This window comes from Nocardia sp. CA-128927 (assembly GCF_050955855.1).
GTDB lineage: Bacteria > Actinomycetota > Actinomycetes > Mycobacteriales > Mycobacteriaceae > Nocardia.
This window is the reverse complement of record NZ_CP192087.1, coordinates 9308852-9365566: the sequence shown is the minus strand read 5'-3', so window position 1 is coordinate 9365566 and position 56715 is coordinate 9308852. Positions and strand designations below refer to the sequence as shown.

Below are 56715 nucleotides of genomic sequence, written 5' to 3'. Positions count from 1 at the left end.
GAACGCGGGCGAGGTGGGCGGCCAGATCCTCGCGGCCGGTCTGGTGGACGAGGTGGCGATCGATGTGGTGCCGGTGGTGTTCGGTTCGGGCAAACGCTACTTCGGCAGTATCGATGGGCAGCATCTGCTGGACGATCCGCACCTGGTCATCCAGGGGGAGGGGGTGTTGCACCTGAGGTTCAAGGTCCGCCGCTAGGGTCGTCACCGCATACTGCCCGTATGAGAGATCTTGTCATCCGGACGGCGGGCGCCGGAGATCTGTTGGCTGTCTTGGCAATCCACGAACCGCTCGAATCCGACGGAGCGTCGCCGCGCGTCGCGTCCGATCTCCAGCAGCGAACCTGGGCGCACATGATGCAGCGGTCCGATGATCTGACGGTCTATCTCGCCGAGGTCGGCGGCGAGCCGGTGGGGACGGCCACCCAGCTGCTGCTGCCGCACGTGACCTACGACTGTGCGCCGACCGCGTTCATCGAGGCCGTCGTGGTCGACCCCGAACATCGGCGCAAGGGAATCGCCCGCGCGATGATGCGACGTCTGCTCAGTGATGCGCGGGCCGCCGGGTGCAACAAGGTTCAGCTGTTATCCCACAAGCGCCACGCCACCGACGGTGCGCATCGGCTCTACATGTCGTTGGGGTTCGAGCCGGAAGCGGAGGGATTCCGGCTCTACCTTCAGCGAGTCCCAGCGGCTGTACAAGCTGCCAAGGTCGCCGCCGCAGTGAAACCGACACCCGGACTGGGGGATTGACCGCTGTATCGCCCTACCGGCATCCGGCGAGCAGCAGTCGAATGGTGAGGCGTGCGTCGTACCGCGCATCGACCATTTCCGCGCCCGCGCTGATGTCACCGATCGCTCGGAGTAGTTGGTAGGCAGTGAAATCGGCCGTGACCTCGCCCGCTTTCCTTGCAGCGGTGAGGATGTCGTCGAGCACCGGCACCAGGCGATCGATGAACAGTCCGTGCAGCGCGGAGAAGGTGTCGGGGTCGTTCCGTATCGCGGCGGCGAGCCCATGTTTGGTGGTCAGGAAGTCCGCGAAGAGATCCACCCATTGACCCAGCGCGATGAACGGTGACGTCGCCGACGCGAGCAGGGCGGGCCCGGCCTCGGCGCAGGCGTCGACCTGGTGGCGATAGACGGCCACGATGAGGTCCGCGCGGGTAGGGAAGTGCCGATAGATCGTGCCCATGCCGACGCCCGCCGCGGTGGCGATCCGTCGCACGGGTGCATCCACCCCATCGGTGACGAAGACCGACGCCGCGGCATCGAGCAGGGCCTTCTCGTTCCGCCGTGCGTCCGCCCGCTTGACCGGGCTCGCGGCCGTCACCAGCGGCTCGTCGCCTGCACTCACGCGGCCCCTCCTTCCTATTCGTCAGCGACCTCTTGCTGATCGGAGCGCGCTCCACATATTCGGAGCGACGTTCCGATTAAGAGTCTATCCGGTGCTGCATGCGACCGGAACCCGCGCCGACGCATTTCCCCACGGACGCGGCGCTCATTGCAATCGAAGGAAAGGAATTCAGCTGAATCGGATGATCGAGAGTGCTCCGGCGATGATGCAGTAGATCGCGAAGGGGAGGAGGGTGCGGGTTTGGAAGTAGCGCTCGAGGAAGCGTACGGCCAGCCAGGAGGAGAGGCCGGATACTAAGGCACCGAAGAGGATCGGTCCTCGGATTCCGTGGGTTTCCGGGCCTGCCAGCTCTGGTATTTCGAGTAGTCCGGCGCCCAGGATTGCTGGGGTTGCCAGCAGGAAAGCGAATTTGGCGGCGTGTTGGTTTTCGAGACCGCGCCAGAGGCCGCCGACCATGGTCAGGCCTGCTCGGCTGAAACCGGTGATCAGTGCGCCGGTTTGCACGAAGCCGATGCCTATCGCGTCTCGGATGTCGAGGGCTGCCAGTTGGCGGTCGGATTGGCGGCGGGGTGGTGCTTCGATGGTGAGAACTGTTGTGCGGGTTTGTTGTCGGGCGAATCTGCGGCCGTATTCGGCGAGCGTCGGTTCGTTGCGTCGGCGTAGCCCCTCGCCGACGATCAGTACGACACCGTTCAGCGTCAGAAAGATGCTGGCGCAGAGTGGCGCCGCGAACAGTTCGTGCAGTGGGCGTTCCAGTAGGGGCCCGAGAATGCCGACGGGAATGGTGGCTACCACGATCAGTAACGCCATCCGCTGCGCGACGGTGTCGAGGCGTCCTTTCCGCATCATGGTGACGAAACCGGTGACGATGTCGCACCAGGTTCGCCAGTAGTAGCCGATCAGCGCCACCGCCGTCGCCACGTGCAGGGCGACCACGAATGCCAGATACGGTGTGCCCGTGGCCGATTCGCCTGGACTGACCAGTTTCTGCCAGTCACCGCCGACCCATGCCGCGATCAACACCGAATGCCCGAGGCTCGAGATCGGGAACAGTTCGGTGACACCCTGCACCGCACCGATGACAGCCGCTTGCAAGTAGGTGAGCATCGCGACGAGTTTCGCATGTGCCCAACGGCAACTCCGCGGGACCCCGTACGTCGACCGATATGCCCGAATCTACTTTGCCCCAGCGACTTTCGCCCGATTCGGGCCCCGCGCGGGCCGAGTCAGCGGAAGAGCGCCGCGGGGGCCGGAGCGGGACTGGGTCCGCCGCCGCGAAACGTCTCGTTTGTGGCGCACGACAGGGTGGCGGCGGTGCCGGCGGGGCCGACGCCGAGCAGCGCGTCCAGCACGTACCCGTCGGCTGGATATGCCTGAGTTGAGAAGGCCCCGTTGGGGTATGGAGGCTTCCGGTTCGTCTCCCATCCGATGCCTTGCCAGGCGGACTCGGTGTCGGCGACGAGCGCGTACGAAGAGTCACCGAGCAATCGGTAACTGAGCGAGTAGAACTCATCGTGCGGGAACAAGAAGCTGCCGGTCCCGGTCGGCGAGGCGTGGCCGGGCGATACCGGTCTGTCGGGATCCGGTTGCGAATCGAGGTAGGTGCCCTCGGGCATGGCCCGGATGGTTTGCAGGAGGTACTCGATGCAGGTGTCCTGGGCTTGCTGGGCGTTGGCGGGCGGGACGGCTTGCGCCGGGCACGCGAATGCGGCGACCGCGACCAGTGCCCCCAGGCCTGGTAGTGCTCGGATGGCAAGATTCTGCATGCGGCTCACATCCTAAAATCTAGATTACCAAAAGTTAGCTGAGGCTGACTGTAGCAGCTGTCGGTGAGATGTGCCACGGGTCATAATCGGGGCCGAAGCCGCATCGTGGGTCTGTTCGCCCGCTGTCCGGGAGGTCGCTGAATCACCTGCTGTCGGTCGATGTGCCGAACGGCCTCGGCCATCATCCGGGCCTACGCGGCTGCCGATTGAAATAGCTACGGGTCCTTGGTATTCCCGACACGAAAGGTGCGGTGGAGGCTGTAATGCCTCCACCGCACCTTGTCGTATCAGCCGTTCGGCTGAGGATCACTCACCGTCAGTCCACCAACTGTTCGTCCAATCCCCCCAGGGATCACTCGGCCAATCCTCTTCTGTCCAACCGTCATCCGACCATTCGTCGTCTGGCGATTCTTCGCCCGGCCCCTGGCTGTCCGGCTGTTCACCGTTCGGCTCTTCGCCGTCCGTTCCGCGGTGTGGCTTCGGCGTATCGTTCTGCTGGCATGCGGGCGCTACCGGGCCATTGCTCCCGGTGTCGACGAAGCCATCGCTGATCCACTTGCCGTTGTCGAGCTTGTTCCACAGGTCGGTGGCGCCCCACTTGCCGCTGAGCCGCTCACCGCGGGCCGTGCAGGTGATCGTGATGACATCACCGTTACGGACCGCTCCCACAACGGAATTCCGGGTGCCCGGACCGGAACGCAGGTTCACGTTTCGATTGCGGTCGGGAAACGGGCGGACGGTGCCCTTGGCCTTCGTGGCCGGTGGCTTGGGATCCGTCGGCGGCTTGGGGCCCGTGGTCGGGGGCTTGGGGTCCGTCGGGGGTTTCGTCGGCGGCTTCGGGTCCGTCGGCGGTTTAGGGTTCGTGGTCGGCGGTTTGGGGTCCGTCGGTGGCTTCGAATCGTCACCGCCGCCGTAGTTCATCAGCCTGCCGCCGGCGCGCACCTGCTGACCTTCGTGCTCGGCGAATCCGGCGTAGGCCTGCTGGCCCTCCCGGAAAGTCCAGCCGCCGATGGTCACTCCGTTGACGGGCACCGGCTGCGCGCCCTTGAACAGCGACATGTGCACATGCGCGCCACTGGCGAAACCACCGCACGGCAGCTGAGTACCGGTCTTACCCAGGTACGTACCCGCCGTGATCTCGGTGCCGTCGGCGGCGCCGATGACGTCGGTCATGTGGTAGTAGGAGGTGGTGAAACCGTTGTTGTGCACGATCTTCACCTCGGCGCTGCCGTTGCGAACACACGTCTTGTAGACGCGACCCGCCGCGGGGGCCATCACCCGGCCGTCGCCGCCGTTGAAGTCTATCGAGTTGTAGGGCCGGCTTTCGCCGCTGATGCCGTGCGGTCCGCCGCCCATGTACCAGCTCTGGCCCTGCTTCCACGGCAACGACAGCCCGGTGTTGCCCGAACGTGGTTGCGGCGCAGTCAATGCCGCCTTCTCGCCGCCACTGACCACGGATTCCGGCGCGTTGCTGACCATGTGGCCGAACTCGGGGGTGCCTTCCAGCGCGACATCCCACTCGCCCTCGTCGTCGAGTTTGGCGACATATAGCGTGGATTTCGGCGTTTCCTCGCTCTCGCTGTCCTCGGGCACGGTCGCGGCGCCGAAGACCCATTCACCGTCGCTGCGCATGCGGTCGATGACCGGGGCCTTGTCGCTGTTGGCGGTCCGCTCGGCCGGCTGGGTCGCGAGGCTGTCGGTGATCGCGTCGTCGAGGCCGTCAGCGGTCGGTTCGGCGCTGACCGGGCTGACGGTGACCGCCAAGCCGATGAGGGTCGCGAGGACCACCGTGGTTACTGCACTGGGGAATATCCAACGTCCGGTGCGGCGTGGATTGATCGATCTCAAGATGATGCAACTTTCTCCGTCGGTCGTGATAATCGTCGATCGTCGGGCCGAGGCGGCCACAGGGAGGGGGCGCCTGGCATATAACGTCTAGATCTCGCTTGCCTGATCGGATTCCCACTTCCCAGCCGAAAGTGTAGGGTAGGCGATTAGCGATGGACGGGTAAGTTAGCTATTCTATAAATAGAGTTAAGCCGGGGATTCAATAACGATGAATCCCCGGCTTCTATATGCTCTGTGCATCATTCATGAATTGCGCAGTGATGCATGGAACGCATCGGGCCTGCGGGGACTCGTGATCCGGCCCTCCGTCCGGTCTGCCGCCCCGAGGCCTTGTCTGCCTGCCCCCTGTGCTGCGCTGTGGTCCTCGTGTCGTTGCGCTCACCCGATAACGGGTGCCTGCGAATTCGATATCGACGTGGTTTCCTGTGTACTGATTGCTAAAGGACCTGGGAAACTTGGTAAGCGACCCCGCCCTCGATCAGATATCCCGATCCGACGCACACGATATCGTTCAACCATGCGTATTTCTCGGCCCCGGTTTCGAAAAGCGGCGCCGTCCGGAAGTAATAGCGCGAGGGATCGACCTGACGGCTTTTGACGGGATCGACGATATCCTCGCGAAGCTCCGGCGGAACAATCCACCGCCCCCCGTATGACATATGGATCAGCGCGTCGTCGTGCGTGCGCAGCGTGAGCCGTACATCCACCGTCATCGCCCGGTCGGGACGAAACAACGTCCAATCCCCGCCGCCTGGCACCACTTCCCCGTGCAGCCTCGCCCCTTCGAACGTTCCACCCGCGGCGCCGTAAAGGATTCGCCGACCGAATGGGCCGACGCCCATGTCCAGCGGCGGGTTCAAATCGACGACCACATCGAACAGATGCGTCGTCCGCACCTCGCCGACGTCCTGCACTCGCGGGTCGGTTGCGATGTCTCGGCCTCGGCCGGTATCAGTAGTCACAATCTAAACATACGGTCGGACGTATGTTTAGTCAAGAGTGATCCAGCAGCCTCCGGGTGCGGCTACGGCATTGGTCTTTTCATAGGCTCGCGCGATAACTTGATCGGGTGATCAGGAATGCGGTACCCACGACGGCGGGAGCATGGCGGGCGGGTGACGGCGCCGCGGTGTCGTTGCGGGAGGCGACGGTGGCCTGGGCGCTGGCCGCGCACGCGGAACTGTCCGAGATCGCCACCGGGTACGGACATTTCATCACCGTCGCCGAGCTGGCCGAACGGGTACAGGAGGTGTCCGGTGTGCACACCGGCGCTCCGACGCGCACCTGGATGGATGCCATCCTGCGCAAGATCGCGCGACGCTGTCACAAGGCGGGGGAGCCGCCGCTGACCGCACTCTGTGTGCGACAGAACCACACCGTCGGCGACACCTACAAGTACGTGCTGGAGCTGGCCGGCCTGCCGATTCCGGACGACCTCGAGTTGCATGCCGCCTACGCGAGGTGGCAGTGCTATGAGTACTACGGCGCCGCGATGCCCGCCGATATGGCAGTTCCACCGCTCACGCCCAAGGTGGCGGGTCGGCGTTCGCCGAGCACCACCGCACAGGTCGAAACCAAGACGCAGCCGACCCGAGCGACAGTGTGCGCACAGTGCTTCATCCAACTGCCCGCCAATGGCACCTGCGAGTACTGCGTGTAGCTGGCTCGGTGTGAGTCGCATTCCACACGCGAAAGGCCCGTGCTCGCATTGCGCACGGGCCTTTCGTGTCCTTGTTTCTAGCGGGGGTTGGTGACCCATTGTGCTAGGGCACGATCACGAAACCGCGCCGATGAATCCGCCGATGGCGGCACCGATGGCGCAACCGAAGATGGCGCCCACCAAGAAGAACCAGATGCCGATCAGAATGCCCACCAGGCAGCCGACGAACGCACCCGCGAGAATGGCTCCGCCACCGCCGACGGTGTGCACGAACGGCAGGTCCTGCGAACTGGTCGCGGCGACCGTCGGACCACCCACCGGGGTGAGGGTCAATGCGGTGTCACTGGCCAATGCCGGTGTGACAGCCATGGTTTGGCCAGCCTCGGCCCGCAGTGTGGTGGGGATCGCGCCGATGATCGCACCGTCGTCCGCGACCACCTGAACCGCGTCCGGCGTGAGTACGAACCTTCCCGAGGCCAAGGTGACCAGAGCCTGCGAATGATCCGCCGCCAATGTGGTTGTGAAGGCGACCGGGCCGTCCATTGCGCTGACCGAGATGTCAGCCAATTCCGCTTCGCCGTGTGCTGTCGCCATCGTGATTCCGGTGGCCGCTATGGCGAATATCGCTGTCGCCACCAACTTCTTGATAAACATGGTCTTTCCAATCCGTGCTGGTTTCCTTTGTCGTTCCCCGACAAACGGCACCGGACGTAAGATCATGATGCGCTGGTGGGTGATAGCTGTCTATTAGGCGTTTCCCCTGCTCAAAGCATATTTTCGGTTTGGTTTCGACCCCGTGCGTTGGGGGTTGGCGCATCGGCCGCCCACAACGCGGAACGCTGGTTCACCGCGTTCGAGCCCCTCGCGGCGAGGGGGCTAATTCAGCTGTTCGGCGCTGGGCGCGGGGCATGGATCACCGGTGAAAGGCAGGCCGAGCGCCCGGTGCACCAGAAATCCGACGGCGGGGGAATCGGGGAGAATGCCGTGGTGGAAAGTGTCGGTCGGGCATAGGTCCTGCACCCATAGATTCTCGACGGTGGCGTCCAGGCCCGCGCGCAGGAAGGTCGCCTCGGGCGGGGTGACGACGTGATCGACGCGGGTCGCGATCGCCGTGTAATGCACGCCGGGTTCGGTATCGCCGCCGGCGTTGAGGGTGCGGATGAATTCGCTGCCCGTCAGCTGTTGCGCCGCCGAAGTGCCGAGCACCCTGGCGATCACGCCGTCCGAAATACCGGACGCGCTCCCCGAAGGTAGGAGAAAGCCGAGCCCATCGGCGGTGGTGCCATGGTTGGTCGCGGCGATGCTGACGAGGTGATCGACCTTGTTGCGGCTCGGATCGCCGCGATTCGCGCCGCCCTCGAACCGCAGATACTGGCGCGTCAGCGGACCGCCTTGGGAATGCGCGACGATATCGACCTTCGCCGCCCCGGTCATGCCGCGCACCCGGTCGACGAACAACGCGAGCTCCTTGGCGGACGCGCGAATATCGGCGGTGCCGAAGACCCCGGGATTCGCACCACGGATACTGAACGGCGCATGCCCGTAATTGAGCGAAAATACGCACACCCCAAGGGCTTTCAGCTGTGGGGCCAGCGTATCCCAGGAGTTCTGATTGCCCCAGGTGCCATGCACGAACACCACCGGTTCCGGTCGTTTCGCATTCGGGACGCAAGTCCAATCGTTCGCCCCCGCGGGCGCGACGCTGCCGTCCTCGACGACATCGGCGTGCGCGGGAACGGTCGCGACCATTCCCGTAACCGCGAGCGCCACAGTAAGACTGATTCCCCAGCGGTACCAACGTGAATCACTCGCACGCATCGAGACACGGCTCCTTTCGCCAGCAAAACAGATCTGCTCGGCAAATCGGAGACCAATCCCTTCACCAGGTGTCGCGGGCTCATGGAACCATTGAGGCGAATGAGTGGCAAACACGCTGTCGGAGTGGCGTGGAAACGTTTCGTGTACGACCGAGCGGATTTCGGTGCACGCGTCGCAACGGCTGCATAGGCTCACGGAGTTTGCTGCCCGACCGCCTGGAGTTCTGCGATGACGATGCCCCCGCCCTCCGCACACGGCCGGGTTGTGCCCGATTCGCCGATCGATACCGATGGCCCGCGGGTGTCGCTGTATTCACCGGAATTCGCGGCGGATCCGCACGGCGCCTATCGGGCGATGCGCGAGCAGTACGGTTCGCTGGTGCCGGTGGAATTGGCCGCGGGTGTGCCCGCGACGTTGGTGATCGGATATCGCACAGCGGTACGGATCTTCAATGATCCCGACCATTTCCCGGCCGATCCGCGAACCTGGCAGCAGGGCGTCGCGACGGACTGCCCGGTGCTGCCGATGATGCAGTGGCGCCCGAACGCGTTGCGCAACGCGGGCGCCGAACATGCCCGCTATCGGCAGACCAATACCGCGGGCCTCGACAAGGTCGATCAGTACCGCCTGCACGACACCGTGGCGGAGGTCGCGATACCGCTGATCAATGCGTTCTGCGCGGACGGGTCGGCGGATCTGGTTCGCCAGTACGCGTTTCCGCTCGCCTTTGCCGTGCTCAACGCCATGCTCGGTTGCCCGGCCGAGATCGCACAGCAGGCCGCGACCGGTTTCGCGGCGATCTTCGAGGGCGTCGACGCCGACAAAGGAAACAAGATGCTCATCGGCGCGCTGCTGGAATTGACCCAGCTCAAGCGCGCCCAGCCCGGCGACGACGTCACCACGCGCATGCTGCAACACCCGGCCGAACTGAGCGACACCGAAATGGTGCACCAGTTGGCCACGTTGTACGGCGCGGGCATCGAGCCGCAGCAGAATCTGATCGTCAACACCCTGTTGCTGATCCTCACCGACGAGCGCTTCGGCGGCAGTGTGCTCGGCGGTAGCCTCTCGACCGCGACGCACTCGACGAGGTGCTGTTCAACGACCCGCCGATGGCCAACTTCTGCATCAGCTTCCCGCGGCAGCCGATCCTGATCGACGACGTCTGGTTACCCGCGCACCAGCCGGTCGTCATCAGCATGGCCGCCTGCAACACCGACCCGGAGATCAGCGCGAACCAGTACGCGGGCAACCGCTCTCACCTGGCCTGGGGTGCCGGACCGCACGTCTGCCCCGCCAATTCACTGGCCTACCTGATCGCCCAGGACGCCATCGACCAACTCCTCGACGCGCTACCCGAGATCCACTTGGCGGTGCCGCCTGCCGACCTGACCTGGCGCCCCGGCCCCTTCCATCGCGCACTGACCACCCTCCCGATCACCTTCCCGGCATCCCCGCCGCTACCGCTGCCGTAGCTTGGCGTGCTTGGGTTTCTCAGGCCCGAACCAGGGTTTTCCCGAGGCTCGGCGCCTCCCGTCCTGCAAAGCTGGGAACCGTGAAATCCCCTGGAGTGCTGCTTTTCTCCGCGCGGTTGTTCTTCTCCGGATACGGCGTGATCCGGCTGTTCGGTCTGGCGGACGGCCGATACGGGCCGGGTATTGATTGGCAGGCGGCGCATATCGTCGGTCTGATCGGCATGGTGCTGTTCGTGCCCGCGGTGTTCGGCATGGAACGCCTGCTCCCGCAGGGTAATTGGCGGACCGGCACGGTGATCGTCACGCTGGCCGGGTTGGCCGCGTCGATCGTTCAGTTCAGCGCGGATATCGTGTTCGCCGCCCTGGCTGCGGACAAGGCTGACATGTCCAGGCTGAGCCATGAGTTCTCGGCCGTTCCCGGTGTCCGCCTGGCGTTCTACACGGTCGGGCCGCCACTGTTCTTCCTCGGCCTGATCGTGCTGACCGTCCTGCTGGCCAGGGCCGGGCGACTCCCGTGGTGGAGCCCGGTGGTGATGGCGGTCAGCGCCATGTTGCCACTGCTCACGCTCGACCTGATGCCCCTCGCCGGTGTCGGCATTCTCGCGTCGGTTCTCCCGCTCAGGAATACCACCGGCGAATTCGAGATCACCTCTCCGGTGCTCCGCGCCTCGGCATAAATGCCTGTCGCACTGATGGTTCCCCCTGGTAGGAATGCATTCATGTCGACTGAACCCAGCCTGTTCGCGGGAACGGACCTTGCGGCCCGCATCGAGCGTGCCGAACGGTCGCTGATCGAAGAGGGCGCCCGCGCCGCCGCGCAACGGGAGCCGCGGATGTTCCTGCTCCCGGTCGGCAGCGGCTCGGCCGTGTGGGCGGGCCCGAACTCGCCCCTCGACAAGGTGGTCGGCGTCGGTATGGGCGACGACTTCGACGACAGCGTGTTGGACGCGGTGGAGCAGACTTTCGCGGAGCGCGACGCCTCGATCCAGTTCGAGGTCGCCACCCTCGCCGATCCCGCCGTGGTCGAACGCCTGACCCGCCGCGGCTAAGTACTGTCCGGCTTCGAGAACGTGCTCGGCTTGCGCCTCGATCAGGGCAGGCAGGCGAATCTGGCTGAAGAAGTGGAGATCTCGACGGTCGGCCCCGACGAGTTCGACACCTGGCTGAACGTCGTCGTCGACGGCTTCGCTACGCCCGACACCCAGGGCATCGCATCCAACGAGGAGTTCCCACGCGAGGCCGTCGACAGTGCCACGCGCGATATCGCCGCGGCACGCGGCTTCACCGCGTCGCTCGCTCATATCGATGGCGTCCCCGCCGGTGGTGGCAGCCTGCGCCTCGCCGATGGCATCGCCCAACTCTGCGGAGCGGAAACCCATCCCGCGTTCCGTCGGCGGGGCGTCCAGGCATCCCTGCTCTCCACCCGGCTGGCCGCCGCCGCATCAGCGGGCTGTGACCTTGCCGTGGTCACCACCCTCCCCGGCTCGAAGTCGCAGCAGAACGTCCAACGGATCGGCTTCCAAATCCTCTACACCCGAGCGCTTCTCGTCCACACCCCCTAGCGCTCGACGGCTGTCACCGGGATTCAGCCGACCAGCACCGTGTGTATTCGATTCTGTGGGTCCACCTTTCGGCGGATGGCGGCGAGCCGCGGATAGTTGTGCGCGTAGTAGCGCTCCACCGGATCGCCGGATTCGAGGTAGTTCACGTAGGCGCCCGCCGAGTACGGAGCGATGAGGCCGTGCGCCTCGGCGATCCAGGCTGCGGCTTGCTCGTGCGGGATCTGTTGGTAGTTGCCCCATTCCACGAGCGCGGCATGCTCGCGCCAGGGGAAGGCGGTGTCGTCGAGGAGGGTGTCGCGAACGGCGCCGTCGAGCGTGTTGATCTGCACCCACCCGGTGCCGCCCGCGCGGGAGTGCGCGGTGATCGCTTCGATGATCGCGGCGATGGCGTCCGCGGAGAGTTCGGTGACGACGTCGGAGCCGCAGGTGAAGTTGGCGCGCGGCTGGGTGGCATTGCCGCCCGCGAGGTACATGACTGTGTCCATGTGGTTCAGACTCCGGTACTCGACGTTGAGCGGTTTCGCGGTGGCCGCCATCAACTCGACCGCGGCCCGTACACCCTCCTTGGCCGGGCTGACCAGCTGCATCCAGCATTTCAGGCCGCCTTTACCGTCGGCGTCCACGCTGACGCAGGCCCACTCGCCGGGGTCCGCGGTGCTCAGCCAGGTCGACCACCCGGCGATCACCTGAGCCGCCAGCTCGCCGGGGAAGGCCAGCTGCACAACATCTTTCGGTGTCGCGGGGCAGGTTCGATAGGTGAGCGAGGTGACCACGCCGAGCTGCGCACCGCCACCGCGGATGGCCCAGAACAGGTCCGGCCGCGAGGTCGCCGAAACCTCGGTCACGGTGCCGTCGGGCAGCACCATGGTCGCCGCGGCCAGCCGGTCGCAGGTCAGCCCGTAGCGGCGGGATTCGAAGCCGAGACCGCCGCCGAGGGTGAGCCCGGCGATGCCGACCATCGGGCACATTCCGGTGGGAATCGTCTGCCCGAACCGGTCGAGCTCGCGGTACACCGCGTTCAGCGTCATGCCGGGCGCGACGACGGCTTCGCCGTCGCGGTAGGTCACCCCGGACAGCTTGCGCAGGTCGATGATCATCGCGCCGGTCGCCGACGAGGCGCCCACGTACGAATGGCCACCGGCGCGGGTGGCCAGCACCAGTTCGTTCTCGGCGGCGAAGGCGATCGCGGCCGCGACATCGTCGACCGTGTCGATCTGCACGACAGCGGTCGGCTTCTCGTCGTCGAACCGGGTGTTGAAGATCTGCTTCGCCGTCGCGTACTCCGTGTCGTTCGCCAGGAAGACCCGACCTCGCACGCGCTTGTCGAGCTTGCTCCAATCCACCCCCGCCACCGTGCGGCTGGAAGTTAGCGGCATCGGCTCGGCGCGTGCGACACGAGCGCCGGACGGCCCGGGCAGACCGGACAGTGCCCAGCCGGTCAGGCCGATTCCGAGGGCGCTCCGCAAGAAGGTGCTGCGCGAGAAGTTGGCGTCGATCCCCCTAGCCTAGGGGTGTGACCACGTAAAACGGCGGTGCGACACCTGCTTACGACGCCCAGGAACGCCTTTCGCCGTGATCTTGGGTCGACGCCAGGAATCGCCCATCCTTGACGGCCGCAGCTCCGAATACGTCAAGATAGCCACGTGCCCGTAGCCGACGGAATCGAGAGACTCCCGACTACCCGGTGTCCTACTCCCGGAGGAGTGCCGGAGCCGGAGGTAGTTCCTTAGGGGGATGCCGATGGGGGTCCGCGGAGCGATGTGCGAAGCCACTGCTCGGCACGAGAATCCTCGGTAGTCGCTTGCCATTGAGCCGGGAGATTTTCGTGATGACGGATGTGGTCCGGAGTGCAAGCTACATCGCCGCCACCGTGGATGAACTGCGTCAACATACCGCCGCGGACAAGGCGGCCTGCATGGTCAGCCAACGTGCGCTGTTCCCGCGACGCGGTCGCATCGAACTCGGCGAGCAGGGTCTGGTGCTGTCCGACTGGAGCGACACCGGCGATCTGACCCTGTCGCGCGAGGCAATCGTCTCGCTGCGCCGCGAATTCACCTCGCTCTACGGCAGATTCATGGGTGGCCTGCTCAATGCGGGAAAGCCGCTGATCCTGCAGACGACCACCGAGGGGGAGATCTACATCCTGATCAATCGCCGCGAGATCTCGGAGTTCACCAACAATCGTCGATGGGAAGCCGCGATCGCCGCGTGGCAGGAGGCTTGATCGGTGCCCTAGCTGTGCGGCGGCTCGGTGGTGGTGGTGAATCGGTGTTGATAGGTGCTCGGCGCGATGCCGAGGTGGTGTTGGAACGCACGGCGGAGGGTGTCGTCGCTGCCGAAGCCGCTGCGGGCGGCGGTCGTCGTGACGGAATGTCCCTGATCCAGCAGCATTTGCGCTTGTTCGAGGCGGACCTGCTCGAGGTAGCGGGCCGGGGTGGTACCCAGCTCTCGACGGAACAGCCGGGTGAGTTGGCGCGGGCTGGTGTTGGCGAGCGCGGCGAGGACGGGGACGGTGTAGTCCCGGGTGGGGTCGGTGTGGATGGTGTCGAGCAGCGTTCGCAGGGTGTTGTCCTGCGGTGCCGATGTGCGGATCGGGACGGAGAACTGCGATTGGCCGCCCGGGCGCTGAAGGAAGACGACCAGTGCGCGGGCCACGTCGCGGGCCAGGGCCGGGCCGTGGTCCTGTTCGACCAGGTGCAGGGTGAGATCGATGCCCGCGGTGATCCCGGCCGAGGTCATGATCGGCCCGTCGGTGACGAAGATGGCGTCGGGATCGACCTCGACGCCGGGGTTGCGCCGTTGCAGTGCCGCGGCGTGCCGCCAATGCGTGGTCGCCCGGCGGCCGTCGAGCAGACCGGCCGCGGCGAGCAGGAAAGCGCCCGTGCAGACCGAGGCGATCCGCGGCGCGCGCTCAGCCAATCGCGTTACGGCGGAAATCAGTTCGGGCGGCAATGCCGCGGAGACCAGCTCCTCTGAGCCGGGCACCACCAGGGTGTCCAGCTTGCGGATGTCGTCCGCGGCGCGGTCCACATCGAAACGCAAGCCGGTGGAGGAGCGCACCGGCGCGCCGTCGGGGGAGATCAGCGTGATCCGGTAGTCGGCGCCGCACCGATTGGCCTCGGTGCACACCTCGCTCGGCCCGGCCACGTCGAGCAGCGTGACGCCGGGAAAGACGAGCACGCCGACTACGTGGGGACGTCCGCTCATTCGGGCCACGGGTTGGCTTGGATGACCTCGACGAAATCGGTCCGGACGAAGCCGGGCAGGAAGTGCGCGAGGACGTCGGCATTGACGGTCCCGAAGGTGCTGTCCGGGCGATCGGCGAACCCGTTCGTGAACGCCGCGAGGATCTGTCGTTTGAAGTCGGGGCGCGGATGCGCGGCGGTGACCGCGTCGATATCGGTGCGGTCCAGCTCGCGGTAACCGATACCGAGGACGTCGGTTTCGACACCGGCCGTCACCAGCGCGATCTCGGGCGCCATGTGCTCGGGAATGCCCGGTGTGGTGTGCAACGCGATGGCCGTCCACACCCGCTGCGCCGCCTCGTCATCGATGCCGTGCGCGATGAGGAATCGGCGGGCCTCGTCGGCGCCGTCGACCTCGAATCGTTGGTTCGCGGTGCGGTAGGTGTCGGTCAGTCCGAGGTCGTGGAACATCGCGCCGACGTACAGCAGCTCGGGATCGGGCTTCAACCCGCGCAACTGTCCCTGCAACATGCCGAACAGATAGACACGCCGGGAGTGATGGAACAGCAGCGGCGGCGCGCTGGCGCGCACCAGCTCGGTGGCCTCGGCGACCAGGCGGCTGTCCGGAATGGTGATGCCTGCGATGTGCTCTGTCATGGGAACGCTCCTGTAAACGAAGGTGCTGACCTGTCCCAGAATGCGTGCTGCGCTAGCCGTCCGCCGTGTCCGTTCGGACCGATATACCGCAGATTGGGACATCCTCCGCCTTCTGGCCGCACGTATCAAGTGCGCCTCGGTGACCAGGTGTGGTCGGCGTGCCAACGGGACTGGTTCGGGCGGTCGTGGGTTAATGAGCGAATGGTCATTCGCTGGCTGGTTGCGGCATCGGCGGCCGGGGTTGCCGCGCTGATGGTGCTGTTCATTTACGTGATCATCGCGGTGCGGATCCCCGCGCCCTTCGTGGTGCTGACGCATGTGGTGAGTGACTATGGGCTGTACCTGATCCCGCTCGGGCTGGCGGGATTCGTGTTGTCGCTGATCGCCTTTGGGAAGAAGGGCCGGGTCGGCGTGCGCCGGGTGGCGGCGGTGACCGGGCTGGTGTGCCTGCTCGGCGTGGTCGCCGCGGGCTTCCCGTTGGCCGCATCGTGGGGGACGGCTTTGCGGCAGGACGCGACGCTGTCGTTCGACGACTATCTGTCCGGCGGTACGAACACCGGCGCGCCGGTCGAATCGTTGAGCACCGTGTACAACACCGTCGACGGTCAGGACCTGAAGCTGGATGTGAAGCTGCCCGAGGGCGATTCGGCCCGACCGCGACCCGCGGTGGTGTGGGTGCACGGCGGTGGCTGGCGCAACGGCGATCGCGGGGAGGCGCCGATGTGGCATAAGTGGTTGAACGACAAGGGATATGCGGTGTTCGCGATCGAATACCGGCTGACGCCGCCCGCGCGCTGGAATCAAGCACCCGCGGACGTGAAGTGTGCCGTCGGCTGGGTCAAGCAGCAGGCGGCGAAGTACGGGATCGATCCCGAGCGAGTGATGCTCGCGGGCGGTTCGGCGGGCGGCAATCTCGCGCTGATGGGTGCGTACGCCGACGACCGGGTGGCGCCGAGCTGCGCGGTCACCGACACGGCGGTCAAGGCGGTCGCGGCGTTCTACCCGGTGCCCGATCTGGTCGAGGCGTGGCGCGACACCGGCCTGCCGGGACGGATGCACACGTTCCTCGAGGACTACACCGGCGGCACTCCGGACCAGGTGCCCGATCGCTACAAGGCGGCCTCGCCGGTCACCTACGTCCGCCCGAATGTGCCGCCGACGCTGCTCATGCACGGCAACCGGGATCACGTCGCGCCGTACCGCGGCTCGGCCGAACTGGCCGAACGGCTGCGCCGGGTCGGCGTCGAAAACCAGGTGCTCGCAGTGCCTTACGGCGAACACATCTACGACTTCACCTGGGAAGGCTGGGGCACCCAGCTATCCCGGCACGTCTTCGGCAGGTTTCTCGCCGACCACTTCCCGATCCCGTGACCGGGCGTCGTGCGCGTTCCCGGTCGTCCGGCCGCCGGGATGCCGGCTGCGCCAGATCCAGAACACCGCGCACGCGACGAGCGCCCAGCCTGCGAGCACCAGGAACGGCAGAAGATGTTGGTGCGTACCGAAATACACCGCGGTGTGCTGCGCGTTGACCGACGCACCCGGTGGCAGCCAGCGGCCGATATGGCCGAGCAGGGACGGCAGCAGCGGCCAGGACACCGCGCCGCCGGAGGACGGGTTGCCGAGCAGCACCATCAGACCCCAGGTCGGCAGGATCGCCCACCGGCCGAACAGGGTGTTGAACATGGTGAACACCATTCCGGAGGTGAACATCGTCAACGACAGGATCCCCCACGACTCCAGATACGGTAGCCGGACCGCGCCCAGCACCCAATCCGCCACTGCCGCAATGACAAAGCCGCCGCACACCGCGTACAGCGCCGTGAACCCAATTCGCTCAACAGGATTCAGCGCTGACGCGTGCACACTGAATTGGGTGGCACCCACGAACCCGATGATCACGGCGGCCAACGAGATATAGAAGATCGCGAGCCCGCGCGGATCGCCGCGCTGCAACGGCACGACATCGGTGATCTCCACCGGACCGCCCACCGCCGGACCGGCCGCCGTGGCGACCTGGGTGAGCAGTTGCGCGACCGACTGACCGGACGCGCTCGCGATATCGAGCCGCACACCGGGCTGATGCGCCGTGACGATGGCGAAGACCTGCTGATCCTCGATGGCCGACCGCGCCGCCACAGCAGTGTCATAGTGGCGAACAGTCAGCGAATCGTCCAGCGAGCGCTGCATGTCCGCGATGAACCGCTGCACCGACGAATCCTGCTCCGACCCGATCACCGCGATCGGGATCTGCCGCGGCGTCGGATTCGCCAACGCGTACGTATACGACCCGGCGAACAACCCCGCCGCAGCAGTCACCAGCAGCACCAGCACCGTCGCGGGCAGGTACGGCGAAGCCCGCACCATCGCCCACCACTCGGCTCGCGTCCGCCGCCGCTCATGCTGACCATGCAGGTTAGCCATCCCCGCACACTAGGTCCCACCAGCGAAGATCCCCACTACCCACGCGGCCTGTCGCCCGCGGACCGCCGTCGCCGAACATCAGGCCATCCGAAACTACATAAGCAACTTAACTAAACGGTGATACATTGCGACTGTGGCAGCGCAGCGACGTGACCTCGAGGCCGACGACCTCGCGCGGGTGATGGGTGCGTTCACGCGGGGGTCCATTCGGTTGCCGAGCGCCGAGAAGCACACCTTCACCACGCTTTCGGTGCTGCACACGTTGGCCGACAGGGGCCCGTTGCGGATGACCGCGCTGAAGGTGACCGAGCAGATCACGCAGCCCGCTATTACTCAGCTGGTCAGTCGGCTCGAACGGGATGGGCTGGTCGAACGTCGCCCCGATCCCGTGGACGGCCGGGCGGTGCTGGTCGAGATCACCGCGGCGGGTGCGCGGATCGTGCAGACCCGGCATCGCGAGCGGGTTCGTCGATTCACCGAGTTGGTCGAGGAGTTGACGCCCGCGGAACGGCGGGCGATCAGTGCGGCGCTGCCCGCGCTCGCGCGAATGGCCGCGCTGATGGATACCGAGCGCTGGTCCATGGCTGCCAATTCGCCTATATCGGAAGGATATTCATGACATCGGGGTTTCCGCTGGAGGCATCGCCCATCCACGTCGCCGACGACGTACTGGACGATCTCGCGACGCGGCTTCGGCTGACCAGGTGGCCCGATGATGTGGCCAACGACGACTGGTCCTACGGCGTCGGCCGCCGCTACCTCCAGGAGCTGGTCGACTACTGGATTAACGAATACGACTGGCGCAAAGCCGAATCCGCGATCAATGCCTACGAGCACTACCGCGTGACAATCGACGGCGTACCGATCCACTTCATGCGTAAGCCGGGCGTCGGCCCAGACCCGACCCCGTTGATCCTCACCCACGGCTGGCCGTGGACCTTCTGGCACTGGTCCAAGGTGATCGACCCGCTCGCCGACCCCGCGGCCTTCGGCGGCGACCCGTTCGACGCGTTCGACGTCATCGTCCCCTCGCTGCCGGGTTTCGGTTTCTCCACGCCGCTGCCGAACAACCCCGACATGAACTTCTGGAAGGTCGCCGACCTCTGGCACACCCTGATGACCGACACCCTCGGCCATCCGAAGTACGCGGCGGCGGGCTGCGATGTCGGCGCCCTCGTCACCGGCCAACTCGGCCACAAGTACGCCGACGAACTGCACGGCATCCACATCGGTTCCGGCCTGAAGCTCACCCTCTTCAGCGGCGACCGCGCCTGGGATCTCAGTGGCGGACAACCGATCCCGCCGGGCCTACCGGAGCCCGCCTATCGGCAACTGCTCTCCCTGGAGCACCGCTTCGCCGTCCATCTCGCCGCTCACGTACTCGAACCGAGCACCCTCGCCTACGGCCTCACCGACTCACCCGTCGGCCTGCTCGCGTGGATTCTGCAGCGCTGGACCACCTGGAGCGACAGCCGTGGCAACGTAGAAACCGTCTTCGCCAAGGACGACCTGCTCACCCACGCCATGATCTTCTGGGTCAACAACGCCATCGGCACCTCGATCCGCTACTACGCCAACGCGAATCGCTACCCCTGGACCCCGGCACACGACCGCATCCCAGTTGTCGAGGCGCCTACCGGCATAACCTTCGTCGGCCACGAAAACCCGCCCGGCGTAACCACTCCCGAGCAGCGAGTTCAGAGCTGGCTCGCCAGCGACCGCGCCGACTGGTACAACCACGTCAACCTCACCGCCCACGAAGCGGGCGGTCACTTCATCCCCTGGGAAGTTCCCGACGCCTGGATCGACGACCTACGCCGCACCTTCCGGCGTTGAGCGGGTAACCATCTGGGTCTCCGCCGTTGCCGGGATCGGCAGCCGCCCGAGTTCGGGCGTCACCTTGAGTAGCCGCAGCAGCGGCGACGTCATGGCGGTGGTCACCAAGGCCATCACCACCAGAATCGAATACAGCTGCACCCCAATGAGTCCCGTGGTCAGACCGATGTTGAGGATGATGAGTTCGGTGAGGCCGCGGGTGTTCATCAGGCTCGCCAGCGCACCCGCCTCGCGCGGTTCGATGCGGTTGGCGCGCGCGGCGAGGTAGGTGCCGCCGAGCTTGCCGACCAGCGCGGTCAACAGGATGGCCAGCATCTCCACGACGCCCGCGCGGTCGAGTGAGGTGAGATCCACCTGGAGTCCCGCGATTACGAAGAAGGCGGGCAGGAAGACCGAACTCAGCAGTTGCGCACCGGTTTCCACCACCGGCCGGTGGGTGCGGGGGAAGATGACGCCGAATAGGAAGGCGCCGAAGATCAGGTGCAGGCCGATCCATTCGGTGGCCGCACCGCAGATCAGCGCACCGCAGACGGCCAGGAAGATCATCGTATTGTTGCTGGTCACCGCGGTGGAGCGAGAAGCTCGGGTGAGTAGCGGGCGCACGAGCCACCACATCGCCATCACCAACGGCACGAAGAGCAGCAGTTTCCACTGATTGCTCGCACCCGGGCGGGCGAGGCCGATGACGAAGGCGAGCACGGTCCACGCCAGGATGTCGTCGATGGCCGCGCTGGCCATGCTGAGCTGCCCGATCCTGGTGCCCATCAGGTCGCGCTCGATCAGGATGCGGGCCAGCACCGGGAACGCGGTGACGGCGAGCGCGCAGCCGATGAACAGCGCGAAGACCAGCCGGTTTCCGTGGTGATACCGCGAAAGCACGGCAAGGGCGACAACGCAGCCGAGCGCGAACGGTACGAAGTAGGCGGACAGCGAAACACTGGCCACGGCACGGCGATTGCCGTTGAACGAGCTGCGATCGATCTCCAGTCCGGCGAGGAACATGAAGATCATCACACCGACATTGGCGAACGCGCTCAGATAGGAACGGACGTCCTGCGGGAAGACCATGCCGGAGAGATGTGCCCCCAGAATCGTGGGCCCCACGATGATGCCCGCCGCGATCTCACCGATCACCGGAGGCTGGCCCAGCCGCTCGGCAAGCCTGCCGAGTAACCGCGCCGCCACCGCGATGAGCACGAGATCCACTAGTAGGAACACCATTTGGTTACTAGGCAACGTTCGCTCCGTTCGACATAAGCGCGCCCGTGGCTCGCCCAGCTCCTCCGTCCGAGCCGCGCCGCGATGTCTCCCGGCCTGGCTCCCGACGCCCCGGAGATAACGATATCGTGCGCCGATGACCCCGGCGAGTCCCTCGAACTAGTAGCTCGTCGGCCTCTTGACCTCGAGCCCCGCCGCCTGTATTGCCGTGCTCAGCACCGCCTCGACCATCGCGGGCGTGAGTCGGCCGGTGAAGGTGTTCTGCTGGCTCACGTGATAGCAGCCGAACAGATGCAGCGGTGCGCGGTCGGCATCGGCGGGGGAGAGTTGCACGTGCGCACCGTGGCCGAACTTCGGTCGCGGGCGCGGAATGATCCAGCCCGCGTCCGCGAGCACGGGCAGCAGTGCCTGCCAGCCGAACCCGCCGAGCACCACGACGGCGCGGACAGTCGGTGCGAGCAAAGCGAATTCGGTGGCCAGCCAGTGCCTGCAGCGGTCGCGCTCGTCGGGTGTCGGCTTGTTGTCCGGCGGCGCGCAGTGCACCGGCGAGGTGACGCGGACGCCGTTGAGGCGCAGGCCGTCGTCGCGATGCGTCGCCGTCGGCTGGTTGGCCAGCCCGACCGCGTGCATGGCCGCGTAGAGCACGTCGCCGCTGCGGTCACCGGTGAACATGCGGCCGGTTCTGTTGCCGCCGTGTGCCGCCGGCGCCAGCCCGACGACCAGCAATCGCGCGTCGTCCGGTCCGTACCCGGGAACCGGGCGACCCCAATAGGTTTCGTCCCGGAACGCCGCGCGCTTCTCCCGCGCCACCTGCTCACGCCAAGCGACGAGTCGTGGGCAGGCGAAGCAGTCCGCGACCGCGTCGTCCAGCTCGGCGATGGTGTGGCACACGGGAGTCACCCTAGGTGCGGCATCGGGGTGCCTCGGCCCGATTCGTCATGGATGGGGTTGTCGTTCATCAGGACTCCGTTCGGGTCGCCGGTGCGGGGCAAGTGATCGTTTGTCCAGTTCGGAGCCGTCATGAGGATGGGTAACAAGGAGGACATGTGATCGTGACCACCCGGTCTGTGTTGATAGCATGGCCTTTCTGACCGACCGGATGCGGGCGACGCCCCCGGATTCATCTCGAAAGAGTCTTTCCATGCAGTTTGAAATCGTCGAGCGGGACGAGACGTGGGTTGCCGGGTTGCCGGTGCGCAGCCCTAAACGTGCGCTCGGAGAGCTGCGTGATCACGACCTGGAGGCAGCCTGGGCGACCGTGCTGCACCAGGAGCTCGGTGGCCCGCTGGCCAGTGCCTACACCGACTACACCGGTGAGCTCGGCACCTACAACACGCAGATCGTCGGCTACGAGTGCGCGTCCTTCGGCGACGTCACCCGCGGCCATCTGGTGGCCCGGCTGCCGCGCGGCACCTATGCGCGCTTCTCTTCGGTCGGTAACTTCCCGCAGGTGATGACCGACCTCTGGACCCAGATCGCGTACGCCGAGGAACACAACCAGATCAAGCGGACCTACACCGGTGACTTCGAGTGCTACCCGCACGCCTACAAGATCGAGCTCTACCTGGCGGTAGACGCGCGATGAGCGAGCGTAGCGAGCGAATCATGTGCCAGCGTGCCATGCACATGACGGAGCCGAGCGCCAGCGAGGCGCAGTCATGAGTTATGCGATCGCAGTGCGTGGCGAGGCGATTTACGGCGGCCTGGTGGTGCCACGGGTGCGCCCGAGTTTCAAGGTCAGCAACAGCGACCTGATCGAGTTCCTCAAGGACCGGCTGCGCGACCGCAAGGGCGCCGACCGGCCGATGTTCACGGTGTACGTGCCGGACCCGGCGGGCAACTACAACGCCGTGGTCTGCTTCGAGTACCGCGAGCCGGAGTCGGTGCCGATCGGTGATGTCCTGGTGCGCGTGCCGAAGGGCGTCTATGCCCGCTTCGCGCCGAACGGGGACTATCACGATCCGGTGGAGGACGTGTGGGCCCAGGTCGATGACGCGACGGCCTCGGCCGAGATCACCCGCGCCTACCGGGAAGAGATCGAGATCTGGCAAGGGCCGGATTCGGTGGAGCTGTTCATCTCTATCCTGGTCTAGCTTGCTGCTGGTTAGCTGCGCTAGAACCGACCGGTCTCTCTGGTATTTTGCTCATCCGCAAGACGGGTTCTGACCAGGGGGAATTTGCGAGGCTGCATCCAGTTTTCGGAAGATTAACCAGACGTCTGGTCAATTCTTGCTGGATGACGGATACTGCCCTAGTCAAACTCGTCCGGAAAGCAGGATTCGGGTGGAGATTGTCGGCCCCGGTTCGACGACCGCGTAAGGATGCGGAGCAACGGAGTAGGAACAGTATGGCTGTCGAGGCGAGCACCGCCGCCGCGCCGATCCGGGTTGCTGGCGGCTTCGGTGGGACGGTAGCAGGTCATTTCCCGCCGGGCCCCGATTCGGAAGATCACAACCGGGCCGATCCGATCTGGTGGGATAATCGGTCTCGTCGGGCAATTGCCGATGAATTGCAAGGCTCGACGATTCGAGTCGAACGGCATAGGCGCCGTGCGTCGGACACCGACCCCGGAATGGTGGGGTGACGGATGGGTGATGACAGCAGCCGAAAATCGCGACGCCCCAGCGCACCGGCCACGATTTTCCCGGATCGCGTGGATAGACTGGCCTCGCTTCGTTTCTCGGACCTGCTCTCAACACCTGAGCATGAGACCATGGCGTTGGTGCTATGCCTGAGCGATTCGGCCGCTGCCCGGGGTCGTAGCCGGCGGCTCCGGAGCGGTAAGCGGCCGATGCCTGGCGTGGACACCCGTGAATAGCGTGATCGGAGACAAGGTGCCTCGGCGGACGCTCGACTCATTGGTGACCCAGGTCGCCTCCGAGCTGATGGGTGTCGACGCCACGACCATGGCCGAGGCGACCGAGCGGGTGCTGGCTCAGCTGGTCGAGTACTTCGATGTCGACTTCAGTTACGTGCGCCACACCGACCGCGAGCGCCGGGCCTCGGTGCTGATCGCGGAGTGGCCGCACCGCCCGCAGGTGCCCGATCCGGATCCGCTGGAGATCGTCTACTTCGAGGGCGCCGATCCGGTGTTCCGTGCGTTCGAGCACGCGACCGAGCCGATGATCGCCCGCCCGACGCCGGAGTTCGCCGACTATCAGGAGACGATGCGCCGGGCCTCCGGCATCCCCGTCGTCACCACCGCCGCCGTGCCGCTGCTCTCGCGCGGCGAGTCGACCGGCGTGCTCGGCTTCATCAAGACCGGCGACCGGGAGTGGAGCACCCGCGAGCTCAACGTGCTCAAGGCGATCGCCGCGCTGTTCGCCCAGCTGCAGGCGCGGGTCGTCGCCGAGGAGCGGCTGCGCTACATCGCGCTGCACGACGACCTCACCGGGCTGGCCAACCGCCGCGCGCTGCTCGAGCACATGGAGGAGCGGCTGAAGCCGGGCAGTCCCGGTCCGGTGGCGGCGTTCTTCCTGGACCTGGATCGGCTCAAGGCGCTCAACGACTTCCTCGGGCACACCGCGGGCGACAACTTCATCCGCACGCTGTCCTCGCGGTTGCGCGAGCACCTCGATCCGGACGACATGATCGCGCGCCTCGGCGGCGACGAGTTCGTCATCGTGCCCGCCAAGCCGATGGACGCGGTCGCGGCGGAGGAAGAGGGCACCCGGATCCAGCAGCTCATCGGACGACGGGTCACCGTCGGCGGTGAATCGGTGAGCCGCGCGGCCAGCATCGGCGTCGCCGTCGGCATCCCCGGCGAGACCACCGTCGCCGACGTGCTGCGCCGGGCCGACCACGCGCTGCTCTCCGCCAAATCGGGCGGCGGCAATGGTGTCGCGGTGTTCACCGACGCCATGCGGGCCCAGTTCGAACTGCAAGACGATGTCGAGCTCAACCTGCGCGGTGCGGTGTCCGATGGCTCGCTGCTGCTGCACTATCAGCCCGAGGTCGACCTGCGGACCGGCCGGATCGTCGCACTGGAGGCGCTGGTCCGCTGGCTGCATCCGACCAGGGGGCTGCTGCCGCCCGCGGCGTTCGTCACCGTGGCCGAAGCGACCAACCTGGCCGGCGAGCTCGGACGCTGGGTGATTCGCTCGGCCTGCGCGCAGTTCGCCGAGTGGCGCAGGCGCGGGCTTGCCTCGAATGTGGTGATGCGGATCAATGTTTCGCCGGTGCAGCTGGTCAGCCTGGACTTCGTGGAGCGGATCGAGGACATCCTGCGGCTGTTCGGCATCGACGGCAGCTCGATCTGCCTGGAGATCACCGAGCATGTCGTCGTGCAGGATCTGGCGCGCACCCAGGTCACGCTGCGCGGGCTCAAACGGATGGGCGTGCAGATCGCGATCGACGACTTCGGCACCGGCTACAGCTCGCTGTCGCATCTGAAGGCGCTTCCGGTCGACGCGGTGAAGATCGACCGCGGCTTCGTGCAGCGCCTCGGCGCCAGCACGGACGATCTCGCGATCGTGAAATCCATTATCGGACTTGCCGGTTCGTTCGGTCTCGGGGTGGTCGGCGAGGGCGTCGAGACCGCGGTGGCCGCGCGCACCCTGGTCGGGCTCGGTTGCTATCGGGCACAAGGCTTCTTGATCGCCCGGCCGATGCCCGCCGACGAAGTGGAAGCGCATCTGGCGGTGGGCCGCATCCCACTCGATCTCGATCTGCCTCGGGCGAGTCGAGGTACCGCGGGGATATGACCGGCGGCCGCGTGTCCGAACACAAGCTGTCCGAACATGATTGGTTGCTGATCGAGACCCTGGGCCGCATGCCGACGGGTCAGTATGAGGTACCGACACTGGTGGCCGACGGGGCCAAAGTGAAGGACTGGGTAAGTCTGCTGCGGGTCCGTCGGGAACTGCATGCCGCTGCGTCGCAACGGATCGTCGAAGTGGTGCAGCGCTGCCTCGAGACTGCTGAGACCGTAACCCATTGTGAGACAAGGCTCGTCGTGGTCGGCGTGCCCATCCGGTGCGCGTTCGACGAGGTGCACGGCGTGCAGGTGTGGGCGGGGCGCGACGATGTGCAACGGCCGGAGCGCCCTCGGGTCGCCGCGTGGGATTGGCAGGCCGACACCGAATTGGCGCATCACGGACCGGGTTTGGAGGAATTGGTCTTCGCGCGAGCGCCCGAGGACGTTCGGGTGATCCGGACACCGCCGGAGACCTTCGGGCGGATGGCGCGGTTCGAGAGCCGGATCGACTACTTCGAGATGGTCGGCGCGCTCTACGGCAGGCATCAGAGCGAGGTCGACATGGTCGGCGACGACGGTGTCGTGCGCAGCTTCCAGATGGTGACCAGAGCCGATCCGGTCGCCCGCCGGGTCAGGGCGGTGATGCACGAATTCACCGATGCGGCGGCGGCCCAACCCGATGTCGACATGACCATGCTGCGCGCGGTGTCGCGGCGGACGGACGATGGCGTCGGCTTCGTCGGACTGAGCTCCTGCCTCATCTACGAGTGGACCCGCGCCCCGGGCCCGCCGCTGGACCGCTGGGCCGTCGAACGCCCGAAGGTGCATCCCGACGACCTCGTCGGTTTCCGCACTGCCTGTGCCGATCTGGCCGACAAAGACGCGGATGCCAAGCAGCTGCGACTGCGCGTGCGCTTCGCCGATACCGACTGGATTCCGGTGCGGGCCGAGCTGTCGCCGGTGCCCGCCGAACGCGGGCACGGACTGATCCGGGTGTGGCCGGAACAGGGCTGACAAGCCGGTTCGCCGGGTCTTTCACGGCTGTTCACGCCGCGTTGGGCGCTTCGGTCCCGAAGATAACCCCACTAGCTGCACCATCGGCGATGTGCGCATAGTTCAGCTTGCGAACTTCTACGGCCCGCGTTCGGGTGGGTTGCGCACTGCCCTGCATCACCTCGGCGAGGGATACGCCTCCGCCGGACACGAAGTGGTGCTCATTGTGCCAGGCGCGCGCCGATCCGAAGAGATACTGCCGACCGGTGTGGTGCGAATAACCTTGCCTGCCTTGGCTATTCCATGGACCGGTGGCTACCGTGCGGCCGACCCGCGACAGGTTGCCGACGTGCTCAACGGTTTGCGCCCCGACGTGCTCGAGGTCTCCGACCGGCTCACCCTGCGCGGCTTCGGCCGCTGGGCCAGGCGGCGCGACGTGGCGGGCGTGATGATCTCGCACGAACGACTGGACCGGCTGCTCGGTCAGTTCATGCCCCGCCAGGCCGCCCGGCGTTGCGCCGATGTGGCCAACGGCCGCACCGCCGCCGACTACGACATCGTGGTCTGCACCACCGAATTCGCGCGGGAGGAGTTCCTGCGGATCGGTGCGCCGAATGTCGAGCTGGTGCCGCTCGGGGTGGATCTGGAGCTGTTCAGCCCCCGTAGACAGGATGACCGACTGCGCGCCGATCTCGGTGCGCCCGGACATCCGCTGCTCGTGCACTGCGGCAGGTTGTCCGTGGAGAAGCGGGTGGAGCGCAGCATCGAGGCGGTCGCGGCACTGCGCAAAGCGGGCACCGAGGTCCGGCTGGTCGTCGCCGGTGACGGGCCGCGGCGCGAGGCGCTGGAACGCCGGGCGCGTGGATTACCCGCCCTGGCAAACGGACTGGCCGCCGTGCACTTCACCGGCTTCATCTCCGAACGCGCGATGGTGGCGAAACTCCTTGCCACCGCGGATGTTTCGCTGGCACCGGGCCCGCACGAGACCTTCGGTCTGGCCGCGCTGGAGGCGCTCGCGGCAGGCACCCCGGTGGTGGCGAGCCGGTCCTCCGCGCTGAAGGACATCGTGACCGCCGAGTGCGGCGCGGTCGCCGACGATCGCGGCTCCGCGTTCGCGCAGGCGGTCACCGACGTGCTCGCGCTGCCGACGGTCGGCCGCAGGCAAGCGGCCCGCAGCCGCGCCGAGCAATACACCTGGCCCCGGGCAGTGGCCGGAATGCTCGCCGTACTGGGCCGCTGAGCTTCACCCCAAGTACCCTGCGGTGAGCCGATTCGAGCAATTCGAGATGGGGATGCGCAGTGCGAGGTAATGGGCGACCGGGCCGCAGGACATTGCGGGACGCGAAAGTGCTGATCACGGGCGCGGCGAGTGGCATAGGCCGGGCCACCGCGCTGGCCGCCGCCGAGGCGGGCGCCGAGCTGGTACTCACCGATATCAACGCAACCGGGCTGGACGTGACGGTGGCCGATATCCGCGGCGCGGGCGGCGTCGTGCTGGTCGCGCAGGCGTTCGACATCACCGACTACGAGGCCGTCACCGCCTTCGCCGAGAAGGTGCACGCCGAGCACGGCAGCCTCGACGTCGTGATGAACGTCGCGGGCACCTCGGCCTGGGGCACCGTGGAGAACCTGGAGCACAAGCACTGGCGGCGGATGGTCGACGTCAACCTGATGGGCCCGATCCACGTGATCGAGAACTTCGTGCCGCCCATGGTGCGCGCGGGCAAGGGCGGCTCGCTGGTCAACGTCTCCTCGGCGGCCGGGCTGCTCGCACTGCCCTGGCACGCGGCCTACAGCGCCAGCAAGTACGGCATCCGCGGCGTCTCCGAGGTGCTGCGGTTCGACCTGGACCAGCACGACATCACGGTGCACCTGGTGGTGCCGGGCGCGGTGGACACCCCGCTGGTGCACAGCGTCGAGCTGGTCGGCGTCGATCGGGAGTCGCCGAAGATCCAACGGCTCACCCAGTCGTTCACCAAGCATGCCGTGTCGCCGGAACACGTGGCCACATCGATTTTGCGCGGCGTCACCCGCAACCGGTTCCTGATCTACACGTCCTTCGACATCCGGTTCGGTTACTGGTGGGCGCGAAAGTTCGCGCTGCCCTACGAGATAGTGATGCGGCGGGCCAGCGCCCGCTTCAGCCGGTTGCTGGCCGCGCAGCGCAGTTGAGCTGCACGTCGAGCACGCGCGCGCCGGGTCCCTCGGTGCCGAGCCGGTCGTGCTCGTTGACGAGCTTGCAGCTGCCGAGCGACAGGCAGCCGCAGCCGATGCAGCCGGTGAGGTTGTCGCGCAACCGAATCAGTTGAGTAATGCGATCGTCCAGGTCCGCGCGCCAGGTGGTGGACAGCGACTCCCAGTCGCGGCGCGTGGGATTGCGACCCTCCGGAAGTTGATCGAGGGCTTCGCGAATTTCACTGAGCGGGATGCCGACCCGCTGCGAGATACGAATGAAGGCGACCCGCCGTAATGTCTCTCGCGCATATCTGCGTTGATTCCCGCTGGTCCGGCGGCTGCTGATGAGTCCCTCGCGTTCGTAGAAGTGCAACGCGGAAACTGCTACTCCGCTACGCTCGGAAAGCTGCCCGGGGGTCAGCTCCTTTGCTCGCCAATCGGCTGTCGACATGCACGCTCCTCCATTCCCCTAAACAATACTTGAGGTTAGGGTGAGCTCGGGGAGGAATCGCACCGCAACGGTCAACTCGGCCCGATAATCCGATAGCGAGCGACTTCACACACGGCAAGACGGCAACGAAGGCCCGAATTACGTGCTCTTGTGGCCGCGGCGAACTACGGTCTGAGCATGGGAGCAGACGCTGTGCCCGCGCGGCACGGAGAGGACTCGGACGCGGACGGGCTGGACCCCGACAGTCCGGGCACGCGGTTGACGGTGACCTCCGAGGTCGGCACGCTGCGTACGGTGCTGCTGCATCGGCCGGGCGACGAACTGCGCAGGCTCACGCCGCGCAACAACGACCAGCTGCTCTTCGACGGCATTCCGTGGGTGGAGCGGGCGCAACAGGAGCACGACGCGTTCACCGGCGTGCTGCGCGACCGCGGCGTCGAGGTGCTGCTGCTGGCCGACCTGCTCGCCGAGACCCTCGCGGTCAGCGGCGCCGCCCGCATCCAGGGCATTTCCGCCGCGGTGGACGCGCGCAGGCTCGGGCACGGGCTGGCCGACCAGCTGGCCGCCTTCCTGCGCGGCGTGCGGGCCAGGGAACTGGCCAACATCCTGATGGCCGGGATGACCTTCGACGAACTGCCGTTCGGGCCCGACGCCACCTCGCTGGTGCGGCGGATGCACCACGGCGCCGACTTCGTCATCGATCCGCTGCCCAATCTGCTGTTCACCAGGGACTCGTCGTTCTGGATCGGGCCGCGGGTCGCGATCACCTCGCTGGCGCTGCCCGCGCGGATCAGGGAGACCTCGCTCACCGATCTGATCTACGCCTTCCATCCCCGTTTCCTCGGGGTGCGCCGCGCCTACGAATCGCACACCGCGCCCATCGAGGGCGGCGACGTGCTGCTGCTCGCGCCGGGCGTCGTCGCGGTGGGCGTCGGCGAACGCACCTCACCGGCCGGCGCGGAAGCGTTGGCGCGCAGCCTGTTCGACGACGACCTGGCGCACACCGTGCTGGTCGTGCCGATCGCGCAGAACCGGGCGACCATGCACCTGGACACCGTCTGCACGATGGTCGACAGCGATGCGCTGGTGATGTATCCGGCGGTGCGTGACTCGTTGTGCGCGTTCACCATTCAACGCGAAGACGGCTACAGCGGGCGCAACGGTGACGGCAAGGTGGCGATGAGCGGACCCGACCCGTTCCTGGTCGCCGCGGCCAAGGCCATGGGCATCGACAAGCTCCGGGTGATCGACACCGGGCTGGACGGCGTCACCGCCGAACGCGAACAGTGGGACGACGGCAACAACACGCTCGCGCTGGCGCCGGGCGTGGTCGCCGCTTACGAACGCAATGAGATGACGAACGCGCGCTTGGAAGACGCGGGTATCGAGGTGCTGCGCATTCCTGGCTCCGAATTGGGTTCCGGTAGAGGCGGACCCCGCTGTCTGTCCTGTCCGATCTCCCGGGATGAGTTGTGATCAAATCATGTTCAACATCACCGTGTCGCATGAGTCGACCGTCCCGCCCTATGAGCAGTTACGCATGGGCATCATCGCCAAGGTGCGTTCCGGCGAGCTGACCGCGGGCACGAAGATCCCCACCGTGCGGGCGCTGGCCGCGCAACTGGGCCTCGCCCCCAACACGGTGGCCCGCGCGTACCGCGAGCTGGAAGCCGACGGCGTGGTCGAAACCCGGGGCAGGCAGGGCTCTTTCATCGCCTCCTCCGGCGACCCGACCCGCGACGTCGCGGGCCGCGCCGCCACCGCCTACGTCGCAACTGTCCGGCGACTCGGTCTCGACGACGCTGCCGCGTTGCGTTATGTCAAAGCGGCGCTGGAGGGTTAGCGCCAGCTCGGCAGCCAGAGGTGGTCGTGCCAGTTGCCGGGGGTGATCGGTAGCGCGGTGAGGATCGGCCACAGCCAGATGAAGTTGGCGATCACCAGGCCGAGGTAGAGGCATACCGCGAGCAGTCCGAGCGCGTGTCGTTCGTCGGGTGAGACCGGTAGGTAGGTGCCGACGGGACTGCGTGGCACCGGTATTCGCCGCGAGGGGCCGAGGATGTCGCCGAGTACCAGGGCCATGCCCATCACCAGGAACGGGGCGAGGGCGACCGCGTAGAAGTAGTACATCTGCCGGTCGAGGGTCAGGAACCAGGGCAGCAGTGCCGCGCCGTAGCCGACGAGCACCGTGGCGTAGCGCCAGTCGCGGCGAACCACGGTGCGCCACAACATCCAGGCGATCACCGGGAAGGCGAGCCACCAGATCGCGGGGGTGCCGATCAGCATGACGGCCTTGACGCACTGGGTCTGTCCGCAGCCGCTGACGCCGTTGTCGGCGTAGTAGTAGAGCATCGGCCGCAGGCCCATCGGCCAGGTCCACGGCTTGGATTCCCACGGGTGGTGATTGCCCGCCGAATTGGTCAGGCCTTCATGGAATTTGAGCGCCTCACCGCTGTAGAACCACAGGGAGCGCAGGGCGTCGGGAATCCAGCTGAAGGGTCCGCCGGTACCGACCTGATTGCCGACAGCCCACCGATCGATCCCGGTTTCGCTGGTGAACCAGGCCCAGTAGGTGCCGAGGTACACCCCGAGCGGTATCAGCACCAGCGCGTAGAGCGCGGGTCCGATATCGCGGATCGCGGTGCCGAGCCACGGACTGCGCACCCCGTACGCCCGTCGCGCCGCCAGGTCGAAGCAGACGCTGAGCAGGCCGAAGGCGATGATGAAGTAGACGCCGGACCATTTTGTCCCGCAGGCCAATCCGAGCAGTACCCCGGCGCCGAAGCGCCACCAGCGCACCCCCAGGCGCGGACCCCACGGTGTCTCGTCGATCCGTCCTTCGGCGTCGGCCTTGGCCAGCCGGGACCGCACCTCGTCGCGGTCGACGATCAGACAGCCGAAGGCCGCGGTGGCGAAGAACGCCAGGAAGATGTCGAGCATGCCGATGCGCGAGGAGACGAAGGTGGTGCCGTCGGCGATCAGCAGGATGCCCGCGATCGCGCCGATCAGGGTGGACCGGGCCAGCCGCCGCACGATGCGGATCACCAGCAGGATCAGCACCGTCCCGGCCATCGCGGAGGCGAAGCGCCAGCCCCAGCCGTTGTAGCCGAACATCGCCTCGCCGATCGCGATGAGCTGCTTGCCCACCGGCGGATGCACCACCAGCCCGTAACCGGGATTGTCTTCTACCCAGCCGCCGTTGAGCATCTGCCAGCCCTGCGGCGCGTAGTGCTTCTCGTCGAAGACCGGGGTGCCCGCGTCGGTCGGATAGTTGAGCATGGTGAACCGCGTCACCGCGGCGATCGCCGTGAGGAACGCGGTGACCAGCCAGCCCCGCAAGGTGTCGGTCGGCCCGAAATCGGGCGCGGGCCGCCGCGGCGCGGGGCTCGACCAGGAGGGCACGGCCCCGAACGGAGCGGTCGCGCGCTGGTCGGTCACCTGTGTCACGCACCGATCGTATGCTGTGCGCGCCCATAGGTCCCGCAGCGGTGAGCCCGACACTGGGTGAATTCCTTAGCACGCGCCCGCCTGTGCCGTGGTCACGATCACATACCGAGTGCGGGCCCGGGCCGCACTCGTGGGGGCGGTCGGGGCGAGTCGATAGGCTGCGAAGGTTCGGTAGGTGCCGGGCGTGGTCGAGACGGGAGTGCGGTGGCGGACGAGGCGACAGGGCCGGGCAGGCTGGTGCTTGCGGCGACGCCGATGGGCGACATCGGGGACGCGTCGCAGCGGCTGCGGGACGCGCTCGGGTCGGCCGACATCGTCGCGGCGGAGGACACGCGGCGCACCAAGTCGCTCGCCAAGTCGCTGGGGGTGGAGATCACCGGACGGGTGGTCAGCTTCTACGACCACGTGGAGATCGCGAAGATCCCGGCGTTGCTCGGCGATATCGCGGACGGCCGCACCGTGCTGCTGGTGACCGACGCGGGCATGCCGTCGGTCAGCGACCCCGGCTACCGGCTGGTCGCGGCCTGCGTGGAGCGGCAGCTTCCGGTGACCTGCCTGCCGGGGCCGTCGGCGGTCACCACGGCGCTCGCGCTGTCCGGTCTGCCGGTGGAGCGGTTCTGTTTCGACGGCTTCGCGCCGCGCAAGGGCGGTCAGCGTCGAGAGTGGTTCCGCGCCTTGGTCGCTGAGCCGCGCGCGTGCGTGTTCTTCGAGGCGCCGCATCGTCTCGCCGACTGTCTGGCCGACGCGGTCACGGTGCTCGGTCCCGACCGTCGTGCCGCCGTCTGCCGCGAGCTGACCAAGACGTACGAGGAGGTCATCCGGGGCACGCTCGCCGAGGTCGCCGCCTGGGCCGTCGATGGTGCCCGTGGTGAGATCACCGTCGTTCTCGAAGGGGCGCAACCGAAATCCGCCGATCCGGTCGACCTGGTCGACGAGGTCGAGGCGCTGACGGCCGACGGCATCCGGCTCAAGGACGCCTGCGCGCAAATCGCCAGTGCGAACAACGTCTCCCGCAACGAGCTGTATGACGCGGTGCTGGTCGCCCGCCGCGACGGCGAGGACTGACCGAACCGCCACGGCGGGTTGGTACTTCGCCGGGTCGGTCGACGGGTTGTGCGGCTGGACAGGGCGTCGGGCGAGAACTTGGCAGGTTCACAGAGGCGTGGGGATTCCGCGGATTTCGAGCTGAGCGGTCGGTACGTTGATCGGAAGTGCCGGTGCGAGGGGAGAACCATGGCGATTCACCATGTCGTAGTCAAAGGTGTACTGGCAGTTAGTGTTGCGCTCGCGCTGGTCTCGGGCGCCGGGGTGGTCAGCGCCGAGGAGACAGCCGGTGCGCAGTGCGGTCGATGGGCCGCGTCGCCGGTGGCCTCCGGTTACGGCATTCTGGAGAATCTGGCGTTCGACGGACGCGGCGGCATCCTGCTGTCCGAGGTGCCCGCCTCCGGTAGCGGGGGAGCGGTGCTGCGCCTCGGCGCGGACGGATCGCGAGAAGTGCTGGCGCAGGCCAGTTCTCCGGGCGGCATCGTGGTGGCGGGCGACACGGCGTACTTCAACACCGGGGGTTCACTGAGCAGCGGATTCGGCGGCCGCGCCGACGGCACGATCGAAGCGCTGGATCTGACTCGGCGCACCGTCTCGACCGTGGTGACCGGCTTGACCGCGCCGAACGGCCTGGCGAAGCTGCCCGACGGCGGTTTCGTGGTCAGCCGGGATCTCGGCTCGCCGTCAACCCTCACCCGGATCACCGGGGACGGCTCTACCCCCATCGCGACCGAGTTGACCTCTACCAACGGCATCATGTACGACTCGAATCGTCGAAAGCTGTTCGTTTCCAACACCTTTGATCCGACTACCACGCTGGCCGCGATCGACATCGACCGAATGGACGCCGCACCCACCCGCATCACCATCCCCGGCTTCGGCCCGCTCAACTCGGCCGACGATCTCACCGTCGGCCCCGACGGCGGCGTCTACCTCGCCCTGAACGCCGCGGGCCGCGTGGTCCGCGTCGACCCCGACACCGGCTCGTCCTGCGTCATCGCCGACGGCATTCCCTTCGCCACCTCCGCCCGATTCGGCGCGGGCCCCGGCTGGGATCCGCGCTCGGTCTACGTCACCAGCTTCACCGGCACGATCACCCGCCTGACGCCGCAGGCTTGACCGATGCGCGCGCCTCGCGGACCGGGCATGATCGTCCTATGACCTCTCTGGAAAGCAAGGCCAAGGCATTCCTCGCACTGCACCGCCCGGGCGATCCCGCCGTACTGCCCACCGTGTGGGACGCGTGGTCGGCGAAGGTCGCGGTGGACGCCGGGTTTGCGGCGCTCACCGTGGGCAGTCATCCGGTCGCCGACTCGATCGGGCGCGCCGACGGCGAGGGCATGACGTTCGCCGAGTCGCTCACCCGGGTCCGGCAGATCACCGAGACCGTCGAGGTGCCGGTCTCGGTCGATATCGAGTCGGGCTACGGCCTCGAACCGGCCCAGCTGATCGAGGGCCTGCTCGAGGCGGGCGCCGTCGGCCTGAACATCGAGGACACCGTGCACAGCGAGGGCAAGCGCCTGCGCGCACCGCAGGAGCACGCAGACCTGGTGCACGGCCTGCGCCAGTTCGCCGATGCGGCCGGCGTGCACGTGGTGGTCAACGCCAGGACCGACCTGTTCATCCGCCAGGACGGCGATGAGGCCGATCGGGTCGACCGCGCCATCGAGCGCCTCGGGCTCGCCGCCGCGGCGGGCGCCGACGTGCTCTTCCCGGCGGGCGCGCAGGGCGATGCCGCCGTGCGTCGGCTGACCAGCGAACTGTCCCTGCCCATCAGCATGGTCGGGGTCCCGGACAAGTCCGACAAGGCGGTGCTCGCGGATCAGGGCGTTGCCCGGATCAGCTTCGGCCCCCTCCTGCAGCGCGCCCTCACCGCGGAGATCGAACGTCTCCTCGCTCGCTGGAAGTAACTCGACACCGACGAGTGGCACACCATCGAGAGTCCTTCTCGGCGAACGTCGCAGCTATGTGCCACTCGTCGTCGGTGCCCTGAGATGTTCGAGGCCCGCCGAGGTATGGCGGCGCGCCGGTTGCTATGTGGCTGTCGTGGAGGGTGATTCGCGGGGTAGATCATCGGCCGCTGAATGCCTAAGTGGGGGAAACGGTTTCAGGTGGGCAGGCCGAGTGTTGTGTTGACGAAGTGAACGAACAGCGGAATCAGGTCGGGGACGCGAGCGGGGCCGTCGGACACGATGACTCGGCGGGTGCGTTCGCCGATCGCGTCCGGGATCAGGGCGATCAGCTCATCGGAAACCTCGGGTAAGGCCGGATCCGCCTGGCGCGCTTGGTTGTAGAAGAGGCGGTACAGCTCGGCGAACCGGTCGACGGCCAGGTCGCGGTAGTCGACTGCGGCCTGGTTCACCTTGAACGATTCGACGAGCACCAATCGGGCGAAATCCGGTTCGGTGGCGACGGTTTCGCAGAAGGTGCCGACAATCGACTCGATCCTGGCGTACACGTCGGCTGTCGGCGCGAGCTGCGCCAGCTCCTCGGCGATCCGGGTGGCCACGATATCCACCCCGGTGTGCACCGCCTCCACGAAGCACTCTTCCTTGTTCGCGAAGTGTTCATAGAAGGTGCTGCGCGAGACTCGCGCTCGGGCAACGATATCGGTGAGCGTCGTGCCGGAATAGCCCTTGCTGTCGACGCATTGGACCATCGCCTCGATGAGTCGACCGCGTTGCGAGACCAGCACGGCATCGCGCGCCGCCCGATGCCGGTCGGCGAAGCTGTTCTGCGGCATGGGTGTCGAGTCGGTCGCCTGTTGTCTTCGCATGGGTGCCCTCCCTGATCGGCGAACATGAACATTCGTAACCCAGCATTATGCGTCTGTGCGCCAGGGGATTACGCGCCGGTACGCAACGATGGCCGTTTCGGTCCGGGATCAGGGTGCGCGGGTTGGCTTCTGGAGAGCCGCGCAATGCCGTCAACGCGGCGCGGCCGCAGTCTGATTCGACTGCGGCCGCGCCCGTTTACTTCCTGCAGCGATCCTCGCGGATCAGTCCTTCGGCTCGATGTACTTGGGGTACACCGGTTCCGGTGCGGGCAGCACCACACCCGGCACGATCGGCGTCGCGAGATCGGCGAAGGTGCGTTCCTGCTGGCCGAGCTGATCGAGGATCTTGCTCGCCGAGGCGGGCATCACCGGCTGCACCAGGATCGCGACGATCCGCAGCACCTCGAGCGTCACGTACAGCACCGTCGCCTCGCGGGCCAGATCCTCCGGGGTACCGGACTTGGCCAGCGCCCACGGCGCCTGCGCGGAGAAGTACTTGTTCGTCTCGCCGAGGGTCAGCCAGATCGCTTCCAGCGCGAGATGCATTTGCTGCGCGTCGTATTCGGCGCGGCAGCGGTCCAGCAGCCCGTTCGTCAGATCCAGCAGCTTCCGGTCGGCGTCGGTGAACTCACCCGGCGTCGGCACCACGCCACCGCAGTCGCGCGCGACCAGCTTGGTGCTGCGCTGTACCAGGTTGCCGAACTCGTTGGCCAGGTCGGAGTTGATCCGGCCGACGATCGCGTCGTGGCTGTAGCTGCCGTCCTGCCCGTAGGAGATCTCGCGCAGCAGGAAGAAGCGCACCGCGTCCACGCCGTAGGCCTCGACCAGCTCCAGCGGGTCGACCACATTGCCGACCGACTTGGACATCTTCTCGCCCTTGTTGTACAGGAACCCGTGCACGAAAACGCGTTTCGGCAACTCGACGCCCGCCGACAGCAGGAACGCGGGCCAGTACACGGTGTGGAACTTGGTGATGTCCTTGCCGATGATGTGCACGTCGGCGGGCCAGAACTGCTGGAACGCAGCGGATTCGGTGTCCGGGAAGCCGACGCCGGTGATGTAGTTGGTGAGCGCGTCAACCCACACGTACATCACGTGATCGGGATGGCCGGGCACCGGCACACCCCAGTCGAACGTGGTGCGCGAGATGGACAGATCCTTCAGTCCCGCCTTGACGTAGCTGACGATCTCGTTGCGACGCGTTGCGGGCGCGATGAATTCGGGATGCTCCTCGTAGAGCGCGAGCAGCTTGTCCTGGTAGGCGGAGAGCCGGAAGAAGAAGTTCGACTCCTCGGTCCAGGTGACCGGCGTCTTCGACTCGGTGGAGATCCGGGTGCCGTCGTCGAGCAGCGTGGTCTCTTCCTCGGTGTAGAAGGCCTCGTCGCGCACCGAGTACCAGCCCGAGTAGTTGCCGAGGTAGATATCGCCGTTGGCGAGCATCCGCTCCCAGATCGCGGCGCTGGCCACCTGGTGGTCCTCGTCGGTGGTGCGGATGAACCGGTCGAAGGAGACGTCGAGGGTCTTGTCCAGCGCCTCGAACACGTCGGAGTTGCGCGCCGCGAGCTCCTGCACCGGGACGCCCTCGGCGACGGCCGTCTGCTGCATCTTCTGACCGTGCTCGTCGGTGCCCGTCATGAAGAAGACGTCGTACCCGTCGAGCCGCTTGAACCGGGCGATGGCGTCGGCCGAGATGTACTCGTACGCATGCCCGATGTGCGGCGCACCGTTCGGGTAGGCGATGGCCGTGGTGATATAGAAGGCGGGGCGGTCAGCTTCGCTCATGGTGTGTCTACTGTAATGGCCGTGGTTTCCTACCTTCACGCGAATATCCGCTGCGCCGTTTCCCCGGTTGCCGCGGCCGAGCCGACCGGTGCCGATTCCACGGTGAGCGGCGGTTTTCGATGAGTAGCAAGCGCCCCGCACCGGATCTGCCGGAGCCGCTCGCCCCGATCATCGACGCGCACACCCACCTCGATGCCTGCGGTGCCACCGATGCGGCCTCCACCGCAGTGATCGTGGACCGCGCCGCCTCGGTCGGTGTCGGCCAGGTGGTCACCGTCGCCGACGACCTCGCCGCCGCGCAGTGGGCAGTGCAGGCCGCGAACTGGGACCCGCGCGTCTACGCCGCGGTCGCGCTGCACCCGACCCGCGCCAACGCGCTCGACGATGCCGCGAAGGTCGAACTCGAACGTCTCGCCGCGGACCCGCGTGTGGTGGCGATCGGCGAGACCGGTCTCGACTACTACTGGCCGGGCAAGCTCGAGGGGTGCGCCGACATCGAGACCCAGGTCGAGGGCTTCCGCTGGCACATCGACCTGGCGAAGCGGCTGCGTAAACCGCTGATGATCCACAACCGCGAGGCCGACCACGATTTGCTGACGGTGCTGCTGGACGAGGGCGCGCCGTCGACCGTGATCTTCCATTGCTTCTCTTCGGATACCAACATGGCGCTGGCCTGCGTGGCAGAGGGTTATGTGCTCAGTTTCTCCGGCACGGTGAGTTTCAAGAATGCGCATGAGCTGCGCGAGGCCGCCAAAGTTGTGCCGGACGAGCTGATTCTGGTCGAAACGGACGCACCGTATTTAACGCCGCATCCATTCCGTGGTGCTCCCAACGAACCGTATTGCCTGCCGTACACCGTGCGCGCATTAGCGGAACTACGCGAACAGGACGCCGCCGAATTGGCGAAGATCACCACGGCGAACGCGCGCCGCGTCTACGGAATCTGACCAAACCGCTATTTTCCGGCTATTCGAGTACCCGCAAGGGGGCTGGATATGCCCTGTGTGTCTTAGGTCACATCGATAGGCATATATCGTGATCAACCTGCGGCAGCGATATCTGTTCGTGATATTGAAAGACCCAGCTGAAGCAAGTGAAGGTTGTCTACCCCCAACCCCCTCGTTATCGTACTGTGACCATGTCCCCATTCACGCGAATCAACCAGTCCCGCTCGCCGCTGCTGTACGCGGCGGTCGGTGCGCTGTTGATGACACTGATCGTCGGCGCCGGCCTGGCGATCGTGAACCGCAAGACGGTGACGGTCGTCGTCGACGGTGAGAAGCGCGTCGAGACGACGATGTCCCTCAACGTCCGCGGCGTGCTGCGGGCCGCCGGGTTCGCCGTGACCGAGCGCGACCGGGTGGCCCCCGCCCTGGCCGCGAAGATCGGCGACGGCGCCACCATCACGCTCAACCGGGCGCGTGAGGTCAAGCTCATGGTCGACGGCCAGGCGCGCAGTGTGTGGACCACCGGCCTGACCGCCGGTGAGGCGCTCGAGCAGCTGAGCCTGCCCAAAGAGGTCTACGTATCGCCGGCGCGAGGCGAGAAGCTTCCGCTGGAAGGCGCCGCGCTGAACGTCGCGACGCCGCGTTCGGTCTCGCTGCTCGACGGCATCGGCGCCCCCGTCGACGTCCGGCTCGCCGCGCCGACGGTCGGTGAATTCCTCAAGGCGGCAGGCATTCCGCTGATCGAGCAGGACACCGTGGAGCCCGCCGCGACCACCCCGCTCACCGAAGGCGCGCGAATCACGGTGACCCGCAAGCGGATCGAGAACCGGACCGAGACGCTGCCGCTCGACCCGCCGGAGAACGTGATCGAAGACCCGACCATGAACATGAGCCGCTCGATAGTGGAGACCCAGGGCGCGCCCGGCGTCCAGGACGTCACCTTCGCGGTCACCATGGTCAACGGCACCGAGGTGGACCGTAAGCCGATCGGCTCGAACGTGACCGTTACCGCGCAGCCGAAGACCGTGCGCAAGGGCGCCAAGCCGGGCACCGAGGTGCCGCCGGTGCGCGACGGCGCGACCTGGGATGCGCTGGCCCGCTGCGAATCCACCGGCAACTGGGCTATCAACAACGGCAACGGTTACTACGGCGGCATCCAATTCGACCAGGGCACCTGGGAACGCCAGGGCGGCAACAAGTACGCACCGCGCGCCGACCTCGCGACCCGCGAAGAGCAGATCGCCATCGCCGAGATCACCCGCGCCCGTCAGGGTTGGGGCGCCTGGCCCGCCTGCACCAGCCGCCTCGGCATCAGCTGACCACTGCCGCACACCTTCTGATTTTCAGCATACGAAACCGCATGCGATTCCTTATGCGGGGAATCAGGACCTGTGCGGCTGCGGGCGTGAGCCCCGTTACTGCCTGGGATTCCTTGGTGTTTCTTCCGATTCGCTAGGCGGTCACGCTGACCTGGCAGTATCTCGTCGATCTGTACACTCGTCCGGGTTTGTGACGGTGTGGGTCGGGTCAGTGAGGTGTGGTTTATGCGGGTTGTTCAGGTGTGCAGGCGTGCGGTGGCAGTGGCCACGTTGTCGGCCAGTGCCGCGTTGTTCGTGAATGTCGCTCCGGCGCAGGCGGAAACTGCGGGGACGCTGATCTCGGTGGAAGCGCAGCCGGACGGCTGGCACGGGGTCTCCGGCGGCTCGGTGCTCGAGTACTGGATGCGTGGCTCGGACGGAACTCCCCGGCAGGCCAGCGGCGCGCTGTTCGTCCCGCAGGGCACGCCGCCCGCGGCCGGCTGGCCGGTCATCGCCTACGACCACGGCACCAGCGGTCTCGGAGCGGGCTGCGGTGGGCAGGCCGATCCGGCAGGTCATCCGTATCAACAGATCCGGTCCAAAGAGGATCAGCTGATTCAAGGTCTGCTCGCGCAGGGCTTCGCTGTCGTCGCGCCCGACTACCTCGGACTCGGCCGCTTCGACACCGGTCCGCACCCGTACCTGGAGATCGCCACCGAGGCGACGGCCACGATCGACCTGCTGCGCGCCGCCCGCACCACCCACCCCGAACTGTCGCGCACCTGGGCCGTGCTCGGGGTATCGCAGGGCGGCCAAGCCGCGCTCGGCACCGGCCACCTGCAGGCCACCTACGCACCCGACCTCGACTTCCGCGGCACCATCGCGATCGACCCCGAATCCGATGTGGAGAAACTGCTGCCGCTGGCCGGGCCGGTCATCCCCACCATCCCCGGCAACGACGGCGCGATGAGCTTCTTCGTCAGCATCCTGGCCGGGCTGCGCGCCGCCCGCCCCGACGTGCACGTCGACGACTACCTCACCCCGCAGGGCCGCGCGGTCCTCGACAGCGTCGGCACCCGCTGCCTGGACGGCATCACCGATCGCGTGCACGGCCTCGGCGTCGGCGACCTGCTCGCCCGGCCGCTCGCCGAGGAGCCCATCCGCTCCGCCCTCGACACCTACCTCACCGTGCCGACCTCCGGCTACGACGCCCCGATCCTGTTGCTGCTCAACATCACCGACACCACCGTGCCGTCCCCGCTACACGCCGCCCTAGCCGCCCAGCTCGCCGCCAACGGCGTCGACTTCCAGACCGTCACCGGTACCGGCCGCCACACCCAGCTCAACCCCGCCATGCAAGCGGCCATCGATACGTTCCTGAACCGCATCAAAGCGACACCTGCCCAGTCGTAAGCGCGTCCCGCGCACAACATCGCCCGCCGCGCACGCAATTGCCAGCTGTTTCGTGCGCAGCCGGAGGACACGTGCGCGGCGAACAACGCCTCGACCCGGACGGCAGCCACTTGTTGCCGCGCATGGCTTCGCCTGCCGCGCCTCGATTGGGGTGCCGCGCACGCAATTGCTGTCTGTTTTGTGCGCGGCCGGCGAACTTGTGCGCGGCGAGGCAAGGGGTGTGCGGCGTCAGCCGCCATCGGGAGACGTTGCGTGGGGACAGGCTGGCGGGTTGATAGGTTCTTCAGGTGTCCGAACCTGAAGTTGCTGCTCGTGGGAGTGCCGCGTTGCTGGGGCCCGCCGAAGTGCGGGTGCTGGCCGAGCGACTCGGCGTGCGACCGACCAAGCAGCTCGGGCAGAACTTCGTGCACGACGGGAACACGGTGCGGCGGATCGTCGCGGCGGCCGGGGTCGGGCGCGACGATGTGGTGCTCGAGGTCGGTCCGGGTTTGGGTTCGCTGACGTTGGCGTTGCTCGACGTGGTCGATTCGGTGGTCGCCGTCGAGATTGATCCGGTGCTCGCCCGGCACCTTCCGGTGACCGTCGCGGACCGGGCACCGGAACTGGCCGACCGACTGACGGTGGTCGAGGCGGACGCACTGCGGATCTCCGCCGCGGACCTCCCGGTGGCACCGACCGCGCTGGTCGCCAACCTCCCATACAACGTGGCCGTACCGGTCCTGCTCCACCTGCTGGCCGAATTGCCAAGCATCGCAGTCTCTTTGGTGATGGTGCAGGCAGAGGTGGCCGACCGCCTGGCCGCCGCTCCCGGCAGCCGCATCTACGGCGTACCCAGCGTGAAGGCGGGCTTCTTCGGCACCGTCCGCCGCGCGGGCGCCGTCGGCACCCAGGTCTTCTGGCCCGTCCCCCGCGTCGACTCCGGCCTGGTCCGCGTCGACCGCTACACCGAACCCCCCTGGCCGATCGACGACGACCACCGCCGCCGAGTCTGGGAGGTAGTCGACGCCGCCTTCGCCCAACGCCGCAAAACCCTCCGCGCCGCCCTCGCAGGCTGGGCAGGTTCCCCCGCCGAAGCCGAACGCCGCCTCCTCGCCGCCGACATAGCCCCCACCGCCCGCGGCGAAACCCTCGACACCGCAGCCTTCGTCCGCCTCGCCGCCCAGGGCTGACTACCGCGCCTGCTGCTGGGCACGCGAATCGCACAACCAATCCGTCGGACGACCTGATTAGGCTGGCGCGGTGCTCGAGATCGTTGCGAAGGAAGTGCAAGTTCGGCAACTCGGCGTCGGAGATCTGGCAGCCTGTCTGGATCTCGCGGCGGACCGTGCGTGGCCGCGGGAGGAAGCCAAGTGGCGGCTCTTGCTGGAACTCGGCGGTGGCTATGGGATCGACGATCCACACGGAGGTTTGGCGGGAACGGTCTTCCTGACCGAAGTAGCGCCGAGCATCGGCGCGGTAGGCATGCTGCTGGTCGCCGGCCGGTACGGCGGTCGTGGCCTGGGCTACCGCTTGATGAACGAGGCGTTGGCCGCTGCGGATTGCGCCACCGTGTTCCTGTACGCGACCGAGGCGGGTCGGCCGCTTTATACAAAGCTGGGTTTCCGGGTCGTGGATGAGGTGGTCAAGCACACCGGAGTCGGCACGCGGTCAACAGCTTCCATAGCGGCACCAGATGTCCGGAAGGGTGGAATCGGGGACCTGCCGGCGCTGGTCAGGCTGGACCAGCAAGCTTTCGGCGCCGACCGGAGCATGCTGCTGCGGCGCGTGCTCCCGATCGCCGACCGGGTAGTGATCGCGGACGGGGGTTACGTGGTTGCCTGGCGCAACCTCGGCACTGTGCATGCGGGGCCTTTGGTCGCGGACTCGGTGCGTACTGCGAAGGCATTGCTCGATGCCGCACTCCCGGAGGGGAGTTCGACGCGCGTCGACCTGTGTTCCGGTGGGGTGGCCGAGCTCAGCGGCTGGTTGATCGAGCGCGGGCTGACGGCTCATCCGCCGTCTCCGCTCATGGTGCTCGGCGAGGATCTGCCCGGAAATCGGGCGATGCTGCTGGCACCTTTCACCCAGGCACTTGGCTGAGCGCTAAATACTGATTGCGGCACAAAGGCTTTCGCTGAACATTGACGCTCAGACAGAACCTTTGCGCTCAACGGAACGTCCGCAGGCGCAGGCTGTTGGTGACAACGAAGATGCTGGAAAGGGCCATGGCGGCGCCTGCGAGCATGGGGTTGAGGAGGCCTGCTGCGGCCAGGGGGATGGCGGCGATGTTGTAGCCGAAGGCCCAGAACAGGTTTCCCTTGATGGTGTGCAGGGTGGCGCGGGAGAGGCGGATAGCGGCGCCGACGGTGCGTAGATCGCCGCGGACCAGGGTGATGTCGCTTGCTTCGATGGCGACGTCGGCGCCGGTGCCCATGGCCAGGCCGAGATCGGCTCGAGCCAGGGCGGCGGCATCGTTGACGCCGTCGCCGACCATCGCGACTACTTTGCCGTCGCGCTGCAGGTTTCGTACCGCGTCGAGTTTGCCGCTGGGCAAGACCTCCGCGATCACCTCATCGATGCCGACCTGCTCGGCGACCGTGCGTGCGGTGGCGGCGTTGTCGCCGGTGAGCAGGATGGGGGTCAGTCCGAGGGCGCGGAGTTCGGTAACCGCCTGGACGCTGGACGGTTTGATGGCGTCCGCGACGACGAGGATGCCGCGGGCGACACCGTCCCAGGCGATCGCGACGACGGTGCCGCCCGCGTGTTCGGCGGCCGATTGTGCGGCGGCGAGCGGGTCGGGCAGTGGAATGGACCCGAGCAGTTCGGCGCGGCCGATGACGACATCGCGTTCGTCGACGAACCCCGCCACGCCCGTGCCGCTGTGACTGACGAACTGCCGCACCGGTTTCAGCGCGAGCCCGCGTTCGGCGGCATGCGCGACGATCGCCCGCGCGATGGGATGCTCGGACCCGTGCTCCACCGATGCGGCGAACACCAGCACTTCGTCGGCGTCGATGCCGTCGGCGGTGACGATGTCGGACAGCGTCATTCGCCCCGTGGTCACCGTGCCGGTCTTGTCCAGCAATACGGTGTCGATGCGCCGGGTGGATTCCAGCACCTGCGGGCCCTTGATGAGAATGCCGAGCTGCGCACCGCGTCCGGTACCGACGAGCAGGGCGGTCGGCGTCGCGAGCCCCAGCGCGCACGGGCAGGCGATGATGAGCACGGCGACGGCAGTGCCGATAGCGACCGCAGCGGAAGCGCCGGTGCCCAACCAGAATCCGAGCGTCATGGTGGCGATGGCGAACACGATCGGCACGAAGACACCGGCGGCCCGGTCGGCGAGCCGCTGCACCGGCGCCTTACCGTTCTGCGCGTCCTCGACCAGCGCCGCCATCTGCGCCAACTGGGTATCCGCGCCGATCCGGGTGGCGCGCACGGTCAGCAGACCACCCGCGTTCACGGTGGCACCGACCACGGCATCGCCTGGGCCGACTTCGGCAGGCAGTGACTCGCCGGTCAGCAGGCTCTGGTCGAGCGCCGAATTCCCTTCGACCACAACGCCATCTGTGGCGACCTTCGCGCCGGGCCGGACCAGGAACAGCTCACCGACCCGCAAGTCCGTTACGGAAACCAGCATCTCGGTGCCGTCGCGCAGCACCGACACGTCCTTGGCGCCGAGCTCGAACAATGCCCGCAGCGCCGAACCCGCCCGCTCCTTGGCCCGCGTCTCGAAGTACCGACCGGCGAGAATGAAGACGATCAGACCGGCTGCCACCTCGAAATACACGGCCGACGAGGCGTCCGAGCGTTGGATCGCGAGACTGAACGAGTGCTTCATCCCGGGCATCCCGGCCTGCCCGAACACCAGCGCGTACAGCGACCACCCGAAGGCGGCCAGCGTGCCGACCGACACGAGCGTGTCCATGGTCGAGGTGGCGTGCCGGGCATTCGTCCACGCCGCGTGATGGAATCCGGCCCCACCCCAGAGCACCACCGGCGCGGTGAGGGCGAGCGAAACCCATTGCCAGTTCTCGAATTGCAGCGCCGGAATCATCGCCAACACGATCACCGGCAGCGCGAGCACGATGCTGATCAGTAGCTTGCGTCGAAGCGCGCCGAGACTGGCATACTGGTCGGTTTGTGTTGCGGCCGAACTGAATACGTGCGCCGCGTACCCCGCATCGACAACGTGTTCTACCAGTGAATCCGGTGAAACGGATTGTGGATAACTTACTTTTGCCTTTTCCGTGGCGAAGTTCACGGTCGCCGTGACGCCGTCGATTCGGTTGAGCCGCTTCTCGATCCGCGCGGCACAGGAAGCGCAGGTCATCCCGCCGATCTCCAGCTCGATCGAGCGCAGGTCGGCGGGTGCGGACATCAGTGCCCGCCACCCTGATGCGGTGTGCCGCCGGATGTGGATGGGCCTGTGGATGATTCGACCATAGAAGCTTCCATGGTGAACTCGGCGGTATGTACCGCGCCGCCGTGCGAGAAGTCTAGATACAGCCGATATGCGCCCGCACTCGGGGCCTGTGCATGGAACGCGACCTCGGGTCCGGCCGGCGTGCGGCCGACCTCGCCTTCCGGATGTACGTGCAGGTAGGCGAGGTCATTCGCACGCAACGCGACGAGATGTGCGTAGGCGCCGAGATACGGTTCCAGATCGGTAACCGGCGAGCCGCCGCGGGTGATCGTGAATCGCGGCTCGCTACCGGCTGTGCCGAGATCGCCGGTCGCGGCGACCTGGTAACCGTCCACCGTCGCGGTCCGCGCGGGCGGCGGAAGCGGTTGCGGCTCAACTGTTCCCGTCGCGTTGATGGTCCGACTGAGCACCAGCCCGCCGGGCTCGTTGCCCGCGGTCTCCGGCATGAAGTCGGTGAACACCCGATAGGTGCCCGGCTGCGCCCAGGTCCAGTCGATCGACCAGGTGCCCGCCGCGTCCATGGTCGGATGCACGTGCCGATACTGCGTGGTGTCGGATCGGACGACGATAAGGTGCAGCTTCTTGTTGTGCTGGGTACGGAACCCGACGACCGGCGCGCCGTCCGGCCCGGTGATCCGAAAGCGCAGGGTACCGGCCTGATTCGGCGCCGTCGGCGCGCTGAGGTCGGCGAGGGTGTAACCGGATCGACTCGCCGCGAGCCCCGTGTCCGCCCCGGCCGAGTGCGTCATGCCGTCCGGCGCGGGCTCGGCCGGATCGCCCACCAGGGCGCCGATGCCGAGCGCGACACCGAACAACACGACGAGCGCACCGCCGAAGGCGGCGAACTTCAGCCGGTCTTGCATCAGACCGCGACCTCGTAGCCTGCCTCGTCCACGGCGGCGACGATGTCGGCATCGGCGATCGGTGCGGCGCTGTCGACCGTGACCGCGCCGCTGGCGAGATCCACGTCGACACCGGTGACACCGTCGATCTTGCCGATCTCCGTCTTGACGGAGCTCACGCAGTGCCCGCAGGTCATCCCCGTGACGGTGTAGGTGGAACTGGGCATCTCCGACTCCTTCGCTCATTCTCCATCATACGGGCCGGGGGTACCCCGACTCGACCGAACATACCCCCAGCGGGTATTGGGCGCAAGTGGCAAGGTGGTCGCTCACCGCGTGCGCCACGACCGTACTGCGAGCGTCGCCGCGGCGACGAAAACCGCTCCGACTGCTGCGATCACGATGTGCGGCCGGCCGAGCGTCTCGTTTCCCACCGTCAGGTAGATCCCGACATTGATCAACCAGTGCCCGACCGCCGCGACCAGCACCCGCTGCCAGAGACCGCCGGTGCCGAGCGCGCCGAGCAGCGCCGCGAACGCCATTGTCGACACGAAGAACGACACCGCGACCACCGGGCCCGCACCGAACGCCTGCACATGCCACAGCGCCCACATCGCACCGGTCACCGCGATCGCTACGACCCGGCGCATCCGTGATTCCAGCAGTGGTTGCAGGAAGCCGCGCCACCCGATCTCCTCGCCGGTCGCGCCGACGAGCTGGATAACGACGAACACCACGAAGGGCGCGCCGCCGACCGCCACGGGTCCGACCAGGTCGCGCCCGGCCAGTGCCGTTGCCCCGGCGATCAATAGCGAGAGCAGCACGCACGCCGCCACGATGTAGCCGAGATTCTCGCGAACCTGTCGAGCGGATACCGGCGCGGGAAGCAATGGACCGAGCACCTTGCGGCCGATGAGCCAGGTGACCAGCGCGCCGAGCGCGGGAGCGAACTGGACCAGCGACAACGCCGCCGGATCGATGCCCGAAACCGGTTGCAGCGCAAGCATCGCCGCCGAGCCGAGCAGCGTGGCCAGGACATAGATCCCGATGAATGTCCAGAACGTTCGGGCAGGTGGCGGCACGGTCCGCACTACGCCGAGGGGTGGATCGGTGGGAATTGCAGGCTGAGTTATCACGGAAAAAGCGTCACATCGCGCTTGCACTGTGCGGTTCCCTCTTCAGGGCCATTTCTCGCGCGGCGCTGTCATCCTTCCGGAGGGCGGCGGCTACCTCGCTCGGCCCCAGCCGTACATGGCCAACTCGGCGACCTTCTCCAGTTCCGCTCGGCTCGCGCCATCCCTGGCCGCCTGCGACATCCCCTGCATCACCGTGCCGACATAGCGAGCCAAGGTGGACGCGTCGTCCTCGGTAACCAAGACGCCCGAGTCCATATCGGCCTGGATCCGTTCCATGAACAACCCGAGATTCCGACTGCGCAACTCCCGCAGCATGTCGGCGACCTCGCCGCTGTTCGTGTTGATGCCCGCGCTGATCACCAAGCAGCCGCGCGGACAGTCGGGCCGGGTGTACTCCACCGCCGCCTCGCGCAGGGTGCGTCGCATGGCCGCCTCGGCGGTCGGCTCCTCGGCGAGCGCACGCGCCATGAAGTCGCCGTACTTCGCACCGAAACTCTGGACTGCTTCCTTGAACAACGTCGTCTTGTCGCCGAATGCCGCGTAGAGGCTCGGCGCGCCGATACCCATCGCTGCGGTCAGGTCGCCGATCGAGGTGGCCTCGTAACCACGTGCCCAGAACAGCCGCAGCGCCTGCTCCAGCGCGGCGTCCCGGTCGAACGAACGCGGCCTGCCTCGGGTCGTGGTGCTCATGAAATCCATTCTATAGCGATCGCTATAGAATGTGTTAGTGTCCTGTTCTGTAGTGATCGCTAGAGAAAGGAGCCCATGATGGGCGCACTGACAGGCAAGACCGCACTGGTGACCGGCGGCAGCCGTGGCATCGGCCGGGGCATTGCCGAACGGCTCGGCCGGGACGGGGCGCGGGTGGCGGTGCACTACAACGGGAACGCGCAGGCGGCCAAGGAGGTCGTCGCCGCGATCGAGGCGGAGGGCGGCTCGGCCTTCGCGATCCGCGCCGAACTCGGCGTACCCGACGACGCCGCGGCACTGTGGTCCGCCTTCGACGCACACGCGGACGGGGTCGACATCCTGGTCAACAACGCGGGCATCGACGGCAGCCGCGAACCGATCGAAGCCACCGACGAGGCGGCCTACGACCGGGTCTTCGCGGTCAACGCCAAGGCGCCGTTCTTCGTCACCAAGCTCGGCCTGGACCGGATGCGCGACGGCGGCCGCATCATCAATCTCTCGACCGGTCTCACCAATGGCGCGCGCATGCCGCAGTTGCTCGCGTACACGATGACCAAGGGTGCGATCGACGCCTTCACCAGCGTGCTGGCCAAGCAGGTCGGTGCGTGCGGCATCACGGTGAACGCGGTGGCACCCGGCATCATCGACACCGATATGAACGCCAGTTTCTTGAACAATGCCGAGACCGTGGCGGCGGTGGCGGCCATGTCTCCGCTGAAGCGGCTCGGCCAACCCGCCGACGTGGCCGATGTCGTCGGATTCCTCGCCTCCGCCGACGCCCGCTGGGTTACCGGACAGTGGATCGATGCCACCGGCGGGGGGCTGCTGTAACCGAATGATTCACAGACGGTGAAAGGCCGATATCGAGCCGCGCGACGGCCAGGACCACCCATTAGGCTAGGGCACCGTGCTGTCAGTTGTGCCGAGCCCCATCACCGTGCGGGCGCCGTCGAAGGTGAACCTCCACCTCGGAGTCGGTGACCTGCGCGCCGATGGGTTCCACGACCTGACAACGGTGTTCCAGGCGCTGTCGCTCAGCGACGATGTGGAGATCGCCCCGGCGGCCTCGCTGGCCGTGCGGGTGTCCGGCGAGGGCGCCGCCGACGTGCCGACCGATCGAACCAACCTGGTGTGGAAGGCGGCCGTCCGGCTCGCGCATCTGGCCGGCCGGGCGCCACTGGTGGAATTCGCTATCGCCAAGGGCATTCCGGTGGCGGGCGGGATGGCCGGCGGCAGCGCGGACGGCGCGGCGGCGCTGGTCGGCCTCAATGAACTGTGGGATCTCGGGCTCACCCGCGAGGAACTCACCGCGGTGGCGGCCGAACTTGGTAGCGACGTCCCGTTCGCGCTGCACGGCGGCACCGCGCTCGGCACCGGACGCGGCGAGCGGCTGCTTCCGGTGTTGTCCCGCAACAGCTTTCACTGGGTGCTCGCGCTGGCCAAGGGCGGGCTGTCCACCCCGGCGGTGTTCGCGGAACTCGACCGGCTGCGCGAGCACGGCAGCCCGCCGCGGCTCGGCGAACCGCAACAGCTGATGCAGGCCTTGGCCTTCGGTGATCCGAAACAGCTTGCGCCGCTGTTGGGTAACGACCTGCAGGCGGCCGCGTTATCGCTGAAACCGGAGCTGCGCCGGACGCTGCGCGCCGGTGTCAACGCGGGCGCGCTCGCGGGCTTGGTCTCCGGGTCCGGTCCCACGTGCGCATTCCTTTGTGAGAGTGAGGAATCCGCGGTATCGGTGGCGGCGGAGCTGGCGGGCGCGGGGGTCTGCCGCAGCATTCGGACCGCGAGCGGCCCGGTCCCCGGCGCCCGCGTCCTCAACAGCGATACTCCCGGCAAGCGGTAATCGCGCCTGAAGCGCCCTTCAGCTGAATCGTGAAGGGCGCCTCAGTCGGTCGTAGTTCAGGCGATGACGTCGGCGAGACGGTCGACCTGGTCGGCGTCGCCGCCGTAGCAGTAGAGCATGACCTCGTCGGCGCCGAGATCATCGAATTGCTTGATGGCGGAACGGATCGCGTCGGGGGTGGTGAGCATCCCCTCCAGCATGTAATCGGCGCGGCCGCTGAATTCGTAGTAGCCACCCATCGAGGCGCGGGCCTCGTCGATCAGGTCCTGGTCGCCGAGGACGACGTTGACCTGGGCGACGATGCGCGGCGCGCCGGAACGGCCGTTGTCGGTCCAGGATTTGCGCACGGTGTCGAACAACCGGCCGGCCCAGGCGGCCGGGGCAGCGGCGAGAAAGCCACCGCCCCAACGGCCTACGCGTTCGAGCGCGGCGGGCTGGAAGCCGCCGAACAGGATCTCGGGGCCTTCGGGAAGCAGCGGCGCGGGACCGATCGGACCGCAGTCGGGGCCGTATGGCGCGCCGGACCAGACGCGACGCATGATCTCCATCTGCTCGTCCAGGCGGCGGCCGCGGGTTTTCAGGTCGGTGCCGGAGGCGATGTGGTCGTCCTCGCGACCGCCGACACCGAGACCGAGCACGAAGCGTCCGCCGGACATCCGGTCCAGCGTCGCGACCTGCTTGGCGAGCAGCGTCGGCTCGCGCAGCGGTGCGAGCAGCACCTCGGTTTGGAGCTTGATGCGGGTGGTGGCACCCGCGGCGATGGCCAGCGCGACGAGCGGTTCGGGATTGTCGTAGACGAGCCGGTCGAGCAGGCCGAGGGTGGAGAACGGGCCCGCATCGGCGCGGCGGGCCCAGTCGAGCAGAACGGTGGGATCGGAGATGGGCAGACCGAGACCGACGTGCATGGGAGAACCTCCATGAGAGAAGCGAACTGGATGTTGCCGCCCTCGCACCTAGTCACCCGAGGTGGGGCTCCCATTCTGCGGCTATGTTTCTGGAGAGCACCTGTTTTACTAACTTCGTTCGTAACGAACGTTGTTCGTTGACATCAATCTAGACGAACATCGTTCGTTCCGCAAGAGGGGTTTGCCGCGGGGAGCGGAACGGCCGGGTTAGGGAGCTCAGTACGCTGGCCCAGGGCAAGCAACTCGCCCGCCGCTGCAAGAACCGGAAGGATTCATGTCCAACCTGATCAACCTCGAGCAGGTCTCCAAGAGCTTTGGGATCACGCCACTCCTAAACAACGTGTCGATGGGCGTCCACGCGGGCGAGCGCATCGGCGTTGTCGGTCTCAACGGTGGCGGCAAGACCACACTGCTCGAGGTGCTCACCGGACTCGAGCCGCCGGACAGCGGACGGGTCAGCCGCGTCGGCGGGCTGCGGATCGCGACGGTGACGCAGCGCGGGGTACTGCCCCCGGGGTCGACCGTCGGCGATGTGGTGCTGGCCGGTCTGGCCGACGACGCGATGACGGATGATGTCGCCGAACACGAATGGGCCGCGAACCCGCGCATCCGTTCGGTGATGGAGGGCATCGGCATCGCCGGGCTCGGCCTGGAAACTCTGATCGACAACCTGTCCGGTGGCGAGCGCCGCCGCGTCGCGCTGGCCGCCGCGCTGGTCCGCGATCTCGATCTGCTCGTGCTCGACGAGCCGACCAACCACCTCGACGTCGAGGGCGTGCAGTGGCTGGCCCAGCACCTGCTCAACCGCCGCAGCTCGCTCGTCGTCGTGACCCACGATCGCTGGTTCCTCGACACCGTCGCCACCAACACCTGGGAGGTCGTCGGCGGCAAGGTCGAAACCTACGAGGGCGGCTACGGCGACTGGATCTTCGCCCGCGCCGAACGCGCCAGGCAGGCCGACGCCTCCGAGGCCCGCCGCGCCAACCTGGCTCGCAAGGAACTGGCCTGGCTGCGCCGCGGCGCGAAGGCCCGCACCTCCAAGCCGCGCTATCGGGTGGAGGCCGCCGAGGCGCTCATCGCCGATGTGCCCGCGCCACGCGACAGCGTCTCGCTGGCCGCGTTCGCGCGAAAGCGCCTGGGGCGGGTCGTCATCGAGCTCGAGGACACCACCCTCACCACCCCGGACGGCCGGGAGTTGGTGCGCGACTTGACCTGGCGGCTCGCGCCGGGGGAGCGGGTCGGCCTGGTCGGCGTGAACGGCTCCGGCAAGACGACCTTGCTGCGCACGCTGGCAGGCGAAACGGAACCGGCGGTCGGCAAGCGTATTCAGGGCCAGACGGTGCAGATCGGTTGGCTGCGGCAGGAACTCGACGACTTGCCCACCAATATGCGCGTGCTGGAAGCGGTACAGCAGGTCGCGCAGCGAATCATGCTCGGCGACAAGGAGATCTCGGCGGGTCAGCTCGCCGAACGGCTCGGCTTCACCCCGGCCCGCCAGCGCACCCCGGTCGGCGACCTGTCCGGCGGCGAGCGGCGCAGGCTGCAGCTGACCCGCATCCTGATGGCCGAGCCGAACGTGCTGCTGCTCGACGAGCCGACCAACGACCTGGACATCGACACCCTGCAACAGCTGGAGGACCTGCTCGACAACTGGGCGGGCACCCTCGTCGTGATCAGCCACGACCGGTACCTGATCGAGCGCATCTGCGACTCCACCTGGGCGCTGTTCGGCGACGGCAAGCTCACCAACCTGCCCGGCGGCATCGACGAGTACCTGAAGAAGCGTGCCGCACAGGGTGATACCGCGATCCGCTCGGGCGACGCGAAGGCCGCACCGGTGACCGACGCCGCGACCCAGCGCGCCGCCCGCAAGGAACTGTCCAAGCTGGAACGGTCCATCGAGAAGTTCGACGAGCGCGAGCGCAAGCTGCACGCCGCGCTGGCCGAGGCCGCGACCGACCCGGACAAGCTGGTCAAGCTCAACGCCGAGCTCAAGCAGGTGGTCGCGGAAAAGGAAGCCGCCGAGGAACGTTGGATGGAGCTGGCGGACGGGTAACCGTTCCGTCAGTGCCCGGCGGCGCGGTCGTCCTGGATCGCGACCGGCAGGCAGGTGCGCACGAAGTCGCCACCGAACCCGGTGAGCGCCACGCTGCGGTAGATCACCTTCGTGCCGAAACCGGAGCGCTTCAACAACTCCCGTACCGGGCCCTGCGCCTCCAGCAGCTGGTATCGATGCGGATTGCCGACGGGCTCGCGCGCGTGCTCGACCAGACCGAGCCTGCGCAAGTTGGTCAGATACTGCTGGATCCGGTTCGGAAAACGCAGCCCGGCCTGCTCGCCGACCAGCGTCAGCATCGAGCCGACCCGCTCCGCGCCGAGCGCGCGTGGGCGGCCGGTGCGGATGTCGATCGACGGCTGCGGGCCGTCCAGGTGCAGGAAGCGCAGGATCCGCGCCTCGTCCGGGGTCAGCTCGGCCAGCATGCCCGCGAACGCCGGATGGTTCTCCTCGTCGCCGTGCGTGCTCGCCGACAACCGCAGCAGCGCCGCGCCCTGCTCGCGCAGTGTGGGAACGGCCTGCGTGGCAGGCTCATTCGGCGCCTCGGCGAAGCCGAGCGCCTGGCGCAACCGGTCGCGCATCTCGGCCTCGGCCTCGGCCAGCACTTCTCGCGGCGGCACGCCCTGGATGCTGCGCCGCACGACCGTCGAGGTGACGCCGACCGCGGTGCCGACACCCCACGCCGTCACGCCGGTCGCCGCGCTCCAGGCCACCCGGGCCACGCCGGTGGCCGCGCGCACGCCCGCGATGGGATAGGGCACCCGCGAAGCTGATTCGTCGTGGCGAACGACTTTGTTGTCCGGCCGCCGGGCGAGCTCCGTCGATGGCGTAGCGGCCTCGGAGGAGTGCTCGGCGGCCCCGGCATCGTCGCCGGGGTCGGATTTCGCTACAGCCATGTGGTCGCCACTCCTGTTCCGAATATCAGAATATGAGCGTATCCGGCGAACAGGCCCAACACGCCGCCATGGAGAAAAAGCAGCCACTCATCTTGTTTGATGGCCGATCTCAGCATGTCGACGAAGTCCGGCGGCTTCAGTGCCGCCATCTGTTTGGCGATGTAGGTGTTGATCTGGCGGCCCTGGCGAACGTTGAACTCCGGGTCGGCAAAGGCGATCGGGGCGATGGCCATGGCCTCGGCGGTGAAGGTGTCCTGCAGCGAGTCGTAGTCGCGGCTGCCGAGCATGAACTTGACGGCCGGCCTGGCCGGGCCGAGCGCGCGGTCGGCGGCGGGCCGGAGGGTGTCCTCCAGCATCTGGATGGTGCGGTCCGAGCGCGGGCCGTTGAGCAGCTCGTCGCCGATGTTGGCGACCGTCAGCACCTGGCTGGACACCAATTCGGCATAGCCGTCGGTGATTTCGGACTGGCGTTTGATCAGCAGACCCTGCCGCCACGGGCACCACCACTTGGGGTAGGCGGGCGCGAAGATCATATTGATGCCGACCCAGTTGACCACCCAGCCGATCACCACGCCGCCGATCGGCAGCACGACCAGCGTGGACCAACCGGTGAAGTGCAGGATGGCGACCAGCACGACGCCCATCGGCGCGCCGAAGTAGAAACCGAAGTTGATCATGAACCGCAACTCTTTCGCGCCGAGCACTTGGAACAGCGTGTTGAGCAGTTGCGGCCGGCCCTGGAAGTAACGAATCACCATCTGCTTCACGTCGAGCAGTTGATCAATATTCGCGCCTAATTCATCTGTCAGCTCGCGCAGAATATCCGGCAGTTGTTGCTTGACCCTGGCCTGCACCATGTCCCGCACTTGGCTCGGCAGGTTGTACCAGAGCTGTGGATGTTCGCGCTTGAGAATATCTTCGACGATGGTCTGGATCTGTTCGTCGGCGATGCTCGCGAGATGTTCGGCGAGCTTGTCCGGCTCCAGCTCGCGATAGAAATCGGCGACGCTGCCCAGTTTGGCGAGGCCCTTGTCGACCGCGATGCTCGCCATCTTGTCCGCGCGCGAGGGAACGATGCCCTGCCAGCCGAATCTGCCGTCGTAACTCAGTAGCGGAAGCACCTGAATTCTTTTGGGCAGGAAGGGATACAGCGCGCGAAGTCCAGGTAGTCGGAAGCCGTGGAACGCGATCGGCTGGAACAGCATGAGCACGCCGGTCCAGTTGGTGATGTATCCGATGATTCCCGTGAAAAGTGGGATAGTCAGAAGCTCTAGCAGGATTGTTGGGTGGACACCGAACACACTCTCTAACACGACACCCTCCTGCCGACACACCGGTGACCGCCGCCTCACCGGAACATCAAAGTAGCACCATGTCGGCACCGGGACCTTATTGTGAGGGGAACAGCTGGGTCCACCTCGAGTGCGTGGTGCCACAGTCCCGCATGCCGAGATATCGGTCACAGTGTTTGTGCGGAATGCCGCATCGGCAGAGAGCGACGGCGAGAATGACCAGCGACACAGGGGGAAGTAATCTGTGGGGCGGGATTCGTTCACCTGGCGATATCGGAGTATGACGTGGCAGACGACAGGACCGGACAGGACGCTCGGGGTCGGCAGCCGTCGGAGCCTGCGGAGACGGCGGGGTGGGTAAATACAGCCCGAGCCGGTTCCCGCGCCGTTGAGCGCAGCTCGGATGTCGAACAGCGGCAGATCAGCAACGAGGCACGGTTGATTCGCGGGGTATTCCGCGCGGCCGGCGTCGCGGCGGGCAGTGTGGTGCGCGGCGGGCAGTGGGCGGTCGGCACCACGTTCGAGGTCACCAAGGAGATCACCCAGGCCGCGCTGGACGGTGAGTCGTCCGCCGATATCGCGGAACGAACCGGAAATGCGTTGCGCTCCATAGCCCGTAGCGCGCTCGGCGTCACCGAGGGTTCGGTGCGCGAGATCGTCAGTTACGTGCCGACGCCGAACGGCCCGGGCAACAACAGCGGCGCGCAGCAGCAGGCGCTCGCCGTCGGCTCCTATCTTCGTTCGGCGAGTACCGATGAGTTGCGCCGCCGCGGCGACGCGTTGCTCGCGCGCTCCGCCGACGTCTACTTCACCGAAGACGTGCACCCCGCCTAC

53 protein-coding genes and 2 pseudogenes (2 of these 55 only partly in view) are annotated in these 56715 nt (G+C 67.0%); 30 read left to right on the top strand and 25 right to left on the bottom strand.

Annotation, left to right across the window (positions count from 1 at the left end):
• Window positions 1–196: the end of a dihydrofolate reductase family protein gene (locus tag ACQPW1_RS43635; protein WP_433665507.1), read on the top strand. 419 nt of this gene lie to the left of the window's left edge; only the last 196 of its 615 coding nucleotides appear in the window; its start codon lies off the left edge, out of view; it ends in the stop codon at window positions 194–196.
• A 23-nt stretch (window positions 197–219) separates the two neighbouring features.
• Entirely contained in the window at window positions 220–750 is a 531-nt protein-coding gene (locus ACQPW1_RS43630; RefSeq protein ID WP_433659340.1) for an N-acetyltransferase family protein, read from the top strand.
• Between the two features lie 13 nt (window positions 751–763).
• Here the strand turns inward: ACQPW1_RS43630 and ACQPW1_RS43625 are convergent, their stop codons facing one another.
• The 5 genes from ACQPW1_RS43625 to ACQPW1_RS43605 form a co-directional block, all read right to left on the bottom strand.
• A complete protein-coding gene (locus ACQPW1_RS43625) occupies window positions 764–1351 on the bottom strand; it encodes a TetR/AcrR family transcriptional regulator (RefSeq protein ID WP_433659338.1) in 588 nt (195 codons plus the stop codon).
• A gap of 168 nt (window positions 1352–1519) precedes the next feature.
• The gene (locus ACQPW1_RS43620; protein WP_433659336.1) at window positions 1520–2458 is read right to left on the bottom strand and encodes an undecaprenyl-diphosphate phosphatase; all 939 of its coding nucleotides are present in this window, start codon (window positions 2456–2458) and stop codon (window positions 1520–1522) included.
• A 119-nt stretch (window positions 2459–2577) separates the two neighbouring features.
• Window positions 2578–3117, bottom strand: coding sequence for a hypothetical protein (locus tag ACQPW1_RS43615; protein WP_433659334.1), 540 nt, complete (start codon window positions 3115–3117; stop codon window positions 2578–2580).
• Window positions 3118–3423: 306 nt separating this feature from the next.
• The gene (locus ACQPW1_RS43610; RefSeq protein ID WP_433659332.1) at window positions 3424–4905 is read right to left on the bottom strand and encodes a peptidoglycan DD-metalloendopeptidase family protein; all 1482 of its coding nucleotides are present in this window, start codon (window positions 4903–4905) and stop codon (window positions 3424–3426) included.
• A gap of 497 nt (window positions 4906–5402) precedes the next feature.
• Window positions 5403–5927 carry a DUF3237 domain-containing protein gene (locus ACQPW1_RS43605; protein WP_433659330.1) on the bottom strand — a complete coding sequence of 175 codons (525 nt, stop codon included), beginning with the start codon at window positions 5925–5927 and terminating at the stop codon, window positions 5403–5405.
• Between the two features lie 107 nt (window positions 5928–6034).
• On the opposite strand from ACQPW1_RS43605, the gene ACQPW1_RS43600 reads away from it, so the two are divergent.
• Window positions 6035–6625, top strand: coding sequence for a hypothetical protein (locus ACQPW1_RS43600; protein WP_433659328.1), 591 nt, complete (start codon window positions 6035–6037; stop codon window positions 6623–6625).
• A 114-nt stretch (window positions 6626–6739) separates the two neighbouring features.
• On the opposite strand, the gene ACQPW1_RS43595 is transcribed toward ACQPW1_RS43600, so the two are convergent.
• Window positions 6740–7279, bottom strand: coding sequence for a hypothetical protein (locus ACQPW1_RS43595; RefSeq protein WP_433659326.1), 540 nt, complete (start codon window positions 7277–7279; stop codon window positions 6740–6742).
• A gap of 222 nt (window positions 7280–7501) precedes the next feature.
• The gene (locus tag ACQPW1_RS43590) at window positions 7502–8374 is read right to left on the bottom strand and encodes an esterase/lipase family protein (protein ID WP_433659324.1); all 873 of its coding nucleotides are present in this window, start codon (window positions 8372–8374) and stop codon (window positions 7502–7504) included.
• Between the two features lie 297 nt (window positions 8375–8671).
• On the opposite strand from ACQPW1_RS43590, the pseudogene ACQPW1_RS43585 reads away from it, so the two are divergent.
• The 3 genes and pseudogenes from ACQPW1_RS43585 (at window position 8672) to ACQPW1_RS43575 (ending at window position 11480) form a co-directional block, all read left to right on the top strand.
• Window positions 8672–9918: pseudogene (locus tag ACQPW1_RS43585) on the top strand (cytochrome P450).
• Between the two features lie 80 nt (window positions 9919–9998).
• Window positions 9999–10595 carry a hypothetical protein gene (locus tag ACQPW1_RS43580; RefSeq protein WP_433659322.1) on the top strand — a complete coding sequence of 199 codons (597 nt, stop codon included), beginning with the start codon at window positions 9999–10001 and terminating at the stop codon, window positions 10593–10595.
• Between the two features lie 60 nt (window positions 10596–10655).
• Window positions 10656–11480: pseudogene (locus ACQPW1_RS43575) on the top strand (GNAT family N-acetyltransferase).
• A gap of 23 nt (window positions 11481–11503) precedes the next feature.
• Here the strand turns inward: ACQPW1_RS43575 and ACQPW1_RS43570 are convergent.
• Window positions 11504–12946, bottom strand: coding sequence for an FAD-binding oxidoreductase (locus ACQPW1_RS43570; protein ID WP_433659320.1), 1443 nt, complete (start codon window positions 12944–12946; stop codon window positions 11504–11506).
• 362 nt (window positions 12947–13308) lie between these two features.
• Between ACQPW1_RS43570 and ACQPW1_RS43565 the strand changes: the two genes are divergently transcribed.
• On the top strand, window positions 13309–13704 hold the full coding sequence (locus ACQPW1_RS43565; protein WP_433659318.1) for a hypothetical protein: 396 nt from the start codon (window positions 13309–13311) through the stop codon (window positions 13702–13704).
• Between the two features lie 8 nt (window positions 13705–13712).
• On the opposite strand, the gene ACQPW1_RS43560 is transcribed toward ACQPW1_RS43565, so the two are convergent.
• A complete protein-coding gene (locus ACQPW1_RS43560) occupies window positions 13713–14687 on the bottom strand; it encodes a GlxA family transcriptional regulator (protein ID WP_433659316.1) in 975 nt (324 codons plus the stop codon).
• Complete coding sequence (locus tag ACQPW1_RS43555) at window positions 14684–15322, bottom strand: HD domain-containing protein (protein WP_433659314.1); 639 nt, start codon at window positions 15320–15322, stop codon at window positions 14684–14686. The genes ACQPW1_RS43560 and ACQPW1_RS43555 overlap by 4 nt, the downstream gene beginning before the upstream one ends.
• A gap of 201 nt (window positions 15323–15523) precedes the next feature.
• On the opposite strand from ACQPW1_RS43555, the gene ACQPW1_RS43550 reads away from it, so the two are divergent.
• Window positions 15524–16693, top strand: a complete 1170-nt coding sequence (locus ACQPW1_RS43550; protein WP_433659312.1) for an alpha/beta hydrolase fold domain-containing protein — start codon at window positions 15524–15526, stop codon at window positions 16691–16693.
• Here ACQPW1_RS43550 and ACQPW1_RS43545 read toward each other — a convergent pair.
• On the bottom strand, window positions 16640–17743 hold the full coding sequence (locus ACQPW1_RS43545; protein ID WP_433659310.1) for an ABC transporter permease: 1104 nt from the start codon (window positions 17741–17743) through the stop codon (window positions 16640–16642). The two genes, ACQPW1_RS43550 and ACQPW1_RS43545, sit on opposite strands and share 54 nt — an antisense overlap.
• Before the next feature lie 133 nt (window positions 17744–17876).
• Between ACQPW1_RS43545 and ACQPW1_RS43540 the strand changes: the two genes are divergently transcribed.
• Together ACQPW1_RS43540 and ACQPW1_RS43535 are read left to right on the top strand one after the other, a co-directional pair.
• Entirely contained in the window at window positions 17877–18362 is a 486-nt protein-coding gene (locus ACQPW1_RS43540) for a MarR family winged helix-turn-helix transcriptional regulator (RefSeq protein WP_433659308.1), read from the top strand.
• Entirely contained in the window at window positions 18359–19579 is a 1221-nt protein-coding gene (locus ACQPW1_RS43535; RefSeq protein WP_433659306.1) for an epoxide hydrolase family protein, read from the top strand. Before ACQPW1_RS43540 ends, ACQPW1_RS43535 begins: the two co-directional genes overlap by 4 nt.
• Here ACQPW1_RS43535 and ACQPW1_RS43530 read toward each other — a convergent pair.
• Both ACQPW1_RS43530 and ACQPW1_RS43525 read right to left on the bottom strand, forming a co-directional pair.
• Complete coding sequence (locus tag ACQPW1_RS43530; RefSeq protein ID WP_433659304.1) at window positions 19556–20815, bottom strand: cation:proton antiporter; 1260 nt, start codon at window positions 20813–20815, stop codon at window positions 19556–19558. The genes ACQPW1_RS43535 and ACQPW1_RS43530 overlap by 24 nt on opposite strands.
• A gap of 141 nt (window positions 20816–20956) precedes the next feature.
• Window positions 20957–21688: a uracil-DNA glycosylase gene (locus tag ACQPW1_RS43525; RefSeq protein ID WP_433659302.1), complete on the bottom strand. Its 732-nt coding sequence runs from the start codon at window positions 21686–21688 to the stop codon at window positions 20957–20959.
• A 250-nt stretch (window positions 21689–21938) separates the two neighbouring features.
• Between ACQPW1_RS43525 and ACQPW1_RS43520 the strand changes: the two genes are divergently transcribed.
• From ACQPW1_RS43520 to ACQPW1_RS43495, 6 genes are all read left to right on the top strand, one after another.
• Window positions 21939–22382, top strand: coding sequence for a GyrI-like domain-containing protein (locus tag ACQPW1_RS43520; protein WP_040738955.1), 444 nt, complete (start codon window positions 21939–21941; stop codon window positions 22380–22382).
• Between the two features lie 73 nt (window positions 22383–22455).
• Complete coding sequence (locus ACQPW1_RS43515; protein WP_357381642.1) at window positions 22456–22890, top strand: effector binding domain-containing protein; 435 nt, start codon at window positions 22456–22458, stop codon at window positions 22888–22890.
• Window positions 22891–23682: 792 nt separating this feature from the next.
• Window positions 23683–25500 carry a putative bifunctional diguanylate cyclase/phosphodiesterase gene (locus ACQPW1_RS43510; RefSeq protein ID WP_433665506.1) on the top strand — a complete coding sequence of 606 codons (1818 nt, stop codon included), beginning with the start codon at window positions 23683–23685 and terminating at the stop codon, window positions 25498–25500.
• Window positions 25497–26507, top strand: a complete 1011-nt coding sequence (locus ACQPW1_RS43505) for a GAF domain-containing protein (protein ID WP_433659299.1) — start codon at window positions 25497–25499, stop codon at window positions 26505–26507. The genes ACQPW1_RS43510 and ACQPW1_RS43505 overlap by 4 nt, the downstream gene beginning before the upstream one ends.
• 91 nt (window positions 26508–26598) lie before the next feature.
• Window positions 26599–27726 (top strand): glycosyltransferase, encoded by a 1128-nt coding sequence (locus tag ACQPW1_RS43500; RefSeq protein WP_433659297.1) that lies wholly within the window; start codon window positions 26599–26601, stop codon window positions 27724–27726.
• Window positions 27727–27785: 59 nt separating this feature from the next.
• A complete protein-coding gene (locus ACQPW1_RS43495) occupies window positions 27786–28658 on the top strand; it encodes an SDR family oxidoreductase (protein ID WP_433659295.1) in 873 nt (290 codons plus the stop codon).
• Here the strand turns inward: ACQPW1_RS43495 and soxR are convergent.
• Complete coding sequence (gene soxR, locus ACQPW1_RS43490) at window positions 28627–29112, bottom strand: redox-sensitive transcriptional activator SoxR (RefSeq protein ID WP_433659293.1); 486 nt, start codon at window positions 29110–29112, stop codon at window positions 28627–28629. The two genes, ACQPW1_RS43495 and soxR, sit on opposite strands and share 32 nt — an antisense overlap.
• 177 nt (window positions 29113–29289) lie before the next feature.
• Between soxR and arcA the strand changes: the two genes are divergently transcribed.
• The gene (arcA, locus tag ACQPW1_RS43485) at window positions 29290–30588 is read left to right on the top strand and encodes an arginine deiminase (protein ID WP_433659291.1); all 1299 of its coding nucleotides are present in this window, start codon (window positions 29290–29292) and stop codon (window positions 30586–30588) included.
• Window positions 30589–30595: 7 nt separating this feature from the next.
• Complete coding sequence (locus ACQPW1_RS43480) at window positions 30596–30955, top strand: GntR family transcriptional regulator (RefSeq protein WP_433659289.1); 360 nt, start codon at window positions 30596–30598, stop codon at window positions 30953–30955.
• Here ACQPW1_RS43480 and ACQPW1_RS43475 read toward each other — a convergent pair.
• On the bottom strand, window positions 30952–32556 hold the full coding sequence (locus ACQPW1_RS43475; protein WP_433659287.1) for a dolichyl-phosphate-mannose--protein mannosyltransferase: 1605 nt from the start codon (window positions 32554–32556) through the stop codon (window positions 30952–30954). The two genes, ACQPW1_RS43480 and ACQPW1_RS43475, sit on opposite strands and share 4 nt — an antisense overlap.
• Before the next feature lie 204 nt (window positions 32557–32760).
• Between ACQPW1_RS43475 and rsmI the strand changes: the two genes are divergently transcribed.
• From rsmI to ACQPW1_RS43460, 3 genes are all read left to right on the top strand, one after another.
• On the top strand, window positions 32761–33621 hold the full coding sequence (gene rsmI / locus ACQPW1_RS43470; RefSeq protein ID WP_433659285.1) for a 16S rRNA (cytidine(1402)-2'-O)-methyltransferase: 861 nt from the start codon (window positions 32761–32763) through the stop codon (window positions 33619–33621).
• 168 nt (window positions 33622–33789) lie between these two features.
• Window positions 33790–34719: an SMP-30/gluconolactonase/LRE family protein gene (locus ACQPW1_RS43465; protein ID WP_433659283.1), complete on the top strand. Its 930-nt coding sequence runs from the start codon at window positions 33790–33792 to the stop codon at window positions 34717–34719.
• 38 nt (window positions 34720–34757) lie between these two features.
• Complete coding sequence (locus ACQPW1_RS43460; RefSeq protein ID WP_433659281.1) at window positions 34758–35510, top strand: isocitrate lyase/PEP mutase family protein; 753 nt, start codon at window positions 34758–34760, stop codon at window positions 35508–35510.
• 197 nt (window positions 35511–35707) lie between these two features.
• On the opposite strand, the gene ACQPW1_RS43455 is transcribed toward ACQPW1_RS43460, so the two are convergent.
• Window positions 35708–36376 carry a TetR/AcrR family transcriptional regulator gene (locus tag ACQPW1_RS43455; RefSeq protein ID WP_433659279.1) on the bottom strand — a complete coding sequence of 223 codons (669 nt, stop codon included), beginning with the start codon at window positions 36374–36376 and terminating at the stop codon, window positions 35708–35710.
• 222 nt (window positions 36377–36598) lie between these two features.
• Entirely contained in the window at window positions 36599–38197 is a 1599-nt protein-coding gene (gene metG / locus ACQPW1_RS43450) for a methionine--tRNA ligase (RefSeq protein ID WP_433659277.1), read from the bottom strand.
• An 80-nt stretch (window positions 38198–38277) separates the two neighbouring features.
• Here metG and ACQPW1_RS43445 point away from each other — a divergent pair, with 80 nt between their 5' ends.
• The 5 genes from ACQPW1_RS43445 to ACQPW1_RS43425 all read left to right on the top strand — a co-directional run bounded on the left by ACQPW1_RS43445 (window position 38278) and on the right by ACQPW1_RS43425 (window position 43895).
• Window positions 38278–39105: a TatD family hydrolase gene (locus ACQPW1_RS43445; RefSeq protein ID WP_433659275.1), complete on the top strand. Its 828-nt coding sequence runs from the start codon at window positions 38278–38280 to the stop codon at window positions 39103–39105.
• A 191-nt stretch (window positions 39106–39296) separates the two neighbouring features.
• Window positions 39297–40424 (top strand): transglycosylase family protein, encoded by a 1128-nt coding sequence (locus tag ACQPW1_RS43440; protein WP_433659273.1) that lies wholly within the window; start codon window positions 39297–39299, stop codon window positions 40422–40424.
• A gap of 225 nt (window positions 40425–40649) precedes the next feature.
• A complete protein-coding gene (locus tag ACQPW1_RS43435) occupies window positions 40650–41816 on the top strand; it encodes an alpha/beta fold hydrolase (protein ID WP_433659271.1) in 1167 nt (388 codons plus the stop codon).
• Between the two features lie 287 nt (window positions 41817–42103).
• Window positions 42104–42985 carry a 16S rRNA (adenine(1518)-N(6)/adenine(1519)-N(6))-dimethyltransferase RsmA gene (rsmA, locus tag ACQPW1_RS43430; RefSeq protein ID WP_433659270.1) on the top strand — a complete coding sequence of 294 codons (882 nt, stop codon included), beginning with the start codon at window positions 42104–42106 and terminating at the stop codon, window positions 42983–42985.
• A 70-nt stretch (window positions 42986–43055) separates the two neighbouring features.
• Window positions 43056–43895: a GNAT family N-acetyltransferase gene (locus tag ACQPW1_RS43425; RefSeq protein WP_433659268.1), complete on the top strand. Its 840-nt coding sequence runs from the start codon at window positions 43056–43058 to the stop codon at window positions 43893–43895.
• A gap of 67 nt (window positions 43896–43962) precedes the next feature.
• Here ACQPW1_RS43425 and ACQPW1_RS43420 read toward each other — a convergent pair whose 3' ends face one another.
• From ACQPW1_RS43420 to ACQPW1_RS43400, 5 genes are all read right to left on the bottom strand, one after another.
• The gene (locus ACQPW1_RS43420; RefSeq protein WP_433659266.1) at window positions 43963–46176 is read right to left on the bottom strand and encodes a heavy metal translocating P-type ATPase; all 2214 of its coding nucleotides are present in this window, start codon (window positions 46174–46176) and stop codon (window positions 43963–43965) included.
• Window positions 46176–47084, bottom strand: a complete 909-nt coding sequence (locus ACQPW1_RS43415) for a hypothetical protein (protein ID WP_433659264.1) — start codon at window positions 47082–47084, stop codon at window positions 46176–46178. Before ACQPW1_RS43415 ends, ACQPW1_RS43420 begins: the two co-directional genes overlap by 1 nt.
• Window positions 47084–47290 carry a heavy-metal-associated domain-containing protein gene (locus ACQPW1_RS43410; RefSeq protein WP_433659262.1) on the bottom strand — a complete coding sequence of 69 codons (207 nt, stop codon included), beginning with the start codon at window positions 47288–47290 and terminating at the stop codon, window positions 47084–47086. The genes ACQPW1_RS43415 and ACQPW1_RS43410 overlap by 1 nt, the downstream gene beginning before the upstream one ends.
• A 102-nt stretch (window positions 47291–47392) precedes the next feature.
• Window positions 47393–48199 (bottom strand): CPBP family intramembrane glutamic endopeptidase, encoded by an 807-nt coding sequence (locus tag ACQPW1_RS43405; protein ID WP_433659260.1) that lies wholly within the window; start codon window positions 48197–48199, stop codon window positions 47393–47395.
• A 90-nt stretch (window positions 48200–48289) separates the two neighbouring features.
• Window positions 48290–48889, bottom strand: a complete 600-nt coding sequence (locus ACQPW1_RS43400) for a TetR/AcrR family transcriptional regulator (protein ID WP_433659258.1) — start codon at window positions 48887–48889, stop codon at window positions 48290–48292.
• Window positions 48890–48967: 78 nt separating this feature from the next.
• Here ACQPW1_RS43400 and ACQPW1_RS43395 point away from each other — a divergent pair, with 78 nt between their 5' ends.
• A complete protein-coding gene (locus tag ACQPW1_RS43395; protein ID WP_433659256.1) occupies window positions 48968–49720 on the top strand; it encodes an SDR family oxidoreductase in 753 nt (250 codons plus the stop codon).
• Window positions 49721–49796: 76 nt separating this feature from the next.
• Window positions 49797–50732, top strand: a complete 936-nt coding sequence (locus ACQPW1_RS43390; RefSeq protein WP_433659254.1) for a 4-(cytidine 5'-diphospho)-2-C-methyl-D-erythritol kinase — start codon at window positions 49797–49799, stop codon at window positions 50730–50732.
• A 56-nt stretch (window positions 50733–50788) separates the two neighbouring features.
• Here ACQPW1_RS43390 and ACQPW1_RS43385 read toward each other — a convergent pair whose 3' ends face one another.
• Window positions 50789–51637 carry an LLM class flavin-dependent oxidoreductase gene (locus tag ACQPW1_RS43385; protein ID WP_433659253.1) on the bottom strand — a complete coding sequence of 283 codons (849 nt, stop codon included), beginning with the start codon at window positions 51635–51637 and terminating at the stop codon, window positions 50789–50791.
• Between the two features lie 274 nt (window positions 51638–51911).
• On the opposite strand from ACQPW1_RS43385, the gene ACQPW1_RS43380 reads away from it, so the two are divergent.
• Window positions 51912–53693 (top strand): ABC-F family ATP-binding cassette domain-containing protein, encoded by a 1782-nt coding sequence (locus ACQPW1_RS43380; protein WP_433659251.1) that lies wholly within the window; start codon window positions 51912–51914, stop codon window positions 53691–53693.
• Between the two features lie 8 nt (window positions 53694–53701).
• Here the strand turns inward: ACQPW1_RS43380 and ACQPW1_RS43375 are convergent, their stop codons facing one another.
• Window positions 53702–54589, bottom strand: a complete 888-nt coding sequence (locus tag ACQPW1_RS43375) for an Abi-alpha family protein (RefSeq protein WP_433659249.1) — start codon at window positions 54587–54589, stop codon at window positions 53702–53704.
• Window positions 54580–55890, bottom strand: coding sequence for a hypothetical protein (locus ACQPW1_RS43370; RefSeq protein ID WP_433659247.1), 1311 nt, complete (start codon window positions 55888–55890; stop codon window positions 54580–54582). The genes ACQPW1_RS43375 and ACQPW1_RS43370 overlap by 10 nt, the downstream gene beginning before the upstream one ends.
• A 276-nt stretch (window positions 55891–56166) precedes the next feature.
• On the opposite strand from ACQPW1_RS43370, the gene ACQPW1_RS43365 reads away from it, so the two are divergent.
• A protein-coding gene (locus ACQPW1_RS43365) for an Abi-alpha family protein (RefSeq protein ID WP_433659245.1) crosses the window boundary here: on the top strand, window positions 56167–56715 show its 5' portion. 396 nt of this gene lie beyond the right edge of the window; 549 of the gene's 945 nt are visible here — the first part of the coding sequence; its start codon is at window positions 56167–56169; its stop codon lies beyond the right edge, outside the window.

Coding starts and splice junctions, on each gene's coding strand:
- ACQPW1_RS43630 (WP_433659340.1), top strand. CDS start 220: ATGAGAGATCTTGTCATCCGGACGGCGGGCGCCGGAGATCTGTTGGCT.
- ACQPW1_RS43620 (WP_433659336.1), bottom strand. CDS start 2,458: ATGCTCACCTACTTGCAAGCGGCTGTCATCGGTGCGGTGCAGGGTGTC.
- ACQPW1_RS43615 (WP_433659334.1), bottom strand. CDS start 3,117: ATGCAGAATCTTGCCATCCGAGCACTACCAGGCCTGGGGGCACTGGTC.
- ACQPW1_RS43595 (WP_433659326.1), bottom strand. CDS start 7,279: ATGTTTATCAAGAAGTTGGTGGCGACAGCGATATTCGCCATAGCGGCC.
- ACQPW1_RS43590 (WP_433659324.1), bottom strand. CDS start 8,374: ATGGTCGCGACCGTTCCCGCGCACGCCGATGTCGTCGAGGACGGCAGC.
- ACQPW1_RS43565 (WP_433659318.1), top strand. CDS start 13,309: ATGACGGATGTGGTCCGGAGTGCAAGCTACATCGCCGCCACCGTGGAT.
- ACQPW1_RS43560 (WP_433659316.1), bottom strand. CDS start 14,687: ATGAGCGGACGTCCCCACGTAGTCGGCGTGCTCGTCTTTCCCGGCGTC.
- ACQPW1_RS43555 (WP_433659314.1), bottom strand. CDS start 15,322: ATGACAGAGCACATCGCAGGCATCACCATTCCGGACAGCCGCCTGGTC.
- ACQPW1_RS43550 (WP_433659312.1), top strand. CDS start 15,524: ATGGTCATTCGCTGGCTGGTTGCGGCATCGGCGGCCGGGGTTGCCGCG.
- ACQPW1_RS43545 (WP_433659310.1), bottom strand. CDS start 17,743: ATGGCTAACCTGCATGGTCAGCATGAGCGGCGGCGGACGCGAGCCGAG.
- ACQPW1_RS43535 (WP_433659306.1), top strand. CDS start 18,359: ATGACATCGGGGTTTCCGCTGGAGGCATCGCCCATCCACGTCGCCGAC.
- ACQPW1_RS43520 (WP_040738955.1), top strand. CDS start 21,939: ATGCAGTTTGAAATCGTCGAGCGGGACGAGACGTGGGTTGCCGGGTTG.
- ACQPW1_RS43515 (WP_357381642.1), top strand. CDS start 22,456: ATGAGTTATGCGATCGCAGTGCGTGGCGAGGCGATTTACGGCGGCCTG.
- ACQPW1_RS43510 (WP_433665506.1), top strand. CDS start 23,683: ATGGGTGTCGACGCCACGACCATGGCCGAGGCGACCGAGCGGGTGCTG.
- ACQPW1_RS43505 (WP_433659299.1), top strand. CDS start 25,497: ATGACCGGCGGCCGCGTGTCCGAACACAAGCTGTCCGAACATGATTGG.
- soxR (WP_433659293.1), bottom strand. CDS start 29,112: ATGTCGACAGCCGATTGGCGAGCAAAGGAGCTGACCCCCGGGCAGCTT.
- arcA (WP_433659291.1), top strand. CDS start 29,290: ATGGGAGCAGACGCTGTGCCCGCGCGGCACGGAGAGGACTCGGACGCG.
- ACQPW1_RS43480 (WP_433659289.1), top strand. CDS start 30,596: ATGTTCAACATCACCGTGTCGCATGAGTCGACCGTCCCGCCCTATGAG.
- ACQPW1_RS43465 (WP_433659283.1), top strand. CDS start 33,790: ATGGCGATTCACCATGTCGTAGTCAAAGGTGTACTGGCAGTTAGTGTT.
- ACQPW1_RS43460 (WP_433659281.1), top strand. CDS start 34,758: ATGACCTCTCTGGAAAGCAAGGCCAAGGCATTCCTCGCACTGCACCGC.
- ACQPW1_RS43455 (WP_433659279.1), bottom strand. CDS start 36,376: ATGCGAAGACAACAGGCGACCGACTCGACACCCATGCCGCAGAACAGC.
- ACQPW1_RS43445 (WP_433659275.1), top strand. CDS start 38,278: ATGAGTAGCAAGCGCCCCGCACCGGATCTGCCGGAGCCGCTCGCCCCG.
- ACQPW1_RS43440 (WP_433659273.1), top strand. CDS start 39,297: ATGTCCCCATTCACGCGAATCAACCAGTCCCGCTCGCCGCTGCTGTAC.
- ACQPW1_RS43435 (WP_433659271.1), top strand. CDS start 40,650: ATGCGGGTTGTTCAGGTGTGCAGGCGTGCGGTGGCAGTGGCCACGTTG.
- ACQPW1_RS43420 (WP_433659266.1), bottom strand. CDS start 46,176: ATGTCCGCACCCGCCGACCTGCGCTCGATCGAGCTGGAGATCGGCGGG.
- ACQPW1_RS43415 (WP_433659264.1), bottom strand. CDS start 47,084: ATGCAAGACCGGCTGAAGTTCGCCGCCTTCGGCGGTGCGCTCGTCGTG.
- ACQPW1_RS43410 (WP_433659262.1), bottom strand. CDS start 47,290: ATGCCCAGTTCCACCTACACCGTCACGGGGATGACCTGCGGGCACTGC.
- ACQPW1_RS43400 (WP_433659258.1), bottom strand. CDS start 48,889: ATGAGCACCACGACCCGAGGCAGGCCGCGTTCGTTCGACCGGGACGCC.
- ACQPW1_RS43395 (WP_433659256.1), top strand. CDS start 48,968: ATGGGCGCACTGACAGGCAAGACCGCACTGGTGACCGGCGGCAGCCGT.
- ACQPW1_RS43385 (WP_433659253.1), bottom strand. CDS start 51,637: ATGCACGTCGGTCTCGGTCTGCCCATCTCCGATCCCACCGTTCTGCTC.
- ACQPW1_RS43380 (WP_433659251.1), top strand. CDS start 51,912: ATGTCCAACCTGATCAACCTCGAGCAGGTCTCCAAGAGCTTTGGGATC.
- ACQPW1_RS43375 (WP_433659249.1), bottom strand. CDS start 54,589: ATGGCTGTAGCGAAATCCGACCCCGGCGACGATGCCGGGGCCGCCGAG.